The following is a 54,266-nucleotide window of genomic DNA, read 5'->3' on the forward strand; positions in this document are numbered from 1 at the left end:
CCTGTTCGACCTCATGCTGGACGAGGTCCAGGCCGAGATCCTGCCCGAGGAGCGGCCCGGTGACTGGCGGGAGGCGCTGCGCGTCCTCGCCCACCGCACCCGGCAGACCGCTCTGCGCCACACGTGGCTGGCCGACCTGCTCGGCGGCCGCCCGACCCTGGGCCCGAACGGCCTCGCCGTGACCGAGGCCAGACTGGCCGCCCTCGACGGCCTCGCCGACGTCGACACCGTGCTGCGCGCCGTGGAGACGGTGAGCGCCTACTGCACCGGCGCGATCCGACGCGAGATCGCCGACCTGCGGGCCGAGCGCGCCACGGGCCGGTCCGAACGCGACTGGCAGCGCGCCTCCGGCCCGCACGTGACGAGGATGCTGGAGACGGGCCGCTTCCCGGCACTGGCCAGGGTCGTGCACGACGCCGCCCACGTGGACGCCGACACGTCCTTCACGACCGGTCTGGACTGGGTCCTCGACGCCGTGGCCGCCCGGCTCGCCCGGCCGCCGGAGTGAGGCTCAGCCCTCGCCGGAGGCGGGCGAGGCCGCAGTCGGCGCCGACGGACCGTGCGGGCCACCGCTCCCCGCCCCCGAGGGGCGAACCGCCAGGAGCGCCGCCCTGATGTCCGCCGTCGCCCGCGGATCGGAGAGGGACCGTCCCGTCAACTCCTCGACGCGGCGCAGGCGGTAGCGGACGGTGTTGGGATGGACGAAGAGGCTCCGGGCCGCGCCCGCCGCCGAGCCGGCGGCGGCGAACCAGTGCTCCAGGGTCCGCAGGAGGCGGGAGCGCTCCGCGGTGGGAAGGCCGAGGACCGGCCGCAGGACCACCTCCACCAGGTGTGCCGCCTCGGGCGCGGCCGCGGACACCACCATCGCCAGCGGATCGTCGTCGAAACGCACCACCCCGGGACCGGTGCCCTCCAGCACGGACAGCGCCCGACGGGCGAAGCGCAGCGCCTGCGGAGTGTCCCGCAGCGAGGGGAAACACGGACTGAGACCCACCCGCGCGCCGGTCCGGCGCAGAATGCGCAGACACGTGTCTTCCGCCGCCGCGCCGGGCAGGGCGATCAGAGCCACGTGCTGGCCGGCCAACGCCTCCCGGACGAAAGGAAGTCGCGCCTGGAGCAACGCGTCCCGCGCTCCCCGCTCTCCCCGCTCTCCCTCGGGTGGCTCCCCGCCCGCCGCGCCGCCCTCGGCCACCGCGACCGCGTACGGCCCGTGCTCGGGCAGGCCCAGTTCGCGGGCGGCCTCCCACAGCGTGCGGTCGGTGACGACGCCGGTGAACAGCGCCTGTGCGAGCGCGGAACGCCTCGCCCGCACATGTGAGGTCAGCTCCGCGGCCCGCTCCCGGTAGGCCGCCGCCACCGCCTCCGCGTACCGGCCGAACAGGGCCCAGACGCCGGCCGACTCCGACACCAGGAGATCGTCGGAGACCTCCGGACGCTTCCGCGCCTCCAGGAGGATCTCCGTCCACAGCAGTTCCGAGCCGATCCGGTACGCGTGCAACGTGTCCGCCAGCGGCACGCCCTGCTCCGCGCGGACCCGCCCGGTCTCACGGGCCGAGCCGGTGTCCGGGACGCCCCTGCGGCTGAGATGGGTCAGGACGAGGTCCGCGTTGGCGGCACAGGAGCGGCACAGCGAATCCAGCGGGACGAGCGACTCGTCGTCGTAGGGGTCGACGCTCGCGCGGATGCGCAGCGCCATGCGCTCGCCCAGTTCCGCAAGCCTCGACTGGAGAGCCGCGGCCACGTCCGAGAGGTCCATCTCCGCAGCTTAACGCCTGTGAATTGTCGCCGGGAACAAACCGGCGGTGCGACTGTTGTCCCGCCGTCCATAGGGCACGGCGGCGGTGGGCTGCAAGATGTCAGCGATGTAAACATGCGGTATCGCGGGCAACGGAGGCGGGTCATGGCCAATCTGGCAGGGTTCCTCGTGGAGACGGCGGCGCGGCAGCCCGAGCGCCCCGCGCTGCGCCTGGGGGAACACGTCATCACGTATGCGGAGCTGGACGAACGCAGCGCCCGCGCCGCCGCTCTGCTCCGGTCCGACGGTGTACGACCGGGCGACCGCGTGGCGCTGATGCTGCCCAACGTCCCCGAGTTCGTCGTCCTCTACTACGGCGTCCTGCGCGCCGGAGCCGTCGTTGTGCCGATGAACCCGCTCCTGAAGACCAGGGAGGTGGAGTTCCACCTCACCGACTCCGGCGCGGTGCGGCTCTTCGAGTGGCACCAGGCGCCGGGCGAGGGCGCGCAGGGCGCCGCCGCCGCGGGTGTGCGGCACACGGCCGTGGAACCCGCCGCGTTCGCCGCGGCGCTGACCGGGCACGAGCCGCTGCCCGGCGTCGCCGACGGCGGGGACGACGGAAATGACGGGGACGACAAGGACATGGCCGTCCTGCTGTACACCTCCGGCACCACCGGCCGTCCCAAGGGCGCCGTCCTCTCGCACGCGGGACTGCGGCACAACACCGAGGTCAACAGCATCCACGTCCAGCGGATGACACCCGAGGACGTGGTGGTGGGCTGTCTGCCGCTGTTCCACATCTTCGGCCAGATCTGCACCATGAGCGCGGCCGTCCGCAGCGGCGCCTGCCTCGTCCTGATCCCCCGGTTCGAGCCGCAGGCCGTCCTGGACGCCGTCGCCCGCGAGCGGGCCACCGTCTTCGAAGGGGTGCCGACCATGTACGCGGCGCTCCTCCAGCACCCGTCGGACGCGGACGTGTCGACCCTGCGGATGTGCGTCTCCGGCGGCGCCTCGCTGCCGGTGGAGATCCTCCACGGTTTCGAACGGCGCTTCGGCTGCCCGGTGCTGGAAGGCTTCGGCATGTCCGAGACCAGCCCGGTGGTCACGTTCAACCACCCCGACCGGCCGCGCAAGGCCGGGTCCATCGGCACGCCCATCCGGGACGTGGAGGTACGGCTGCTGGACGCCGAGGGGCGGGACGTGGCCGCCGGCGAGATCGGTGAGCTGGCGGTGCGGGGACCCAACGTGATGAAGGGGTACTGGAACCGGCCCGAGGACACACGGGCCGCCATCCCCGACGGCTGGCTCCGCAGCGGCGACCTCGCCCGCGCCGACGAGGACGGCTACCTGTACATCGTCGACCGCAAGAAGGACATGATCATCCGCGGCGGCTACAACGTCTACCCGCGCGAGATCGAGGAAGTGCTGCACGAGCACCCGGCCGTCGGCATGGCCGCGGTGCTGGGTGTGCCGCACGCCGACCTGGGCGAGGAGGTCGCGGCCGCGGTCGTGCTCCGTCCCGACGCGCGGGCCACGCCCGACGAACTGCGGACCTACGTCAAGGACCGGGTGGCGGCCTACAAGTACCCCCGCCACGTGTGGCTCGTGGACAAGCTCCCGACGGGGCCGAGCGGCAAGATCCTCAAGAGGGAGATCACCGTGCCCGCGCGGTGAAACCAAGTACGGCACGCTCGCACGGAACGTGGGCCCACGGCGCCCCCGTCCGCAGGGGCGTCCGCCGCCCCACGGCAGGCGGCCGTGCGGGCGGCGGACGCGGCGGGCCGGGTCAGCGGCACGTGATGACCAGTGAGGTGACCACGGTGCAGGTGCGCGAGGCGGTGTCATTGACGGGGTCGGTGTCGGCGGGGGCGCTCGCGGCGCGCTTCGCGGTGACGGTGTAGGGCAGCCCCAGTGTGAGCGGGCCGACGGGGACGCTGAAGGCGCGCGTGGTGCTCGCGCCGGCCGCCAGTGCTCCGACGGTGCAGGTGACCCGGCCGACGGCGGTGGCGCAGGCGCCGCTGGTGGCGGTCGCCGAGGGCGGAAGATCGGCGGTGACGGTGGCGGACGTCAGGGGCGAGGGGCCGTTGTCGGTGAGGGTGAGGGTGTAGTCGATGCGGCCGTTGAGCAGGCCGGGCACGCCGGTGGCCGTCAGGGTCACGCCCAGGTCGGCCGCGGGCGGGGCGAAGGCGATGCCGGCCGGGTGGCTGCCGACGGTGACGGTGGAGGCGACGGTGCCGGTGGCGGTGGCGATCACCGTCACCGTGTCGCTGTTCGTGTTGGTGACGTACGCCCGGGAGCCGGACGCGTTGAAGGCGACGGCCTCCGGCCCGGAACCGGCCGGGACGGTCGCGCCGCGGGTTCCGGTGGCGGCGCTGATGACCGAGACGGTGTTGCTGCCGTAGTCGGCGACGTACACCAGGGTGCCGTCCGGCGAGAGGGCCACTCCGTGCGGGGCGACGCCGACGGGAACGAGCGCGGTGACCGTGCCGGTGGCGGTGCTGACCACCGCGACCGAGCCGCCGTTGACCAGGGCGACGTAGGCGCGGGCACCGGTCGGGTCGAACGCCACCCCGAAGGCGTGGGCGGGCAGCGCCGTGGAGGAGGTGACGGTGTCGGTCGCGGTGCTGATCACCCACAGGGTGTTGGTGTCGCTGTCGTTGGTGACGTACACCTGGGTGCCGGCCGGATTGACGGCCACGCCGACCGGGCGCACGCCCACGGCGACGGTGGCGGTGACGGTCCGGGTGGCGGTGTCGATCACCGAGACGGTGTTGTCGCCGAGCTTGGTGACGTACAGCCGGCCGCCGTCCGGGGTGACGGCGACGGCGTAAGGGACGGCGCCGACCGGGATGGTGGCGGTGACGGCCCCGATGGCGGTGTCGATCACCGAGACGGTGCCGCCGTCGGTGTCGGTGACGTACGCCTTGGCTCCGTCCGGGCTGACGGCCACCCCGTGGGGTGCGCCGCCCACCGGGACGGTGGACGTGCGGGTGTCGCTGCCGCTGTCGACCACCGAGACGTCGCCCGAGCCGCTGTCGGCGACGTAGACGAGGGGCCCGGGCAGGACCGCGGCGTCGGCGGTGCCCAGGCCGGCCACACCGGCGGCCGTCAGCATCAGGCCCACCACCAGGGCGGCGAGGCGGCGGCGCGCTCTGTCGCGCGGCGGACGGCCGGGTAACGGTAGGAACATCGAGATCTCCCCTTCCCCATGATCCGCGCCGTGCCGGCGGAGACCGGAGGGCCCCGGGAACCGGCGGCGGCGCGGTCATACGGTCCCACCGTCGGTACACGCCTGACCATCCTCAGGGCCATGACGCCCGGTTCCGCCGACCGCCGGGCAGCGCGCTCCATCGGCGCCGGGACGCGGGGACACCGGGCCGTAGTCCTCCGGACCTGCTGACGCTCCCGGAATTGTGGCTTCCACCACGGCGGAAGTGATCTTGTCATGGTGGGATCAGCGGGTGCTGGGTTTCCTTCTCCGTCGTCTGCCGTTCTGGGTCCGCGAGCCTTTGCTCATCGTGCTCGGGTCCGTCCTCGGCGTACGGATCACGTATCTCGCCGTCCACGACCGCGACGGGGTCGCGGCCTGTCTGGGCGCGGTGTTCCTCGTGTTCACCGCGATCCGTGTCCACGCGGTGGTCCGGGCGCTGCGCGCACGCCGGAAGCCGGATCCGGCGGGAGCCACGGACGGGACCGGGGTGTCGCCGGGCGATGCCGCTCCCCTCTCCCAGGCCCAACAGCCCCCGGCCCCGGCCCTGTTGACGTCAGGACCCCGACCGCGCCCGGACACCGCGGAGAAGGAGCCCAACGCCTGGCTCCAGGCCCTCGCGGCCGTGGGCGTGTTCGGGGCGATCGCGGCCGCGATGTGGCTCGGACCACGCGTGCTGCCGTCCGAGTCCGGGGCGAACACCCCGAAGGCCGCCACGTGTTCGAGCGCGGAACACGAGGACCTGCCGAATGCCTACGGCCGAAAGCCCCGGCCCGTGACCGGTGACGAGCTGTGCGAGGCGCTCAACCGCCCCGACCTCGCCCGGCTCCTCGGCACGCCCGAGGAGATCGCCGGCACGGTGTCGGGCAACAGCGGCACCGCGCCCCTCACCGACGGGAGGGTCGCCCAGCCGGAGGCCGAGATCAGATTCGACACGTACACGGTGAACGTCACGGCCACCTACAACAAGCTGTCGACGGCCCAGTACGTGAAGCTGATGAAGTTCGGCACCGAGAAGGACGTCAGGACGCTGTCGGTCCTCGGCCGGCCCGCGATCTTCTCCTCGGACCACACCATGAAGATCGAGTTCGATCTCGGGAGCGGCAGAACCGGCGGACCGGTCGAACAAGGCCCCCTGGCCAGGACGCTGACCGTGGCCCTCGACCGTGCGGACCGGGGCGGATACTACGAGATCACCGTATGGAGCAAGTCCGGAGCCCTCCTGGAGGACGGCCTTCTCCAGAGCATCGCCGAGAAGGTCCTCACGACCCTCCCCGAACAGGCCGCCGGGTAGTACCCGGGCCGTTCGGCCGCACCGCGCGACGAACGCTCCCGCCACGGCCACGCCACACCCCGGACGGTCGGGAAAAGCCGTTGGCCCCGGCGCCGGCCGGGTGCGACGATGCACGGGTTTCCCCCATGGAGGGTCGGTGTACGTCTTCGTCTGTGCCGGGTGCGGCGCCGAGCTGACCGTGCCGTTGTCCCGGGTTCCCCTTCCGGCCCACGCCCACCAGCGGTACGGGAACGGCATCCAGCTGCCGGCGCTCATGGAGCCGGGGACGTTCGCCGTGGAACCCGACCACTGGGGACCGCCGTGGCGGCCGTGGGACGAGGCCGGCCCGGCCGAGGCGGCGGCCCGCGGCATCCACGCGCCCGTCCCCACCCTGTCCGACGGCGCCCGCGGCGCGATCGTGACGGCGCCCGGGGACATCCGCGGCACCCGGCTGATACCCGACCGGTGCGGCGGCGCCTGCTGCGGCCTCGACGGGGGCGACGGCCCCAACCTGAGCTGCGTGGCGTGCGGTCTGGCCGTGGCGAGCAGGATCGACGACTGCTCGCTGTGGCAGGCGGTCTGGCTCGCCCCGGACACCGTGCGCCGCGTCCGCGTCGACGGCGCCGCGCCCCCACCGCTCACCTGGGAGGCACTGGTGGCGGAAGGGAAACGCACGCCCCTGTTCGAGCCGATCGCCACGTGGGGGGCGAGCCTCGGGACGGGCCACTACTGGTCGTGGAGCCCGCGGTGGGAGGCGGCGGCCGGCCAGGCGCTCGCCCACCTGCTGGCGGCCTCCGGCGGCCGGCCGGTCACGGTTGCGGACGGCCTGGTCGCGGACGTGTTCCGACGCACCCTCGACGCCCTGCTGCCCGCGGGAGGGCCACCACGGCACGCCGTCCTGGCCGGCCCGGGACGCCCCGCCCCCGAGGCGGACGCGGACATCCACATCGTGCCCGTCCATCCTCGGACGGGCCGGATCTGGACGCCCCCCGGCCCGGCCGCCGCACCGGCGCGTCCCGTACCGCTGCCGATGGGCGTATGGCTGTCGATGTCCTCTCCCCGGCCAGGCCCGCCTGTTCCCGCGACCGGCGGCGTACCCCGTGATGTCCTGCGCGACGACCCGCTCCCGCCCCGCCCCCGCTCCCTCTTCCGCGTCGACTCGGGGACGTTCCGGCACACCGTGGTCCGGCTGCCGGCCGCGCGTCACCCCTGGCTGCGGGAGATCCTGGAGAACCGCACGCGGTACCGAGCGGCCGGTCTTTTCTAGCCGTCCGGCACGACACCCCTGCGTCGGCCCGCCGCGCCGCCGGCCCACGCGGACGTGACGGACCGGCGCGGTGATCGACCGCCATCTTTCGCGACGTCAACGGACCGCTCGCGTCCGGACGTATCGACTTCACACTCGGCGGCGCCGACGCGACGCCCGATCACGGCACGCCCCTGCCGTGCCTGGCCCCGGCCGGCGAGGACACGGTCTCCTGTCGGGCCAGCACACCGGGTTCGGCGCGCTGTACCGCGAGGGCGCCTTCCGGGACGGTTCGTCGGTGGTACTGCGAGGGGACGAACAGGCGGCGACGGGCGCGTGGGCGCGGGCCAGGATCGTGGTCCGCGACTTTCCCGTGGTGCTGCTGCGGCTGAGCAGGTCCGGCGGCGCGTGCACCGGTGAGTGCTCCACGGACGGCGGGGCCACGTGGCGGGACGCCGAGTTCAGCGGCTGGGTGCTCACGCAGGCGGCGGGCCGGCTCCTCGTTGAATCCGTGGTGCGGAACGGGGAATGCGCCGTTGATGAGGCGCTGGTGGAAGTGGGTGGGTGCTCCGGTCGTCCTGGGCGTCGTCGTGGGCACCGTCGTGACCCTGATCGCCGACAGGGCGTGGAGCTCCGAGCTGTTGTCCCGCTGTCTGACGTTCTCGATCGGCTACCTGCTGATCGGGCCGGTGGTTGCCCTTTCGCGGCGTTACGCCGAACGACGGGATCGACAGCACAGGCGGGACGTCGAGGAGGCGCGGAGCGAGCGCCGCGAGTGATTGGCGGCGGTCTGCGCGGATCGACGGATGAACGCGAGATCCGCAGGGCCGCCGGACCGGGCCACCAGGCCGTAGGGGCGCTTCCCCACGCTCGAAGCCCACACTGATGGTGCTATCTTCATTGGCACCATGCTGCTGCGTCTGGACAAGAGAGACACCCGGCCCCTGCACGAGCAGGTGGCGGGTGCGATCCGTCGCGCGATCGCCGAGGGGGAGTGTCTGCCGGGGGAGCGCCTGCCGTCGGCGCGTGACCTCTCGCAGGTACTCGACGTCAACGTAAACACGGTCCTGCGCGGTCTGCGCGCCCTCAGGGACGACGGGCTGCTGGAGTTCCGCAGGGGCCGGGGAGTGACCGTGGCCGGTGGCGCCGATCAGCGGTCGGGCCTGGTGGAGCGAGTGCACGCTCTGGTGAGCGACGCCGCCCGGCTGGGCTACAGCAGGACCGAACTCATCGAGATGATCAGGGGGCTGCCGTGAACGACCGCAGAGCTTCCCGCCGCGGAGCACGCTGGGGCGGCGGCGTGGTGTGGTCGGTGGGTACCGCCGCCTTGATCGCCGCGCTGCCGTGGGCCGCGAGCGGACGGCTGCCGGACCGGCTGGCCACCCACTGGACGCTCCAGGGCGGCGCCCCCGACGGTTCGATGCCGCTGTGGGCGGCGTCCGTCTTCCCCGCCGCCATATGGCTGTTCCTGGCCGCCGTCGTCCTGCTGACGCTGCGCCGTGGCGCCGACGCCGCCCACGCGCCGGGGGAGCCGTGGGCATCGACCTCGCTGCTGGCGGGGGGCACGCTGCTGGCCGGCGCGCAGGCGGCAGTAGTCCGGGCGAACCTCGACCGCGCGGACTGGCACGATGCACGGCAGCCCACCCCGTGGCTCGTAGCCATACTGGGGGCCACGGCGATCGCGGGCGTCACCGGATGGCTGGTGAGCAGCCGCAGAAGGCGGACAGCCACGCCCGCCGCGAAGGAAGTCCCGCAGAGTCCGCTTCTGCGGATACCCGAGGGCCAGCGCATGGTGTGGCTCTCCCGGACGGCCAACCCCTGGCTCCAGGCGCTGGCCGCGGCGACCGGTCTGGTGGCCGTGGCAGCGGCGGTCGCGCTCGTCAGCGGACTCGTCGAACAGGGGCCGGGCTGGGCGCTGTTCACCCCCTTCGCGCTTGCCTCCCTCGCGGTCGCCGGCTGCGCGGCGGTACAGGCCCGGGTGTCAGAGCGGGGCTTGGAGGTGGCGTTCGGCCCGTTCGGCTGGCCCGTGCGTCGCTGGGACGCGGCGGACATCGAGTCCGCCCGCACGGAGGACCGCACCCCCGCGCAAGTGGGCGGCTGGGGATACCGGATCAGCGGCCTGGGCAGCACGGTCATGCTGCGCGGCGGCCCGTGCCTCGTAGTCCGCGTGAGGGGCAAGGGCCAGGACTTCGCCGTCAGCGTGGACGACGCGGAGCGCGGCGCGGCTCTCCTCAACGCCCTGAGCACACCCCGATCGCGGTGAAGACACCACCCGCGCCCGGAGGCGCCCGTCCAGGCCCGACCGACAGCCGCCGGCCGGTCAACAGGCGGCGACAGACCGCCAGGATGTCGTCCCCCTCCGTCGGCGGTGATGCGCGCGGACCGTGAAGTCCTGCTCCACGAGCCTGCTCTAGACGAACAGACTCAGCAGCGCGGCAGCGGCCACGAGGCTGACGCCGGCAAGGATGAGGTTCACCGCACGTCGCAACATCTGGAACTTGGCGCTCACCACCCGCGACAGAGAGACGACCGTCTCCGCCCGTCTCTCCACGGCTATATGGGCGCGCAACTCGTCGGCGTCCATCGCCCTCCAGTGCGACCACCCCGACGAGGCGCCGGCACGGTCGAGGGGATTCAGACGGACAGCGATGAGCAAAGTGAGAGTGGCGAGCAGGAGGCAAACCGCGCCGGCCGCTCCGGTGGCCAAGACGGCAACGGGCCGGTCACCGTCAAGGTTCGTCGCGACGAATCCCAGGCCGACGCTGTTGATGGCGAGGAGGATGCTCGCCTTGGTCTCCCCGAGGACGAGTTCGCTCGCGGCTGTCCTGAGGGCATAGTCCAGGTTTTCGGACAACAAGTCCGAGGCGTCACGCTGTGGCCGGCTCATCGGCACTCCTCTTGTTGTGCCTAAGACATCGCCAAGTCGCCGTTCGGTTGCGCTCTGTTGAACTCGGCGATCGGCTCACCGTCGCCAAGGGCCGTTCTCCGCCCGACCGCCCGGACGCCACAAGCATTGACGGCGTCCGGGCGGCTGGCTACCGTCCCGTGAAAGCGCTCTCCGGTGCTCGGCGGGGTACCCCACGCCCCCGGCAAGGTTGAGGAGTCCTTCCATGCGCGTGCAGAGTTCCCTGCCGGCCGTGGCTCTGGCGGTGGCGTTGACAACGATGTCCATCGGCACCGCCGACGGTGCCGCGGCGCCCGCCGCCGACGCGGCCGTCTGCAACAAGTTCTGCGACACCCGCGACCCGGCGCTGAGCACCCAGGACCGGCAGCCCGTGAGCGCCGCTCTCCAGTCCCGCACGATCGTGCTGCACTTCGACGACGCCGATGCCATGGGCTGGGCGTCCATCGAGAAGGGAGCGGCCGGCGACCAGGTCTGGCTGGACCGCTCGATGGACGGCGGCCGCACCTGGACCGGCGGCAGCAAGCTCGGCGGCACCAGCGTGCCGGCCGGCGGCAGCGGCTGGCGCACGCTCATGTACAACGTTGACGACTGGAACAACGAGGGCGTCGGCGCGCTGCGCGCCTGCGGCCAGGTCGCCGGCAGCATCGCGTGCACGCCCTGGGCGCGGACCACCTGGAACGCCGGCGACCGGCGGACCGCGGTGGCCACCGCCTTGATGATGTCGTACGACCGCACCACCAAGCTCTTCGGCGGGAACGGCTGGTGGACCGCCGCCAACGCGCTGACGGCGATCATCGACAACGCCCGGGTCAGCGGCATGGGCAGCTACAAGTACGCGATCGCCGAGACGTACGACAAGAACCTCGGCGCGCAGGGCGGCTCGTTCACCAACGAGTACCTGGACGACACCGGTTGGTGGGGTCTGGCCTGGGTGGACGCGTACGACAGCACCGGGGACAGCCGCTACCTCAGCACCGCCCGCGCGGACGCCGACCACATGTACGCGAACTGGAACTCCGCCTGCGGCGGCGGCGTGCGCTGGAACACCGACGGAAACTACAAGAACGCGATCACCAACGAGCTGTTCCTGTGGCTGACTTCGGCACTGCACAACCGCATCCCCGGGGACACGGCGTACCTGAACGAGGCGAAGAACGAGTGGGCCTGGTTCCAGCAGAGCGGCATGATCAACGGCGACCACCTGATCAACGACGGGCTGAGCGACTCCTGCGCCAACAACGGCCAGCCCACCTGGACGTACAACCAGGGCGTCGTCCTCGGCGGGCTGACCGAGCTGTACAAGGCGACCGGCGACGCGAGCCTGCCCGCTGCCGCGCGCACCCTGGCGGACGCCTCCACCGTCAGGCTCCAGTCGGGCGGCGTGCTGCGCGAGCCCGGCGAGAGCGACTCCTGCACCGGCGACGGCCCCACCTTCAAGGGCGCCTACGTCCGCGGCCTGGGCAAGCTCAACTCCCAACTCGGCGACCACCCTTACACGTCGACGCTCAGCAGGTGGGCGAACGCCGCGTACACCAGCGACCGCAACGCCCTCGACCAGTACGGCCCGCACTGGGCCGGCGGCGGCGGGTCCACCGACTACGGCTGCCAGCAGAGCGTGCTCGACCTCCTCAACGCGGCCGGCTGACCCGGCCGGCCGAGAAGCCGCACCGGACTTGGACCGCCGCGGCGCGAAGTCGCCTCGACGACGATCTCGGGTCCAGCTTCGGGGCGAGCGCATCGACGCGCCCGCCCCACCACTCCCGCCGGCGTGCCATCGGCGACAGCACCGGACGGTGGCCGACCGGGGCCCGGGGCCTGGACCGTACGGCACATCCCGCGCCCCCGCTCTTCTCCTCCTCATCGGCCTCGCCGTCACGGCCGTGCTCGTCTCGTAAGGACACCTACACGCACGCCCCGGCAGCGCACGTGTGTCAAACCTTCGCCTCGGCCGTCGCAGCTCGTGGGTGTACGGCGGTGATCTGCGGGAACTGAGAAGCGCGGGCCCGCACGAGCGGGATGGGCCGACGACGGACGAGGCCGTCGGTCCGACTGCGGCCGCGGGCCCCGCACACGTTCGACCGCCGTACATGTTCGGCCTGCCGCGCAGTCGGCGGGCACTCACCGGATCAGGAGCGTCACCGATGCACGATGTGTCCCCGCCGCCGACGAGCGCCGACCCCCGCGCACGCGGCGCGGGGCAGGGCGACGATGTTCCGCGTGCCGAGGACGCCGAGCGCTTCGCCGCCTCCCGGAACCGCGCCGCGGCGGCCTTCGTCCGGTACGCCGACGCGCTGGCCGAGGGCGCCGTCGACTGCCCGCTGCCCGGCGCCGGCCGCACCGTCGCCCGGTTCGAGGCGCTGACCGCCGTCGCCCGGGAGGATCTGTGCGCGGCCCGGCTGGTGGAGGGCCACCTCGACGCCGTGGCGATTCTCGCCGAGCTGGCGGGCGAGCCCGTCCGTCCCGGGCAATACTGGGGCGTGTGGGCCGCCGAGCCACCAGGCTCGGGCCTGACCGCCACCCGGGTCGGAGGCGGCTGGTTCCTCAACGGCCTCAAGCGGTACTGCTCCGGGGCGCACAGCTGCACGCACGCCCTGGTCACCGCCCGAGCCGAGGACGGGCCACGGCTGTTCGCGGTCCGCACCGGCCTGCCGGACGGCCCGCCCGGGGCGGCGGAGGACGGTCACCGACCGCACACCGGGTGTCGGCCGGTCCCGGGCACCTGGGAGGCCGTCGGCATGGCCGGCAGCGACAGCCCCGACGTCCGCTTCACCGACGTGCCGGCCACCGCGGTCGGCGGAGTGGACGGGTATCTGCGCCGGCCCGGCTTCCACCACGGCGGGGTGGGCGTCGCCGCCTGCTGGTACGGCGGCGCGCAGGCGGTGGCGCGGGTCCTGTTCGACCGGGCCGGGCGGAGCGGCGATCCGTTCACCGACGCACACGTCGGCGCCGTCGACCTGCGGCTGCACGCGGCGGAGACGGTACTGCGCCGGGCGGCCTCGGACATCGACGCCGACCCGCTGGACGAGTCGGGCACGGCCGGGCTCCGCGCCCTGCGCGTGCGGTCGCTGGTGGCCGAGGCGTGCGCCGGGGTGCTGGACCACGTGGGACGGGCGACCGGGGCCGGGCCGTTGTGCCACGACGAACGGCACGCCCGTGCCACCGCCGACCTCGCCGTCTACCTGCGTCAGCATCACGCCGAACGGGACCTGGCCGCCCTCGGCGCGCAGGTGGCACGCGGCGCGGGTGAGGGCCGATGACCGTCTCAGGAAGCACCACGGACGGGCGGCGCCCCGGGCAGCACACCGGCTCGGCGCGCGACACCGGGCCGACAGCGCGTGAGACGTACGCCGATCCCATCCAGGCGCCCGGCACCGACGAGGAGTCCTGGCGGGCCTGGGACGGCTGGGCCCGGCTGCCGGAGTACACCCTGCCGACGGCGGGCCGCGTCGTGGTGGTGGCGGCCCATCCCGACGACGAGGTGCTGGGCGTGGGCGGCGCGCTCGCCCGGCTGGCGGAGGCCGGGCTGACGCTGACCGTCGTGTCGGTGACGGACGGCGAGGGCTCACACCCCCGCACCACCCGGCTCACCCCCACCCGGCTCGCGGACGTGCGCGCCCGTGAGCTGCGCGAGGCGCTGACGGAACTGGGCGCGGGCGGGGCCGAGGTGGTGCGGCTGGGACTGCCCGACACCGGCGTCGCCGACCACGAGGACCGGCTCGCGCGCGCACTGGCGGACCTGCTGCCGGGAGCCTCCCTCTGCCTCGCGCCGTGGACCGGCGACGTGCACGCCGACCACGAGGCGGCCGGCCGCGCGGCGCTGGCGGCCGCGCGGACCGCCTCCGTGACCTGCCGGCTGTATCCCGTGTGGATGTGGCACTGGGCGCACCCGGCCGATCCCCGAGTGCCCTGGGAACGCGCCGCCCGGATCCCGCTGCCCCCGGCCGCCCAGGACCGCAAACGTGCCGCGATCGACCGGTTCGCCAGTCAGATCCGACCGCTCGGCCCCGACCCGGAGGACAACGCCGTGCTGCCCCCGCACGAACTGGCCCACCACCTGCGCGGCTGGGAGGTGGTCCTCGGATGAGCGGGCCCGCCACGCCGGACGCGTACTTCGAGGCCATGTACCGGGACGCCCCGGACCCCTGGAGACTGGCGGAGCGCTGGTACGAACGCCGCAAGTACGACCTGACCGTCGCCGCCCTGCCCCTGCCCCGCTATCGGCGGGCCTTCGAACCGGCCTGCTCGGTCGGCGAGTTGACCCACCGCCTGGCGCGGCGGTGCGACTCCGTGCTCGCTTGCGACCGCGTCGGGTCGGCGGTCGAGACGGCCCGGCACCGCACCCGCGACCTGGCACACGTGGAGATCCGCCGGATGCTGCTGCCCGAGCAGTGGCCCGAAGGCTCCTTCGACCTGATCGTCCTGTCCGAGTTCCTCTACTACCTGCACGACACGGCACTCGACCGGCTGCTGGAGCTGGCGGTGCGGTCGCTGGAACCCGACGGCACGCTGGTCACCGTGCACTGGGACCACCCGGTGGCCGAACACCTGACGACCGGCGCCGGCATCGCCCGCCGTGTCGCCGCCCTGCCCGGCCTGGCCCTGCTCGCCGACCACCGCGAGGAGGACTTCGTCCTCCAGATCCACCAGAGGACCGGCCCCGAGGGGCGCCGGCCCTCCTCGGTCGCCGCCCGGGAGGGCCTGGTGTGAGCATCGAGACGGTCGCCGTCGTCATTCCGGCCCACGACGAGGAAGCCCTCCTGCCGGCCGCGTTGGCGGCGGTCGCGGTCGCCGCCGGCCATCCCGACCTCGCCGCCGTCCGGGTCCGCACGGTGGTGGTGGCGGACGCCTGCCGGGACCGCACCGCGCGACTCGCCCGGACCGCCGGAGCGCTGACCGTCGTCACCGACTCCCGCAACCCGGGACGCGCCCGGGACGCCGGTGTCCGGCACGCGCTGGCCCGGTACGCCGGACGCGGGGGCGGCGTCTGGATCGCCACCACCGACGCCGACAGCACCGTGCCGCCCGACTGGCTGGCGTACCAGCTGGCCCGGGCCCGGGAAGGCTGGCAGGCGGTGGTCGGCACCGTCGTCCTGCCGTGCTCCTCGCCGCTGGCCGCGCCCCACCGTGCGCTCTACGAGACGAGCCGCCCCACGGACGGCACCACGTGGCATCACCCGCACGTGCACGGCGCCAACCTGGGTGTGCACGCCGCCGCCTACCTGGACGTCGGCGGCTTCGCACCGTTGGAAACGGGCGAGGACCGCGCGCTGGTCGACGCCCTGGAACACCGGGGCCACCGGGTGCTGCGCACCGCCCTGTGCCCGGTCCTCACCTCACCCCGTCTGCACGCCAGGGCCCGCGACGGCTTCGGCGCCTACCTGGCGGCGATGCCCCGCGCGGCGACCACGAGTTGACCCGTGTTATCGCATCGCGTGATACACCTCCATGTCATGGACGATCTGGTGACCGAGCGGCTCGTGCTGCATCCGATGACCGTCGGCGAAGCCGAGCGAGTGGTGGCGGGCGAGCCGGCCGGCGGCGCCCGATGGGCGTCCGGATACCCCACCGACGGGGACGTGTTCGCCGCCGAGCGCTTCCTGAACGCCTGCGCGAGCACCGGTGCGCCACAGCCGTTCGGCGCCTACGAGATCCGTCGCCGCGAGGACGGCCGGGCGATCGGCGGCCTGGGCTTCCACGGACCCGCGGCCGCCGACGGCAGCGTCGTGATCGGCTACGGCCTCGTCCCGGCGGCCCGAGGCAAGGGCTACGCCTCCGAAGCGCTGCGCGCCCTGCTGCTGTTCGCCCGGTCACGCGGCGTCACCCGCGTGCAGGGCGACGCCGACCACGACAACATCGCCTCCCAGCACGTCATGACGGCAGCCGGCATGCGACCGGCCGGACAGGACGAACGCGTCAGGTACTTCGAGATCACCTGGCCCGGCACGACCGCCGAGGAGGAGCGAAAGGCGGTACCGCCCGGACGCCGTCGGCGTAGGAACGGCTGACCTCACCGGCGCGCGTCCGTCGGGCGACTGCCCCCGGCCACCGAGCCGGTCCGCCCTGGATGCCGCTACCCTGCCCGGATGGATGAGGAGCGGCAACCGGTGATGGATGAGGAGCGGCAACCGGTCGACGCCTACGAGCTCTTCGTGGCGCTGCGGGACCACGGAAGCGCCCCGGATGCCTTCGAGACGGTGGTGACGCCGTGGCTCGCACGCGCCTCGCCCGGCTATCCGGCTCGGCTGGCGAAGGCCGCGCAGTGCCTGTGCGATGACGGCTTCGACGGGCCGGCGACTCTCCGCGAGGACATGAGCTGGGAGTTGTACGCCCTCAGCCGGGTCAGCGACGTGCTGCTGCTGGCCCAGCAGCCGCCTTACGAGGCGGGAGGCGAGGTGCCTTGGGCCCACCGGCTGCACCCGCTCGATCAGTGGCCGGCGCTCGGCCTGGAGCAATACCTGCGCCTGTTCGCCCGGTTGGGGCTGGTGGCGTTCGAGGAGACGGGCACGTTCGACCCCTTCCTGCACGAGATCGTGGAGGTCGAGCAGGCGGCGGACCCCAAGGAGCCCGTGCGCGTCACGGAGGTGGTCTGGCCCGGTCTGTGGCTGGGGCCGCTGCTGTTCAGCCGTGCGGGAGTGCGTGTCCGGGCCGGTGCGCGGCACGCGGAGCGCGGCGTGGCCGACCGCTCCCCGCTCTACTGGACCTTCCTGCGCCGCCACCGGCCGACGGTGGACGAGTCCCACGGATGGGGCCACAACTCACAGTGGCGCACCGGCTTTCGCCTGGACCTGCGGACGCAGGCGGGCAGACGCGTCAACGCGGACGGACACCAGGACATCGACGACGCCGAAGGGAGCCTCGGCCCCAACGAGGCGCTGCTGACGCCGGCCGAGCGCCGTGAACTGGTGCGCCATCGCTGCCTGCTGCGCCCACCCGAGAACGCGGCCGCACTCGCCGCGGACGCCTCCTGGGAGGCGGACCTCTACCCGTTCGACTGGCGGCTCCCTGCCTCCGAGTAATCCGGTCGCGCGCCCCGCCGACCCCGCGCCGCGTCTCCGGCCGACCGCACACGGCCGCCGCCCTCTCGGCTCTCCCGCAGGCGCGGGGCGAGTGCGGTCATCCACAACGCCGCCCGCGGGGATGGATTTACTAGGACGCCCAACTATATAGTCGTGACCAAGGCCCGCGGTGCAGGGAAGCCGGTGTGATTCCGGCACGGTCCCGCCACTGTGACCGGGGAGTACGCCGTCGAGCGGTACGCCACTGACGAGCTGGATGTCGGGAAGGCGGACGGCGCGCGCTGATCCGGGAGTCAGGATACCGGCCGCGGGATGTTCCGTGTTTTCCACGAGGATGGAGCTGACACGCATGGCACCGGTGTGTACCCACGACCCTGGTGAGCCCGCCGTCTGACGGGGCTTTCGGCCATACGCGATCTCGTGCCCCCGGCACCCGTCCGTACGCCACCCGTGTGCGGACGCGGGCCCGGGCGCGCCATCCCGGATCCCTCCTTCCTGACGAGAGCAGGCAGTCATGGCCCGCGAGCACGAACGCGCCCCCGTGCGCGAGTTGACGCACTTCATCGGCGGCAAGCACACCCCGGGAACATCGGGAGCCCACGGCGAGGTGTACGACCCCAACACCGGCGAGGTCCAGGCCCTGGTGCCCCTCGCGAACCGCGCGGAGACCGAGGCGGCGATCGCCGACGCCGTCCGGGCCCAGCCGGAGTGGGGCGACTGGAACCCGCAGCGCCGCGCCCGCGTCCTGCTGAGGTTCCTCCAGCTGGTGGAAGGAGAGCGGGACGCGCTGGCCCGGCTGCTGTCCGCCGAGCACGGCAAGACGGTCGCCGACGCGCACGGCGACCTCCAGCGCGGCCTGGAGGTCGTGGAGTTCGCCGCCGGCATCCCGCACCTGCTCAAGGGCGAGTTCACCGACAACGCCGGCACCGGCATCGACGTCCATTCGCTGCGCGCCCCGCTGGGCGTCGTCGCCGGCATCACCCCGTTCAACTTCCCGGCCATGATCCCCCTGTGGAAGGCCGCCCCCGCGCTGGCCTGCGGCAACGCCTTCCTCCTCAAGCCGTCCGAGCGCGACCCTTCGGTACCGCTGCGACTCGCCGAACTCTTCCTGGAGGCGGGTCTGCCGCCCGGCGTCCTGAACGTCGTCAACGGAGGCCGCGAGAGCGTCGACACCCTCCTCGAAGACCCCCGTGTGGCGGCCCTCGGCTTCGTCGGCTCGACTCCGGTCGCCGCGCACGTCTACGCCACCGCCGCCGCCCACGGCAAACGCGCCCAGTGCTTCGGCGGCGCGAAGAACCACATGATCGTGATGCCCGACGCCGACCTCGACCAGGCGGTGGACGCCCTCATCGGCGCCGGATACGGCTCGGCCGGCGAACGCTGCATGGCGATCTCCGTCGCCGTCCCGGTCGGCGAGGAGACCGCCGACGCGCTCGTGGCCCGGCTCAAGGAGCGCATCGGCACGCTGCGCATCGGCCGCGGCGACGACCCCGAGGCCGACTTCGGCCCCCTCGTCGGCCGGGACGCCGTCGACCGGGTCCGCTCCTACGTCGACCTGGGCGTCGAGGAGGGCGCCGAACTCGTCGTGGACGGACGGGACTTCGTACTGCCCGGCCACGAGAGGGGCTTCTTCGCCGGAGCCTCCCTCTTCGACCGGGTGACTCCTTCGATGCGCGTCTACCAGGAGGAGATCTTCGGCCCCGTCCTCTGCGTCGTACGCGCCGCCGACTACGAGGAGGCCCTGCGCCTGCCCAGCGAGCACGCCTACGGCAACGGCGTGGCGATCTTCACCCGGGACGGCGACACCGCCCGCGACTTCACCCGGCGGGTGAACACCGGCATGATCGGCGTCAACGTGCCCATCCCGGTCCCGGTCGCCTATCACACCTTCGGCGGCTGGAAGCGGTCCGGCTTCGGCGACCTCAACCAGCACGGACCGGACGCCGTCCGCTTCTACACCCGCACCAAGACGGTCACCTCGCGCTGGCCCGCAGGACTGCGGGAAGGCGCCAGCTTCACGATCCCCACGATGGGTTGAGCCACGATGACCAGCACCCTGCTCACCGAGGACCAGCAGGCCCTCGTCGAGACCACCCTCGACTTCGCCCAGGACCACCTGGCCCCGCACGCCCTGGACTGGGACCGCGACAAGCACTTCCCGGTGGACGTGCTGCGCAAAGCGGCCGGACTCGGCCTCGGCGGCGTCTACGTCCGCGAGGAGTCCGGCGGCTCCGGACTCAGCCGCGCCGACGGCGTCCTCGTCTTCGAGACCCTGGCCACCGGCTGCCCGGCCATCGCCGGCTACCTCTCCATCCACAACATGGTCGCCTGGATGATCGACCACTACGGCGACGCCGCCCAGCGCGAGCGCCGGCTGCCGCGGCTGTGCGCGATGGACGACCTGGCCAGCTACTGCCTGACCGAACCCGGCGCCGGCTCGGACGCCGCCGCCCTGACCACCCGGGCCGTCCGCGACGGCGAGGAATACGTGCTCACCGGGGTCAAGCAGTTCATCTCCGGCGCGGGCGCCTCCCAGCTGTACGTGGTCATGGCCCGCACCGGCGGCGAGGGCGCCGACGGGGTGTCCGCGTTCCTCGTGGACAAGGACGACGCCGGGCTCTCCTTCGGACCCGACGAACGCAAGATGGGCTGGAACGCGCAGCCCACCCGCCAGGTCGTCCTGGACCGGGTGCGGGTGCCCGCCGACCGGCTCCTGGGCCGCGAGGGGCAGGGCTTCCGGATCGCCATGAACGGCCTGAACGGCGGCCGCCTCGGCATCGCCGCCTGCTCCCTGGGCGGCGCCCGCAGCGCACTGGACCGCAGCCTCGCCCACCTCGCCGACCGGGAGGCGTTCGGGCAGCGGCTGCTGGACGCGCAGGCGCTGCGCTTCCGGCTCGCCGACATGGCGACCGAACTGGCCGCCGCCCGCGCGCTGGTGCGGCAGGCCGCCCAGGCCCTGGACCGCGGTGATCCGCAGGCGGCGTACCTGTGCGCGATGGCGAAGCGGTTCGCCACCGACACCGGATACTCCGTCGCCGACCGGGCGCTCCAACTGCACGGCGGCTACGGCTACCTCAGCGAGTACGGCATCGAGAAGATCGTCCGCGACCTGCGGGTGCACCAGATCCTGGAAGGAACCAACGAAATCATGCGCGTCATCGTGGCCCGCGGTCTGACGGAGGCGTTCGGATGAGCGACGTCGTGCTGCGCACACGGGGCCGCGCCGCCCACATCACCCTCGACCGGCCCAAGGCCCTGAACGCCCTCACCCACGAGATGGTGCGCCGCATCGACGCCGCGCTCGCCCAGTGGGAGCACGATCCGGCCGTGGAGACGGTCGTCGTCAGCGGCGCGGGGGAGCGGGGTCTGTGCGCGGGCGGTGACATCCGTGCCATCCACGACGACGCCCGTTATGGCGACGGTTCGGCGGCCGAGGCGTTCTGGCGCGACGAGTACCGGCTCAACGCCCGGATCGCCCGCTACCCCAAGCCGTACGTCGCCCTCATGGACGGCATCGTGATGGGCGGCGGCGTCGGCGTCTCCGCGCACGGCAGCGTCCGGATCGTCACCGAGCGCTCCCGGATCGCCATGCCCGAGACCGGCATCGGCTTCGTCCCGGACGTCGGCGGCACCCACCTGCTGGCCCTCGCCCCGGGCGAACTGGGCACCCACCTCGCCCTGACCGGCGCGCGGATCGGCGCCGACGACGCCCTGCTGTGCGGCCTCGCCGACCACTACATCCCCTCCTCCCACCTCACCGACCTCCTCACCGACCTCGCCGACCTGCCCGTGCACGACGCCCTGGAACGCCACGTACAACAGCCCGCGGAAGGCGAGTTGGCCGCCCGGCGGGAGTGGATCGACACCTGCTACGCCGCCGACACCGTCGAGGAGATCGTCGACCGGCTCCTCGCCCGGGGCGGTCCGGCCGCCGAGGAGGCCGCCGAGACCCTGCTCGCCAAGTCCCCGACCGCCCTCAAGGTCACCCTGGCGGCGCTGCGCCGGGCCCGCCGCCTCGGTCCGCTGGAGCGGGTCCTCGACCAGGAGTACCGCGTCTCCCGCGCCTGCCTGCGCGGCCCCGACCTGGTGGAGGGCATCCGCGCCCAGGTCATCGACAAGGACCGCGACCCGCACTGGTCGCCGCGGACCCTTGCCGAGGTCACGGAGGCCGACGTCGCACGCTTCTTCCTCCCCCTGGGCGAGCGCGAACTCGGGCTCGCCGCCGGAGCCGACACCACCGAGGAGGTGGTCTGGTGAGCCGGACCGTCGCGTTCGTCGGACTGGGACACATGGGCGGCCCGATGGCCGCCAACCTGGCCAAGGCCGGGCACCGGGTGCTCGGGCACGATCTGGCGCCCTCGGCCGTCGAGGCCGCCGCCGAGACCGGCGTCCAGCCCGTCGCGTCCGCGGCCGGGGCCGTCGCCGCGGCCGACGTGGTCCTCACCATGCTCCCCGCCGGCCGGCACGTCCTCGGCCTCTACGACGACGTCCTCGCCGCCGCCCGCCCCGGCACCCTCTTCGTGGACTGCTCCACCATCGACGTCGCGGACGCCCGCGCCGCCCACGAGCGGGCCGCCGCCGCGGGGATGCGCTCCCTGGACGCGCCCGTGTCCGGCGGGGTGGCCGGCGCGGAGGCGGGCACGCTCACCTTCATGGCGGGCGGGGGCGAGACGGAGTTCGCCGAGGCCCGGCCGCTCCTCGCGGTCATGGGCAAGAAGGCCGTGCACTGCGGCGGCGCGGGCGCCGGGCAGGCCGCCAAGATCTGCAACAACATGATCCTCGGCGTCTCGATGATCGCCGTCAGCGAGGCGTTCGTCCTCGGCGAGAAGCTGGGCCTGTCCCACCAGGCGCTGTACGACGTGGCCGCCACGGCGTCCGGCCAGTGCTGGGCGCTGAGCGTCAACTGCCCCGTCCCCGGCCCCGTTCCGGCCAGCCCCGCCAACCGCGACTACCGTCCCGGATTCGCCGCCGCCCTGATGGCCAAGGACCTGGGCCTGGCCGCCGACGCCGCCCGCGAGGGCGGCGTGCACGCGGAACTCGGGCTCCACGCGGCCGAGTTGTACGCGGCCTACGCCGAACAGGTCGGTGACTCGGAGGACTTCTCCGGCATCGTACGGACCATCAGGAACCGGAGCGGAGAAGCCACGTGAGCACGGACTACGAAACCATTCGCATCGAACGCAAGGGCCGCACCGCCCTGCTCACCCTCCACCGGCCCGAGGCGCTCAACGCGCTCAACCTCCAGGTGATGAACGAGGTCGTCGCCGCCACCGAGGCCCTCGACCGCGACCCGGAGTGCGGCTGCGTCGTGATCACCGGCTCGGAGAAGGCGTTCGCGGCCGGCGCCGACATCAAGGAGATGCGCCCGCACGACTACCTGGACATGTACCTCGCCGACTGGTTCGCCGCCTGGGACCGGCTCGGTCAGCTGCGCACACCCACCGTCGCCGCCGTCGCCGGCTACGCCCTCGGCGGCGGCTGCGAGTTGGCCATGCTCTGCGACATCCTGCTCGCCGCCGACACCGCCGTCTTCGGCCAGCCGGAGATCAAGCTCGGGGTGATCCCCGGCATCGGCGGCTCCCAGCGGCTGACCCGGGCCGTCGGCAAGGCCAAAGCCATGGAGATGTGCCTGACCGGGCGCACCATGGACGCCGCCGAGGCCGAGCGTGCCGGACTCGTCTCGCGGGTGGTGCCCGCCGACGAGCTGCTCGGCGAGGCGCTGGCGGTCGCCGAAACGGTCGCCGGCATGTCGCTGCCGGTGGCGATGATGGCGAAGGAGGCCGTCGCCCGCGCCTTCGAGACGACGCTGACCGAGGGCGTCCGCTTCGAACGCCGCCTGTTCCACGCCGTGTTCGCCACCGCCGACCAGAAGGAGGGCATGGCGGCCTTCGCCGACAAGCGGCCCCCGGCCTTCCGGCACCGCTGAACCCCGCGGACGACGTGGCCCCGGAACCGTTCCGGGGCCACCCGCGTCGCGAGACACCGCCAGGAGCGCGCGGGGAATGACCGCGGCCCGTCACACCCCGGTGCTCTCCACCGGATACGGCACATAGGCCCGCCGGTCGGGATCGACGGCCAGCCGGCCGCCCGCCGGCGGACGGGCCCGCTGCGCGCAGTCGCGGCGCTCGCAGATCCGGCAGCCGAGCCCGATCGGCGTGGCGGCGCGGGGATCGTCGAGGGCGACGCCTTCGGCGTACACGAGCCGGTGGGCGTGGCGCAGTTCGCAGCCGAGGGCGACGGCGAACTCGGCGCGCGGGGCGTGGTGCCCGAAACCGCCGCGGGTGAGGGTGCGCGCGATCCAGAAGTACTTCTTGCCGTCGGGCATCTCGGCGACCTGGGTCAGGATCCGGCCCGGCGCGGAGAACGCCTCGTACACCGTCCACAGCGGGCAGGTGCCGCCGAGCCGGGAGAAGTGGAAGTCGGTGGCGGACTGCCGCTTGGAGATGTTCCCGGCCCGGTCGACGCGCAGGAAGGAGAACGGCACGCCCCGCCGTCCGGTGCGCTGGAGCGTGCTCAGCCGGTGGCAGACCGTCTCGAAGCCGACCCCGAAGCGCGCGGAGAGCAGCTCGATGTCGTAGCGCACCTCCTCGGCCACGGTGTGGAAGGCGGTGTACGGCATGAGGAGCGCGCCCGCGAAGTAGTTCGCCAGGCCGATCCGGGCCAGCGCCGGCGCCTGCGGCGAGGTCAGCCCGGCGGCGCCGTCCGCCAGGCGGGTGAGGAGCGGGCCGTGCTCCAGCAGGGCGAGCTGGGTGGCGAGCTGGAAGGCGCGCTGGCCGTCGCTGAGCCACGGGGAGAGGAACAGCAGCCCACTGTCGGGGGCGAAGCGCCGGGCGTCGCCCGTCCGGCCCGCGGCGGCCTGCACGACGCGGACGCGGTGGCGCTCGGCGAGCAGCGCCACCAGCGGGTCGGCCGCCTTGCCCGGCCGCAGCTCCAGCAGGCCGGCGGTCCGCTCGGCCTCGGCGTCGAGCGGCTCGAAGTGGTTGTGGTGGGCGTAGAAGAAGTCGCGCACCTCGTCGTGCGGCTCGGCGGGCGGCAGCAGGGCGCCGGCCGGCCCCGGAGTCCCGCCCAGGGCGGCGGCCTGCTCGACCGTGTCGCGGTAGCGGCGGTGCAGGGCGACCAGGGCGCGGGCCACCTCCGGGTGGTCGCGGGCGGCCTCGGCGACTTCGTCGGCCGGCGGCAGCGGCGCCCCGCACGCCTCGTCCGCGAGCGCGGCCCGCAGATCGGCGGCGAGCCGGTCCTCGTCGGCCTCCGAGAAGAACTCCGCGTCGACCCCGAAGACCTCCGCGATCCTGAGCAGCACGGACGCGGTCAGCGGACGCTGACTCTGCTCGATCTGGTTGGCGTAGCTGGTGGAGATGCCGAGCGCCCGCGCCATGTCGACCTGGTTCATCCCGTGCTCGCGGCGCAGCCGCCGCAGCTTCGCGTGGGCGTAGACCTTGCGGCCGGCCGATCCTCGGGCCATGGCGCACATCCTTGTCGCATGCCGGCACGTGACGACGTCCCGGTACGGGCTCCTTGCGAAGATAGCATCCGCTCCCTTCGCAGAATTCGCCGATCCGCAGCCGCGGGATGGAGCGATTTCGCAGGTTGGAGAGGTGGTCGGGCGGCCGCGCGACGGGCACTGTCGATCAGGTCAGCACTGACGAGGATCGTCCGCACCCGCGAGGAGTCCCGTGATCGAGCACCACGTCCGTGTCCATCCCAGCGCCGACCGGCTTCCGCGCGAGGAGCAGCTCGCCTGGAAGCTGGCCGCAGTGGCCACCGGCACCGGGGAACCGGACGCCGACAGCGCCGCCATGGCCGTCAACCGAGTGATCGACAACGCCTCGGTCGCCGTCGCCTCCCTGCTGCGCCGGCCGGTCGCCGTCGCCCGCGCCCAGGCCACCGCCCACCGCGCCGCCGCCCCCGGCGCCTCGGTGTTCGGCAGCCGCACACGTGTCTCCCCGGAGTGGGCCGCCTGGGCCAACGGCACCGCGGTGCGCGAGCTGGACTTCCACGACACGTATCTCGCCGCCGACTACTCCCACCCCGGCGACAACATCCCGCCGCTGCTCGCCGTCGCCCAGCACACCGGCCGCACCGGCGCCGACCTGCTGCGCGCGACCGTCGCCGCGTACGAGATCCACGTCGCCCTGGTCAAGGGCATCTGTCTGCACGAGCACCGCGTCGACCACGTCGCCCACCTCGGCGCGGCCACCGCGGGCGGCCTGGGCGCCCTGCTGCGGCTGCCGACCGAGACGGTGTACCAGGCGGTGCAGCAGGCCGTGCACACCACCACCGCGACCCGGCAGTCCCGCAAGGGCGAGATCTCCAGCTGGAAGGCGTACGCCCCCGCCTTCGCCGGCAAGGCCGCCATCGAGGCCGTCGACCGGGCGATGCGCGGCGAGACCTCCCCGTCCCCGCTCTACGAGGGCGAGGACGGCTTCCTCGCCTGGATGCTCGACGGCCCGGAGTCCCACTACACGGTCCGGCTGCCCGAACCCGGCGAGCCGCGCCGCGCGATCCTCGACACCTACACCAAGGAGCACTCCGCCGAGTACCAGGCACAGGCCGTCATCGACCTGGCCCGGCGGCTGCGCGAGCGGACCGGCCCACTGGACGAGGTGCGCTCGATCGTCCTGCACACCAGCCACCACACCCACCACGTCATCGGCTCCGGCGCCAACGACCCGCAGAAGTACGACCCGGCGGCCAGCCGCGAGACGCTCGACCACTCGCTGCCGTACATCTTCGCCGTCGCCCTGGAGGACGGCGCCTGGCACCACGAGCGCTCCTACGCCCCCGAGCGCGCCGCCCGCCCGCGGACCGTCGCACTGTGGCAGAAGATCACCACCGTCGAGGACCCGTCCTGGACGCGCCGCTACCACGACCCCGACCCGGACCACCGCGCCTTCGGCGGCCGCGCGGTGATCACCCTGGCCGACGGCTCGGTGATCGAGGACGAACTCGCCGTCGCCGACGCCCACCCGGCCGGCTCCCGCCCCTTCGACCGCCCCGCCTACGCCGGCAAGTTCCGCGCGCTCGCCGAGGGCGTCGTCGCCCCGGCCGCGCAGGACGCCTTCCTGGACGCCGCCGCACACCTCGCACACCTGTCCGCGGACGATCTGGGCGGCCTGTTCCCGGCCGTCGACACGGACGCCGTCGCCGCGTACGACGCCCAGCTCCCGAAGGGCCTGTTCTGATGGTGCCGCACACCCGGACCACACCCGCCGAGCGCCGCCGGGCCCTGCGCGAGCGACTCGCCTCGGGACGGCTGCTGCGCATGCCCGGCGCGCTCAACCCGCTGTCCGCCCGCCTGATCCAGGACACCGGCTTCGAGGCCGCCTACCTGTCCGGCGCCGTCCTCGCCGCCGACCTGGGCCTGCCCGACATCGGCCTGACCACGGCCACCGAGATCGCGGCCCGCGCCCAGCAGACCACCCGCGTCACCGACCTGCCCGTCCTGATCGACGCCGACACGGGTTTCGGCGAGCCGATGAACGTCGCCCGCACCGTGCAGCTGATGGAGGACGCCGGCTTGGCCGGACTGCACCTGGAGGACCAGGTCAACCCCAAGCGCTGCGGCCACCTCGACGGCAAGACCGTCACCCCCCGCGCGGAGATGGTCCGCCGCCTCCGGGCCGCCGTCGACGCCCGCCGCGACCCCGGCTTCCTGCTCATGGCCCGCACCGACGCCCGCTCCGTCGAGGGACTGGACGCGGCGATCGACCGGGCGAAGGCATACGTCGACGCCGGCGCCGACGCCGTCTTCCCCGAGGCCCTCACCGACCTCCGCGAGTACGAGGCGTTCCGCGCGGCGATCGACGTGCCGCTGCTCGCCAACCTCACCGAGTTCGGCAAGACCCCCCTCCTCGACACAGCCACCCTGGAGAACCTCGGCTTCGACATCGCCCTCTACCCGGTGACACTGCTGCGCCTCGCCATGGGCGCCATCGAGGACGGGCTGCGCACCATCGCCGCCGAGGGCACCCAGGAATCCCTGCTGCCGCGCATGCAGACCCGCTCCCGGCTGTACGAACTCCTCGGCTACCAGGAGTACTCGGCCTTCGACTCGGCCGTCTTCGACTTCACCCTCCCGCCCGGAAACTGACCGGCACCTGACCCACGAAGGCAGGCACCCCATGACCACCACCGCGCCCGGCGTCCACCGCGGACTCGCCGGAGTCGTCGTCGACACCACCGGGATCTCCACCGTCATCCAGGAGACCAACTCCCTCACCTACCGCGGCTATCCGGTGCAGGACCTGGCCGCCCGGCGCTCCTTCGAGGAGGTCGCCCACCTGCTGTGGCACGGCGAACTCCCCGACGAGGGACAGCTGCGCGACTTCCGGGCCCGCGAGCGCGCGCTGCGCCCGCTGGACCGCACCACGCTGGAACTGCTGACCCGGCTGCCCGACACCTGCCACCCGATGGACGTGCTGCGCACGGCCGTCAGCTTCTTCGGCGCCGAGGACCCGGCCGAGGACGACGGGTCGCCCGCCGCCAACCGCGCCAAGTCCCTCACCCTGCTGGCCAGACTGCCCACCGTCGTGGCCGCGGACCAGCGCCGCCGCCACGGCCTGGCCCCGATCCCGCCGGATCCGTCCCTCGGGTACGCGGAGAACTTCTTCCACATGTGCTTCGGCGGCGTCCCCGCCCCGGAGGTGGTCCGCTGCTTCGAGATCTCCCTCGTGCTCTACGCCGAACACAGCTTCAACGCCTCGACGTTCACCGCCCGGGTGGTCACCTCCACCCTCTCCGACCTCCACAGCGCGGTCACCGCGGCGATCGGCGCCCTCAAGGGCCCCCTGCACGGCGGCGCCAACGAGGCCGTGATGCGCATGCTGCTGGAGATCGGCGACCCGCGGCGGGCCGAGGAGTGGCTGGAGGAGGCACTGGCCGCCCAGCGGAAGATCATGGGCTTCGGCCACCGCGTCTACAAACACGGCGACTCCCGCGTCCCGATCATGCAGGAGGCGCTGGACCGCCTGGTCGCCCGCGCCGCCGACCCCGAGGCGACCCGCCTGGCCACCCTGCACGCGGCCCTGCGGGACGCCATGGCCGGCCGCAAGGGCATCCACCCCAACCTGGACTACCCGGCCGGCCTCGCCTACCACCTGATGGGCTTCGACACCCCGGTCTTCACCCCGCTCTTCGTGATGAGCCGCGTCACCGGCTGGACCGCGCACATCACCGAACAGCTCGCCCACAACGCCCTGATCCGCCCGCTGGCCTCCTACGACGGCCCGGACCAGCGGGCGGTCCCCGACGCCGCCTGACGGCGCCACTCGACGCGGTGCGCCGAACGAGGACGGGGCCGGGGCCGGGGCCGGGACGCTCATGGCGTCCCGGCCCCGCCGGGTTCCCCGGTCAGGAGGCGGGCAGTTCACCGCGCACGGTGCGGGCGGCGGCGACCAGGTTCTCCAGGGAGGCGCGGGTCTCCGGCCAGGCGCGGGTCTTCAGACCGCAGTCGGGATTGACCCACAGCCGCTCGGCGGGAATGGCCCTGAGGCCGGTCCGCAGGAGGTCAGCGGCCTCGTCGGCGCTCGGGACGCGCGGGGAGTGGATGTCGTAGACACCCGGCCCGGCCTCGCGCGGATAGCCGTGGGCCGCCAGTTCCCGGGCGACCTGCATGTGGGAGCGGGCCGCCTCCAGGCTGATGACGTCGGCGTCGAGGTCGTCGATGGCCTGGACGATGTCGCCGAACTCGGCGTAGCACATGTGGGTGTGGATCTGGGTGTCCGGGCGCACGCCGGCGGTGGTGAGCCGGAACGCCTCGGTCGCCCACGCCAGGTACGCCGCACGGTCCGCGGCCCGCAGCGGCAGCGTCTCGCGCAGCGCGGGCTCGTCCACCTGGATGACCGAGGTCCCGGCCGCCTCCAGGTCCCCGACCTCGTCGCGCAGGGCGAGGGCGACCTGCCGCGCGGTGTCGCCGAGAGGCTGGTCGTCGCGGACGAAGGACCAGGCGAGCATGGTGACCGGCCCGGTGAGCATGCCCTTGACGGGGCGGTCGCTCAGCGACTGGGCGTAGGACGTCCAGCGCACGGTCATGGACTCGGGGCGGGAGATGTCGCCGGCCAGGATCGGCGGACGCACGTACCGGGTGCCGTAGGACTGCACCCAGCCGTGCTGGGTGGCGAGGTAGCCGGTCAGCTGCTCGGCGAAGTACTGGACCATGTCGTTGCGTTCGGGCTCGCCGTGCACCAGGACGTCGATGCCGGTCTTCTCCTGGAAGGAGACGACCTCCTGGATCTCCGCCTTGATGCGCTCCTCGTACCCGGCGGTGTCGAGGCGTCCGGCGCGCAGATCGGCGCGGGCGGTGCGCAGTTCGGCGGTCTGCGGGAACGAGCCGATCGTCGTCGTGGGCAGCAGCGGCAGCCCGAGGTGGGCGCGCTGCGCCGCGGCCCGCTCGGCGTACGGCTGGGAGCGGCGCGCGTCGGCGTCCGTCACGGCCGCGGAGCGGGCCCGCACGGCGGGGTCGCGCGTGATCGGCGAGCCCGCGCGGGAGGCCAGGTCGGCGCGGTTGGCGGCCAGTTCGCCGCTGATGCTGTCGGTGCCCTGGGCGAGGCCCTTGGCGAGGGTGACGATCTCGGCGGTCTTCTGCCGGGCGAAGGCGAGCCAGCGGCGGATCTGCGGTTCGATGTCCCGCTCGGCGGCGGCGTCCAGCGGCACGTGCAGCAGCGAGCAGGAGGCGGCGACGTCGACCCGGTCGGCCAGGCCCAGCAGGGTGCCGAGCGTGGACAGCGACTTCTGGAGGTCGTTGATCCAGATGTTGCGGCCGTTGACGACACCGGCCACCAGGCGCTTGCCGGGCAGCCCGCCGACGGCGGCCAGGGCGTCCAGGTTGGCGGCGGCGGCCTCGGTGAAGTCCAGCGCGAGACCCTCGACCGGCGCCTTGGCCAGCAGGGGCAGGGCGTCGCCGAGGCGGTCGAAGTAGGACGCCACCAGCAGCTTGGGCCGGTCGGTGAGGGCGCCGAGGTCGCGGTAGGCGCGCTCGGCGGCGTTCAGCTCGGCCGGGGTGCGGTCCTGGACCAGCGCGGGCTCGTCCAGCTGCACCCACTCGGCGCCGGCCGCGCGCAGGTCGGCGATCACCTCGGCGTAGACGGGCAGCAGCCGGTCCAGCAGGGTGAGCGGCTCGAAGTCGGCGGGCACGCCGGGCGCGGGCTTGGCGAGCAGCAGGTACGTGACGGGGCCGACCAGCACGGGCCGGGCCGTCAGGCCCTGGGCGAGGGCCTCCTTCAGCTCGGCGACCTGCTTCGCGGAGTCGGCCGCGAAGACGGTGTCCGGGCCGAGTTCGGGCACCAGGTAGTGGTAGTTGGTGTCGAACCACTTGGTCATCTCCAGCGGAGCGACCTCCTGGGTGCCGCGGGCCATGGCGAAGTAGCCGTCCAAGGCGTCCGCGTCGACGGCGGCGCGGTGCCGCTCGGGGATCGCGCCCACCATGACGGTGGCGTCGAGGACGTGGTCGTAGTACGAGAAGTCACCGGTGGGCACCTCGTGGACGCCGGCCTCGGCGAGCCGGCGCCAGTTGCGGCGCCGGAGTCCGGCGGCGGTGTCCTGGAGGGCGTCAGCGGTGACGCGGCCCTTCCAGTAGCCCTCGACGGCCTTCTTCAGTTCCCGGTTCTGGCCCTGGCGGGGGTAGCCGTACACGGTGGCCCGTGCTGCCGCGGCTGCGGACTTCGTGGTCACGGAGATCTCCTTCACGAGATGAATCCCTGAGACCCGGCGACAGGACGAGAGCGCGAAGGGGTGACGAACCGGACGGCGGCGACCCCGCGCGGCACAAGCACGGCCGTTCCGTCCGGTGTGTACGCCGACCCGCCCACGAGGTCACCGGGATGTCCGCGCACGGAACGGTCCGCACGCGGGCAGTTGGCAGGTCTTCGGACTCGCGGGCACGCCCTCCTCGCCGGAGGACACCTACTGGCCGTCGCTTCCCAGGCCCGCTCGGACCCAGTGCGTATGACGGCGGTCGTTCCCGCTCACCGCTGCGGGGCAGTCCCGGATTCCCACCGGGTTCCCTCTTGCGACACCCCGCCTGGCGGACGGGGCGAACCAGCTGCTGCCGTCAGCCTACGGGGTGTCGCCGAGAAAGGAAGAACGCCGTCCAGAATCCGGAAGACGGTGCGGAGCACGGCGAACGAGGTACGCGGAGCACGGCGAACGAGACACGGGGCAGGGGCGGCAAGCGCCGCACCAGCGCTTCCCGCCCCCGCCCCACGGACCGCGGGGACCCTCACCCCCGCGGCGGTGCGGGCCCCTCAGCCCGCGCCGTACCAGGCCCTCAGCCCCTGGTCGCAGTCGTACCAGGCCCTCAGCCCCGGTCGTAGGTGTGGAACCCCCGGCCGGTCTTGCGGCCCAGCAGCCCCGCCTCCACCATCCGCTGGAGCAGCGGCGGCGGCGCGTACAGGGGTTCACGGAACTCGTCGTAGAGCGACTCGGCGATCGAGGCGACGGTGTCCAGGCCGATCAGGTCGGCGAGCTTGAGCGGACCCATGGGGTGGGCGCACCCCAGCTCCATGCCCGCGTCGATGTCGGCGGCCGTGGCGAACCCGGACTCCGCCATCCGGACCGCGGCGAGCAGATAGGGGACGAGCAGCGCGTTGACGACGAAGCCGGCCCGGTCCTGGGAGCGGACGACCGTCTTGCCGAGCGTGCGGGCCGCGAAGTCCTCGATGCGGGCCGTCGTCGCGGCCGAGGTGTGCAGCGAGGTCACCACCTCGACCAGCGGCAGCACCGGGACGGGGTTGAAGAAGTGCAGGCCCACCACCCGGTCCGCGCGGCCGGTCGCCATCCCGAGCCGCATCACCGGCAGGGAGGAGGTGTTGGTGGCCAGGACGGCCGCCGGGTCCTCGACGATCTTGTCGAGGGCGGCGAAGACCTCGGTCTTGGCGTCCGGGTTCTCGACGACGGCCTCGATGACGAGCTGCCGGTCGGCGAGGTCGTCCAGGCTGCCGGTGAACACCGTCCGGGCGAGCGCCTCCCGGGCCGCCGCCCGCTCCAGCTTCCCGCGCCGTACCGCCCGGTCGAGTGAGGCGGCCACCCGGTCCCGCGCCGTGCGGGCGGCGACCGCGTCCACCTCGCAGACCACGGTGTCGAGCCCGGCCCGCGCGCACACCTCGGCGATGCCGGCGCCCATCTGCCCGCCGCCGACGACGCCGACGCGTGCGACGCCCGCGCTCACGCCGGCACCGCCGTCCGGCGCACCAGGTGGCGGCTGTAGGCGTCCGGGGTGAAGAACAGCGGCAACTCGCCCGCCATCGCCGTGCGTTCGAACAGGGCGCGGATCTCGTCCACCGGCGCCCACGGGTACTCCGCGCCCAGCGCGGCGATCTCGTCGTCCAGCAGCCGCAGCACCGTCTCGCGTGCGATCACCCGGTGCCGCAGCCACTGCCAGATCTGCACCCGGGCGATCTCGGCGGTGGCCGCGTCCTCCATCAGGCCGTCGATGGCGACCGCGCCCTGTCCGCGCAGCCAGGCGGCGAAGTAGCGCACCGCCACGAAGACGTTGGTGCGCACTCCCTCCGGGGTCGGCGGGCCGCTGATCCGGCGCACCGACAGCAGCTCGGCGGCGCTCACCGCCACGTCGTCGCGGGTGCGGTCGAGCTGGTGCGGCCGGTCGCCGAGGACGTCGTCGAACGCCTGGCGGCACACCGGGACCAGACCCGGATGGGCCACCCAGGAGCCGTCGAAGCCGTCCTCGGCCTCCCGCTCCTTGTCCAGGCGCACCGTGGCGAGCGCGGCCTCGTGCGCGGCCGGGTCGCCGCCCGGCACCTGCGCGGCCATGCCGCCGATGGCGTGCGCGCCGCGCCGGTGGCAGGTGCGTACGAGGAGTTCGGTGTACGCCCGCAGGAACGGCGCGGTCATGGTCACCCGCGCGCGGTCCGGCAGGAGGAAGTCGGTGCGGTGGCCGAAGGTCTTGATCAGGCTGAACAGGTAGTCCCAGCGGCCCGCGTTCAACCCCGCGCTGTGCTCGCGCAGTTCGTGGAGGATCTCCTCCATCTCGAAGGCGGCGGTGATCGTCTCGATCAGGACGGTGGCGCGGATCGTGCCCCGCGGGATGCCCAGCAGTTCCTGCGCGAGCAGGAACACGTCGTTCCACAGCCGGGCCTCGTAGCGGTTCTCCAGCTTGGGGAGGCAGAAGTACGGGCCGTGTCCGGCGTCGATCTGGCGCCGGGCGCAGTGGAAGAAGTACAGGCCGAAGTCGACCAGCGCGGCCGGCGCCGGGCGGCCGTCGTACTCCAGGTGCTCCTCGTCCAGGTGCCAGCCGCGGGGGCGGACCATGATGGTGGCGAGCCGCTCGCCGAGCCGGTACTCCTTGCCCTCGGGCGTGGTGAAGTCGATGCGCCGCTCGATGGCGTCGAGCAGGTTGAGCTGACCGCCGACGACGTTGTCCCACAGCGGGGCGGTGGCGTCCTCGAAGTCCGCCATCCACACCCGCGCGCCGGAGTTCAGGGCGTTGACGGTCATCCGCCGGTCGGGCGGGCCGGTGATCTCCACCCGGCGGTCGGTCAGCCCGGGGGCCGGCGGCGCCACCCGCCAGGCGGGGTCGTCGCGCACGGCGGAGGTGACCATGGGGAAGTCGAGCGGCGAGCCCGACGCCAGCCGCAGCGCCTGCCGGCGGCGCTCCTTCAGCAGATCCCGTCGACGCGGCGCGAACGCCTCGACGAGCCGGCCGACGAAGTCCAGGGCGGCGGGGGTGAGGATCTCGTCGTGCCGGTGACCGGGCGCGGCGAGGACACGGACGGGGTGGGTGGGTGCGGTGGTGGGCATCGGGCTCTCCTGATGAGGGATGGGAGGAGCGGAGGGGGACGGAGACGGAGCGTCCCCCTCCGCCTGGCCGGGGGCCGCCCGGCCGGGGGCCGCCCGGCCGGGGGCCGCCGGGCCGGTGGCCGGTTCCGGACGTCGCCGTGTGCGGCCCTGCGGCCCGGCCGGTCGCGGCCTAGTGGAACTGCTCTTCCTCCGTGGAGCCGGACAGCGCGGTGGTGGAGGAGGCGGGGTTGACGGCGGTGGAGACCAGGTCGAAGTAGCCGGTGCCGACCTCGCGCTGGTGCCTGACCGCGGTGAAGCCCTGCGCCTGAGCGGCGAACTCGCGCTCCTGGAGGTCCACATAGGCGGTCATGCCGTGCTCGGCGTAGCCGCGGGCCAGGTCGAACATGCCGTGGTTGAGGGAGTGAAAACCGGCCAGCGTGATGAACTGGAACCGGTAGCCCATCGCGCCCAACTCCCGCTGGAACTTGGCGATCTGGTCGTCGTCCAGCGCCGCCTTCCAGTTGAAGGACGGCGAGCAGTTGTAGGCCAGCATCCGGTCCGGGTAGCGGGCGTGGATCGCCTCGGCGAACTCCCGCGCCTGCGCCAGGTCCGGCGTGCCGGTCTCCACCCAGATCAGATCGGCGTACGGGGCGTAGGCGAGACCGCGGGCGATGACGGGGTCCATGCCGCCCCGTACCCGGTAGAAGCCCTCCGCCGTGCGCTCGCCGGTGACGAACTCGGCGTCGCGCTCGTCCACGTCGGACGTCAGCAGATTCGCGGCCAGGGCGTCCGTGCGGGCGATGATCACGGTCGGCGTGCCGGCGATGTCGGCGGCGAGGCGGGCCGCGTTCAATGTGCGGATGTGCTGCGAGGTGGGCACCAGCACCTTGCCGCCGAGGTGGCCGCACTTCTTCTCCGAGGCGAGCTGGTCCTCGTAGTGGATGCCGGCCGCACCGGCCGCGATCATCGCCTTGGTCAGCTCGAACGCGTTCAGCGGACCGCCGAAGCCGGCCTCCGCGTCGGCGACGATCGGCGCCAGCCAGTCCGTGCTGTCGCCGGCGTCCTCGGCGGTGGCGATCTGGTCGGCGCGCAGCAGCGCGTTGTTGATCCGACGTACCACCTGCGGAACGGAGTTGGCCGGGTACAGGCTCTGGTCGGGGTAGGTGTGGCCGGCCTGGTTGGCGTCGGCGGCGACCTGCCAGCCGGACAGATAGATGGCCTGGAGCCCCGCCTTGACCTGCTGCACGGCCTGGCCGCCGGTGAGCGCGCCGAGCGCGTGGACGTAGTCGAGCTCGTGCAGCTGCCGCCACAGCCGCTCGGCGCCGCGCCGGGCGAGGGTGTGCTCCTCGCGGACGCTGCCGGACAGCCGGACGACGTCCTCGGCGGTGTAGGTGCGCTCGATGCCCTGCCAGCGCGGGTCGGCGGCCCAGTGCCGTGCCAGTTCCTCGGCTGCCTGGGTCCTCGCTTCTGCCATGACGGTCACCGTCTCCTCGGTCTGTGCCGGCTGCCAACCCCGCCGTCCGGACGCATCCGGAGGGAACAGAGATGGCACTGCGTGTCGTATCGCTGAAACGCGGCCCGCCGACACCGGGAGGTGGAGCTGAGCAATGCCGCCGGTGCAGATCGCCGCCCACTGCCGGGGTCTCCGACGCCAGGGCAGAAATCGTGCCCCTGCTTGGGCTTTGACCGCCGTGTCCGGCGGGCCGCACTACGACTCTGGCACTGGCACTGAGTGCCATCAACCGGGGACGGATGCCAATCTCTGCGCATCTTCCGGCCGGTTTTTGCCAACCTTGCGAAGGCCCCGCCGTGGCCTCATGTCCCGTAGGCTGCGCCGAGTCGGACCCCGGCGGGGAGGAGCGGTGCGGTGAGCAAGACGTACGCGGGCGCGCGGCTGCGGAGGCTGCGCGAGGAGCGCCGGATGAGCCAGGCGGATCTCGCCCGGGTCCTGGGCATCTCCCCGAGCTACCTGAACCAGATGGAGCACGACTCCCGCCCGCTCACCGTGCCCGTGCTGCTGCGGCTGACCGAGTCGTTCGGTGTGGACCCCGGCTTCTTCTCCGAGCGCGACACCACACGCCTGCTGGCCGACCTCCGTGAGGCGCTCGCCGGCGAGATCGCCGAGTCCCGGGTCTCCGCCGCCGACCTCGGCGACCTGGCCGCCCGGCTGCCGGGCGTCGCCAAGGTCCTCGTCGACCTGGGCCGCCGCAATCAGCAGCTGTCCGAGCGTCTGGCCGGGGCGGCCGACGGCAGGGACCGCGACCGGGCCGCCGTGTCCTCGCCCCACGAGGAGATCCGCGACTTCTTCTACCGCCGCCAGAACTACCTGCACGACACCGACCTCGCGGCCGAGCGCCTGGCCGGTGAGATCGGCATCCGGCCGGGGGAGGTGATCAGCGCCCTGGCCACGCGACTCGCCAAGGCACACGGCGCCCGCCTGGGCGCCGAGCCCGGAACACGGCTGCACCGCTATGACGGCAGGAGCCGCACCCTGCACCTGTCCGCCCGGCTGCGGCCGGGGCAGCGCGCGTTCCGCATGGCGACGCAGCTGGCTCTGCTGGAACACGGCGAGCAACTCGACCGGCTGGCCACCGAGGACTTCTCCTGCGGATCGCCCACCCACGCGCTGGCCCGCATCGGAATCGCCAACTACTTCGCCGCCGCCCTGATCCTGCCCTACACCGCCTTCCACACGGCGGCCGAGGAGGCCCGCTACGACATCGAGCGCCTCACCGACCGCTTCGGCATCGGCTACGAGACCGTCTGCCATCGGCTGAGCACCCTGCAACGGCCGCGGCTGCGCGGCGTCCCGTTCTCCTTCGTACGCGTCGACCGGGCCGGCAACCTGTCCAAACGCCAGTCGGCGACCGGCTTCCACTTCTCCCGGGCCGGCGGCACGTGCCCGCTGTGGAACGTCTACGAGGCGTTCAGCTCACCCGGCCGCATCCACGTCCAGATCGCCGAGATGCCCGACGGGCAGCGCTACTTGTGGACCGCGCGAGCCGTCACCCGGCACCGCGGCGGCTGGGGCGAACCCGGCAAGACCTACGCCATCGGCCTCGGCTGCGAGATCCGGCACGCCCACCGCCTCGTCTACGCCGACGGCCTCGACCTCGCCAACGCCTGTGCCGCGACCCCCATCGGCATGGGCTGCCGCGTCTGCGAACGCCTCGACTGCTCCCAACGGGCCGCGCCGCCACTGGGCCGCCCCCTGCTCATCGACCAGCACAGCAGCACCTTCGTGCCCTACCCGGTCGAGCCCGACGAGCCGGCCCGCTGACCACCTCAGCGGTCTTCCCGGGACGCACCGCTCCGGTCGGTGCTCGCGACGGCGCGCACCGCGGGACCCGGGGGGCTACAGGGACCGGGCGGCCAGGGTGCGGGCGGGATGGCGCGGGCCGAGGAAGACCGCGGCGCCGTGGCCGTCGGGGGAGGGATGGGTGGCCTGCGTCCAGCCCCGGTGGCGGTAGAAGGACACGGTCCTGACGGACCGAAGGGAGGTGAGCAGCCAGGCGCGGCCGTCGGACACACCGGCGGTCACCGCCTCCAGCAGGCTGCCGCCGACGCCCGCGCCCCGCACCGCGGGCCGGACCGCGATCTCGTCGATCTCGCGGCCGCCGCACAGCCACTCCTCGGTACGGCTCCGGCCGAGGGCCACCGCAGCCTCCGGATGGCAGCCGTCCGCCGGAAAGGGCGTGGGCGTGGTCCAGGCGGTGGCGAAGCCGACGACGGACGGGCCGTCGAAGGCGAGCGCGGCGGTGAACCCCGGCCGCCGCACGTCCGAAGCCAGCCGAGCGGCGAAGGCGTCCGCCCGCGCCCCGTCCTCGTTCCACGGGGGCGGGCGGAACGCGTCGGCGTAGACGGAGCGCAGGGCCGCGCCGTACGGCAGGAGCGCGTCGGCCGGGACGGCCCGGATGTCCATCAGGCCGCCGCCCGGGCAGCGGCGACCGGGTGCAGGGCCGCGTACTCCAGCGGGGCGGAGGGGTCGATCGACACGTCCAGCGGCGCCGGTTCGGCCCCGGCCCGCACGAGGAGGTCGCCGACGGCGGCGATCATGGCGCCGTTGTCCGTGCACAGCTTCAGCGGCGGCACCCGCAGCTCGATGCCGGCGGCCCGGCAGCGCTCCTCGGCCAGCGACCGCACCCGCGAGTTCGCGGCCACTCCGCCGACCACGACCAGCGTCCCCACCCCGTGTTCCGCGCAGGCGGCGACCGCCTTGCGGGTCAGCACGTCGGCGACCGCCTCCTGGAGCGAGGCGGCCCCGTCGGCCACCGGCAGTGCGCGGCCCGCGTGTCCCTCGGCCCAGCGGGCGGCGGCCGTCTTCAGCCCCGAGAAGGAGAAGTCGTGGGAACGGGGCAGCGGCCGGGGGAGAGCGACGGCGCGGGCATCGCCGTCGCGTGCCACCCGGTCGATGGCCGGTCCGCCCGGGTAGGGCAGTCCGAAGACCCGCGCGACCTTGTCGAAGCACTCGCCGGCCGCGTCGTCCAGGGTGTCACCCAGATGAACGATCGGATCGCGGGCCAGATCGCGCACGAGGAGGAGGGAGGTGTGGCCGCCGGAGACGATCAGCACCATGCAGGGGTCGGGCAGCGGACCGTGCTCCAGGGTGTCCGCGGCCACGTGCCCGGCGAGGTGGTGCACGCCGTACAACGGCACGCCGAGCGCGTACGCGATCCCCTTGGCCCCCGCCAGCCCCACCTGGAGCGCCCCGGACAGGCCCGGCCCGGTGGTCACCGCGACCGCGCCGACGTCGGCGAGCCGCAGCCCCGCCTCGTCCAGCGCCCGCCGGACCACCGGCCGCAGGCTGTGCAGATGGGAGCGGGAGGCGATCTCCGGCACCACCCCGCCGTAGCGGGCGTGCTCGTCCATGCTCGACGCCACGGCGTGAGCGAGCAGTCGCCCGTCGCGGACGAGCCCCGCGCCGGTCTCGTCGCACGACGACTCGATCCCGAGCACGATCGGAGAACTCATGCCCAACCCTTCCTGCGAACCCATAGTTATTGCGACCAGTGTGCAATAACTCCGCGCAGGAAGTGAACCCGGGCTCGGGCGGTGCCGGCTGTCGCCCGGCAGAGGGCCTTTGGCGGGAGGCCGCCTGGTTCAGTGATCGTCCCAGTGCCCGTCGTGAGCGGCGTGCCGGTGGCCGTCATGCACGAAGTCGGTGTGGTCGCCGTGCGGCACGGCGGTGTGCCCGCACCCCTCTCCGTGCTGGTGCTCGTGCCCCTCGTGGACGGTGTGGCTCTGGCTGACGCACTCGTCCACGTGATCCCCGTGGCTCCGGTGCAGGTGCCCGTCGTGGGCGTAGTCGGTGTGATCGCCGTGCGGCACGGCGACATGGCCACACCCCTCGCCGTGTGCGTGCGGATGGGTCTCGTGGACGCGGTGTTCGGCAGCTGTGTTCATGGGGCTCACCTTCCGAGCGTCGAGGCGGCGTTTTCGCTTCACGTCTTCCTTCTCAAGAAAACATATAGCGATTTATGTACGTATCACTGGAGACGCCGCGTTCGGCACTTCTGCGATGCGGCCCCTGTGACCGCCGCCGTGTCGTCTCAGTCCGCCGGTACGGCGTGGACCGCGGCGAAGGCCAGCAGGGGAGTCGCGGTGCGCGCGGGGTCCTCGAGGATGGGGGAGTGCCCCAGACCGGGCAGCAACTCGACGCGCGCGCCCGGAACGACGCGGTAGTCGGCGGCGGACGAGGACCGCCACCTGCGGTCGTCCGCACCGAAGATCACCAGGAGCGGTGTGCCCAGGGCCGCCAGCCGGTCCGGGAGCGCCCGCTGCTCCAGGTGGGCGCGGGTGGCCTGCATCGTCGCGGTGAGCGAGTGGGGGGTCATGCGGCGCACGTCGTCCAGGAGATCCGGTGGGATCCGGTAGCCCGCGCGGCTGAAACCGGTGCTTGCGAACCCGAGGAGCTGCTCGTCGGTCGGAGGCCACTGCGAGAAGCCGCTCGACGAGGACGGCGAGGGGATGAAGGCGTCCAGGCTCGGGCCGGTGTTGACGAGGACGAGCGCGGTCACCAGGTCGGGTCGCTGTTCGGCGAGGGCGACGGAGACCACGCCGCCGCTGGAGTGCCCGACGACCACGGCGTGCTCGACGCGGAGCCGGTCCAGTGCCACGCCGACCCGGTGCGCCTGGTCCGGGAGCGCGTAGCTGCGGTCGTCCGGCTTGGCCGACCGGCCGTGTCCCAGCAGGTCGATCCGGATGACGCGGTGCGAGCTGGTCAGCAGGGGGACCAGCGCGTCCCACGAGCGGGTCGAGGACGCCGTCCCGTGGATGAGGAGAAGGGCGGGGGCGTCGCGGGGGCCGTCCAGGCACACGTGGAGGTCGCCGTCGTCCAGCGACAGGATCGAATGCTCGGTGGCCGCGGCGCCGCCGTTCCCGTGCGGTGCGCTGTGAGAATCAGTCATGAGGCCACTGTCGCCGCCGGCACCCGCGGACGGATTGGACGAATGTTCCCCTGCGGCGGCTCGCCTAGCATGGAACGGTGACCACTTTCACGCACGGTGCGGTTGTGTGGGACGTCGCAAGTCCGCGGCGCGCCAGCAGAGTTGACGGTGTGACCATGGCCGGGTTCCGGGTCCGCGACCTGGACGCGCTGCGGATGGTCCCGCATCCGGCCGTGACGCTGCTCCTGGAGTTCGGCGCCGGCTCGCCCGTCGTGGACTGCGGCGCCGGGCGGCAGCAGCGGGGAAGCATCGTCGCCGGGCCCGGGATCGGGACGGGCGGCGGGGTGCGGGCCCGGGGCGAGAACGTCGAGTGCGTACAGGTGCGCCTGTCCCCGGTGATCGCACGAGCGGTGCTGGCCGCCTCCCCCGCCGACCTCGACGGCGCCGTCGTGTCCCTGGAGGACCTGTGGGGCCGGGACGCCTCCCGGATCCGCGACCGACTGGGCGACGTCTCCTCGTGGCGGGACCGCTTCACGTTGACGGACGCGCTGCTCGCCCGCCGGCACGAGGCGGGGCCGCCTCCGGTGGACGCCGAAGTGGCCTGGGCCTGGCGCCGGATCACCGGCAGCCGTGGCCGGGTGCGGATCGACGAACTCGCGGCCGAGGTCGGATGGAGCCGCAAGCGCCTGTGGTCCCGGTTCCGGTCACAACTCGGCCTGCCGCCCAAACACGCCGCGAAACTGGTCCGCTTCGACCACGCCGTCCACTGCCTGGCCGCGGGCCGCGGCGCGGCCCGGGTCGCGGCCGACGCCGGTTACGCGGACCAGTCCCACCTGCATCGAGACGTCATGGCCTTCACCGGGACCACTCCCGCGACCGTCGCCGACGAGCCGTTCCTCGCCGTCGACCCCCTCGCCTGGCCCAGCCGCGGAAAACCCTGACGCCGAGCGCCCCCCAGGCCGGACGGAACGGCGCTGGTTTCGCCGGTGCGCGACGGTCGGACGGGCGCGCGAAACCGTACGGACATCGCGCTGAAGGGGCCTTTCCGTGGCGACGGAAAGGCCCCTTCACCGAGACTCCTGAAAGTCAGGAGGTGTCAGTGCTTGAAGGCGTCCTTGGTCTTTTCCTTGGCCTCGCGGGCGTCGCCGGTGCTCTTGTCGGCCTGACCCTCGGCGACCAGGCGGTCGTTGCCGACGGCGCGGCCCACGGCCTCCTTGGTCTTGCCCTTGGCCTGCTCGGTCTTCGCCTTGGCCTTCTCATTGGCACTCATGGTTCAGGGCCTCCTCGGAGCATCTGTTCGTTGTTGCGGTAACCCGCTCGTGCCCCGGCTGTCCCGTCACAAACAAAGGCATGATCGAGGAATGCGCATCGCAATGCCGGGCAATCGGAGGGTCAGGAGGTTGATAACTATGGTTCCCCTTTTGCTGGTCCTGCTTCTCGCGCTCATCCTTTTCGGCGCGGGCTTCGCCCTGAAGATCCTGTGGTGGGTGGCGACCATCGTCCTGGTGGTGTGGCTGCTCGGTTTCGTGATGCGCTCCACGAACGCGGGCGGCGGCCGCGGCCGCTGGTACCGATGGTGACCTGACACCGTACGCGCACACCTGTGGGGCCCGGCCGTGAATCGGCCGGGCCCCACAGGCATGTCCCGCGAGTGGTCAGGGAGCACATCGGGCGAAGGCGTCCAGAAGGGAATTGTGGGTAGGAGGATCACAGTCGGGGGCGGGACCGACGCGCGCGCCAGGAACCCGCGCGACCTCCACGTCAGGTCCCGTCCCCGACCCCGGCCTCCGGCTCGGACGTGATCTGGTAGGACAGCAACTGCTGGAAGAGCCCCGGCTGTTGGGAGAGCTGGACGTACGTGCCCTCCTGGACGATCCTGCCTTCGTCCAGGACCACGATGCGGTCGGCGACGGCGACGTTGGTGATGCGGTGGGTCACCAGCAGCACCGCCCGGTCCCGGGCGAGGTCGCGCAACCGCTGGAAGATCCGGTACTCGGCGCGGGGATCCAGGTTCGCCGTCGGCTCGTCGAGGACCAGCAGCCCGGCCTGGCGGAAGAACGCCCGCGCCAGAGCGATGCGCTGCCACTGGCCGCCGCTGAGTTCCTCCCCGTTGAGCCACTCGCGGGCCAGGAGGGTGTCCAGGCCGGCGCCGAGCTTGTCGACGACCTCATGGGCGTCGGCCGCCTCGCACGCTTCGCGGACCGCCGCGTCGCCGCGCGCCACGGGCTGTCCCTGGGTGACGTTCTCCCGCACGGTCAGCGGCCAGTGCGCGTAGTTCTGCGGCACCAGGGCGACCTGCTGCCACAACGCCCGCGGATCGGCGTCGCCGACCGGGACGCCGTCCCACAGCACCTGCCCGTCCGTGGGCAGATAGAGACCGCTGACCAGCTTCGACAGCGTCGACTTGCCGGAGCCGTTGAAGCCCACCAGCGCGGTGACCTCACCGCGGCGCAGGGTGAGGGAGACGTCGGACAGGGCGTCGCGGTCCTTGCCCGCGTAGCGGTGGGTGACCGACTTGACCTCGATCGTCCTCGGCGGCTCGGGCCGGTGCGGGCCCCGGCGCATCCGGAAGCCGCCGGCCTTGTCGAGGAAGCCGGTCCAGTCGTCCATGTACAGCCCCGTACGCACGGCACGCGCACCGACGGCCACCAGACCGCGCACCGACATCCCGACCGTCTGCAGGGCGAAGACGGCCGTGCCGGCATGTCCGACGGTGATCCGGCCGGTCGCGAGCAGCCATACGACCGCCGCCCACACCACCGCCGACCCCAGGCCGCCGCACACCGCGCCGACCAGGGACATGCGGGCGCCCTTGTCGGCCGCCGCCCGGTCCTCACGGTTGATCCGGGCGACCGTCTGCCGGTACCGGCCGGACAGGAAGTCGGCCATGGTGCCGGCCCGGATCTGGTCGGCGGCGTCCTTGGTGTAGATGTGCCAGCGCAGCACCGACAGCATCCGGTTGTCGCCGTTGCTGCGCAGGTTCGCCAGGTACCGGACGCGCGCGGCGCTGACCTGCGCCAGGGCCTGCGGCAGGCTCGCCGCGACGAGGAGCGGGAGCAGGACCCAGTGCACGCCGGTCAGGACGATCGCCCCGGCGAGGAAGCCGGCGCCCGAGGCGATCAGATCCTGGCCCTCGTTGATCAGGTCGCCGGTGACCTGGGCGCCGCGGTCGGCGGCCTCCCGGTCACGGTTGAAGTCGGGGTCGTCGTAGGCACATAGCTCGACCTCGGCGCAGCCGGTCAGCAGCATCTGCTCGGCCTCGCGCGACACCAGCGGGCCCAGCCGGGAGGACAGCCAGTTGACGGTGATGCCGAGGAGCGCGCGTACGCCGGCGGCACCGGCGAGCAGGGCGACGGAGGGCCACGCCTGAAGAAGCCGGTGGTAGACGTCTCCGTCGCGCAGCAGAGCGGTCAGGGTGCCGGCGATGGCGACCAGACCCAGGGCCTGCATCACGCCGGTGACGGTCTGGCACAGCAGGAGGCCGACGGTGGCCCGCCGGTCGACGCGCCAGGCGAGGCCGAGGGAGCGGCGCACCAACTGCGGCAGGCGCCGGGCCATGTCGCGCATCCGGATCGAGCGACCGGCCGCCTCGCGGCTGCCGGTCAGGTCGACGTAGCGCATCTGCGGCTCGGGCGCGGCCGGGTGGGAAGCGTCGCCCGGTGCGGTGGGGGACGCGGCTGGGGTGCTGCGCGGCCCCGGGACGCGGTCAGCCGATGCGTCGGCCGTGGACTCACTCATGCCGCCCACCCCGTATCCGGACCCGCTGAGCCGGGCATGCCGTCAACGCCGTGCGTGATCGCGCCGGGCCGTCGTTCGATTCCGGGAGGCTGCTGCGAGAGAGCGGGAGCGGGGTGCATGGCGTGTCCTCCGTCTGAGCGTCGGTGTGGCACTGATGCTCTAAAAACGCGCCGGATCCGGTCCCGTCACGGCCAGATCGGAGGGTATGCGGCGAACACGAGTTCCACGTCCCACGACGAGGCATGCGACCGCTGGGCGGCCTCGACTCAAACTCGTTCGATCAGGGCGGTTCACTCCTTCGGGGGGTTGCGGACGGCGCGCGGGCGCTGCCGGTGACGGTGTCCGGGCCGGACCGGGCGGGAGAGTGTCGGAATCGTCAGATACCCGGAGTCGTCGGCCCGCGCGACGAAGACGCGTCAGTCGGTGGCTGCCCCACTGTCTGCCTCAGCCAGGTGTTGTCGCGGAGTTCCGGATGCGCGGTGGTGATCAGTCGCACTGCTTCCGCCTTCGCCTCTTCGGTCAGTTCTCGCAACTCCGACCAGGTCAGTTGAGCAACTCCCCCCATCGGCCATGTTGTTGTCAGGGTGACGATCTCTGCCTCTCGACGGAACGCGTACTGGTGCTGGGTCAGGCTGGTCTCGGTCGCGAGGCTGTCATGGTCCATGAGCTCTCGGACCGCGTACTCGAGCATCAGGGCGAAGTCGACCACCGGGTGGCCCAGTGAGGGCACGCTGAGGTCCGCGCCGTGGATGATGAGCCGCCGGTCTGCCTTGAAGTAACGGAGACAGAAGTCCGAGGCGTTCAGGTCCAGGTGATCCGGGCGCCAATCCGGGGACCAGGACGCGTCGTCCGTGCAGGGCTCGAAGGCGAAGTCGATCATCGGTTCCTCCTCAAAACAGGTACCTGCGAAGCTCAAAAGCCCGTGCCGCGCGCGACGTTGTCGCCGAGGTGTCACACCGGGCAGTCACTACCACCACCGTCGGGCCCGCACCACATGCGGCACGCACCCCCGGCCTCACGCCCACGTCAACGCCACGCCCACGTCAACGTCAACGCCACGCCCACGCCGCCGACGACGTCATGACCGACTTCCGCCGGCGGCCAGCACTGCCGCGAGGCCCTCCCGCAGGTCCTTGACGAAGTACTCGGGCACCTCCAGCGACGGGAAATGGCCCCCGGCCTCGGGCGACCTCCACCGAACGATCCGCCGGAACCGCTCCTGCGCCCAGACGCGCGGACACTTCTCGATGTCGCGGGGATACACACTGATCGCCGACGGGACGTCGACCCGGAGTCCGGGATCGAGCGAGTCGTGGCTTTCGTAGTAGATGCGGGCCGACGACGCTCCGGTCCGCGTCAGCCAGTACAGGGTGACGTCGTCGAGGACGCGGTCCCTGGAGATCGTCTCGAACGGGCTGTCCTCGGTGTCCGTCCACTCGGCGAACTTGTCGAGGATCCAGGCGAGAAGCCCGACCGGTGAGTCGACCAGCGAGTATCCGATGGTCTGCGGTCGGGTCGCCTGCTGCTTCGCGTACGCCGCGCGATGGCGCCAGAAGTCGCGGGTCTCCTCGGCCCATGCGCGCTCGGTCGCCGTCAGCCCGTCCGTCGACAGCCCGGGCGGCGCCTGCGCGGTCGTGGTGTGGATGCCGAGAACGTGCTCCGGGAACCTGCCGCCGAGGACCGTGGTGATCACACCTCCCCAGTCGCCGCCGTGGGCTGCGAACCTGCTGTAGCCCAGCGTGCCCATGAGGTCCACCCAGGCCGCCGCGATCTTCTCGATCCCCCACCCGGTGGTGGCCGGCTTGTCGCTGAAACCGAAACCCGGCAGCGACGGGACCACCACGTGGAACGCCGGGGCGTCCGCGTCCTTCGGCTCCGCCAGTTCGTCCACCACATCGACGAACTCGGCGATGCTGCCCGGCCAGCCGTGCGTCAGGATCAGCGGAGTGGCGTCCGCGCGCGCGGACCGGCGGTGCAGGAAGTGGATGCCCAGACCGTCGATGGTGGTGCGGAACTGGCCGATCCGGTTGATGCGCGCCTCGAAGGGCCGCCAGTCGTATCCAGTGCGCCAGTAGTCCACGACGTCCACGAGATCGGCGCGAGGAACGCCCTGTTCCCATCGGCGGCGGCCGGTCGCGGCGCGGTCGACCGTCTCGGGTTCCGGCAGCCGTGCCGCGGCCAGTCGCGCGCGCAGGTCGTCGAGGTCGGCGTCGGTCGCGTGGACTTCGTATGCCCGCACGTCGCCGGTTCGGAGGTTCACGAGGCGCCCCCGTCGAGGCGGGCCGATGCGGTGATACGGCCGTGTTCGACGGTGGCCGCAGGGTCGGTGACGCACCCGTGCGCGGACATGAGACCTCCTGGTCGTCGGCGGAGCCGGAGCGAGCTCTCTGGGAACCGGCTAAGACGGTTCTAACACGCGCCGGTCGCGACGGACAACCGGCTAAGGTGGTTCCATGAGTGCTCGGTTCCCTGATTTCCGTCTCGGCAAGGTGCTGGCGACCAGCTTCACGGGGACCCTGTCGGAGCGGCACGGCGACGCGGTGGAGCGCATTCCCACCCCGAACCGACTTGTCGACTGGCTGGCGGTGAGTGGCCTCACGGTGGCGTCCTGCACCGCCGCCCAGCTCGAACTCGCTCGGGAACTGAGGGAATCGATCCACGCCGCCGCGACGGCGGCCGCACTCCGCGCTCCCCTCCCCGCGTCAGCCGTCCAGGTCATCAATGACCGCAGCACTCGGGGCCGGGCCGCGGCCGTCCTGACGCCCGAGGGTGCTCGGCGATGGCGACTCGGCCCGACTTCCTCGGTGGAGGACGCCCTGGGCGTCATCGCCGCCGACGCGATCAGCGTGATCGCGGGCGAACGGGACGGCAGGCTGGCTCTGTGCTCGTCGCCCACCTGCCAGGCGGCCTTCTTCGACACCAGCCAGAGCCGCACCCGCAAATGGTGCGACATGAACACGTGCGGCAATCGTCAGAAGAAGGCACGCTTCAACGCCTCCAGGAGCGAGAACTCCGGTTCGGCGAGGTAGTCGTCGTCGCCGCGCCGCGGGGATCGCGTACGTCGGCCGCGCGCCGAAGCCACGCCGTGGAACTGGGCGACCGGCCGGCTCAGCGGACGCGTCGTAGACGAGGGCCAGTGTGCCGTGCTCGCCCGCCGCCTGGCCGGCGAGCGTCCACCGCCCCCGCGGGCAGACCGTCGTCGAAGAAGCGGGGCCCGCCGCCGAGGAAGACCGGGAAGACGGTGAGCGCCAGCCGGTCTACCTTGTCGGCCGTCAGCAGTGCTTTGATGACGCTCGCGCTGGAGAGCACGAGAATGTCACCGCCTTCGCCGGCCTTAAGGTCCTCGACCACTTCGGCGGCCGACTTGTCGGCGATCCGGCTGAGCGGGGCCGCCAGGTCCCGCAGGGAGCCGGGCCGCAGCGCGTAGACGCGGCGCTGACCGATGCGCTCAAAGGTATAAGAACCCGCGTCGGAGGCCCGCTGTCCGCCCCCGGTTCCTCGCCCCGGTTCCTCGCCCCGGCTCCCCGCCCCGTGGCGATGCGGTCGACGAAGCTCCCCCACCACGCACGACGGCCGCCCCGCGGAGATCCGTCTGCGGGGCGGCCGTCGTTCTCACGTCAGTTGGTGAAGTAGAAGTACTTCCAGGCGCCGTGGGTCGTGGAGTTGACCGTGTCGCCCGACGTGCCGTTCACGTAGGAGGCGCGCACGCGCATCCGATAGCCCGTGTCGTGCGGGCCCGTCAGCGTGACGGCCGACTTGCCGTTGCCGCCGAGGCCGAAGTACTGCGAGCCCGCGTCGTACCACTTGCCCTGGTAGTAGAGCTCCAGGGACAGCTGGTGCCTGCGCCCCGGGTAGTAGCTCATCGTGGTCGTGAAGAGCGGGTTCGTCTTCTTGTGGTAGTACGCGTACGACGTCGAGCCGATCTTCGCCGTCCTGTACTGCTTCGAGAGCGTGGTCGAGACCTTGACCTGCGCGTACGCCGTGGACGTGACCGTCTTCGGCGCGTACTTGCCGTCACCCGCGAAGACGGCGGTCACCGTGGTGTCGCGGGTCATGTCGACCGTCGCCGACAGATCGCCCTTGGAGTTGACCTTGGCGGACTTGACCCGCTTCTTCGGCTTGTCCGAACCGAACGGGTCCACGTACAGCTCGACCGTGCGGTTCTTGTACGTCTTGCCGAGGTGGGCGGTGAACGAGACGTCCTTGCCGTACGCGTACAGCGCCTTGTTGTGGTTCAGCGTGAGCGTGGGCGCGGTCCGGGGCACGTCGACCTTGTCGGAGCCGGACGCGGCCGAGCGCGACGCGTCGCCCGCGTAGGACACCTTGTAGGTGACCGGGCCGCCGGCGGTCGGGGTGTCCGTGAAGGAGAAGGAGCCGTCCGGCTTCAGCGTCACCGGGCTGAGCGTCCGGCCCTTGGGCGACTCGACGTCGGTCCGGGTGACCGTGGCCCTGGTCCCCGCCGGGAACGCGCCCTTGGCCGCCACCTTGCCGGTGACCGTGAGCTTCTTGCCGAGCGCGGACTTCGCCGGGGCGTTCACGGTGACCTTGGTCGCCGACTTCGTCGGGTCGGTCAGCACCCGCAGGGCGTAGACGTTCCCGTACACGTTGGTGGTGAGGGCGAAGACACGGCTGCGGTCCGGGGCCCAGGCGAGACCGGTCTCGCTCAGGTCGTTCGTGGCCGTGGTGCTGCCGCCGCTGTACGGGAGGTCGTACGTGCGCAGGGCGGACGTGGCGCCCGACGGATAGACGAAGACCTTCGACGCGTACGGGGAGCTGCCGAGGGCGACCATGCCGTCCGGCGCGACGGCCACGGCGTCGACCCACGAACCCGTGTGGTAGGCGCCCACGAGCGACAGGTCGGCGGTCGAGAACACCTGGGCGGCGTCCTGCGGGGAACCGCCGCCCAGGATCAGCTTCTTGCCGTCCGGCGTGACGTCGAAGTCCTTGAGGAACGCCGGGGACTCGCCGAGGGGCACATCGGGGCCGGAGGCCACCTTCCGCGGTACGCCCGAGGAGACGTCGTACACGGCGAGCGCGACGGAGCTGATGCCCTCCTGGGCCGCGGCCAGCACATCCGGGGCGCCGGGGTCGGAGGCCAGACGCGGTGCGGAGTACCAGCTGTTCGCGCCGTCCGAGGGCAGCGTCACCTCCGCGTCGGGAGAGGACACGTCGATCGAGCCGATCTGGCCGCGGTAGGCGTCTTCCGGACCGTTGAACCCGAACCAGAGCTTGCCCCCGGCCATCGCCGGATACCTCGGCTCGATGCCCTTGCCGAGGGCGTACCGCTTGGTCTCGGTGAGCGTGGCCGTGTCGATGGCGGCGATCGCTCCGGCCTTGGACACCGCCGCGTACACGGTGTTGGAGTCGGTGGACAGCTCCAGGCCCATCACACCCGGCAGCGAGCCGATCGTGCGGACGACCTTGCCGCTGTAGTCCGTCGCGACGATCTTGCCGGACGTCGGATCGCTGAGGAAGATCCGCTTGTGGACGCCGTCCACCACCATGTCGCCGCTCGACTTGATCGGCAGCGGAGCGCTCGAATCGGCGGCGGCCGGGTTGGCCGCACCGCCGACGAGCACGACGGAGCTGAAGAGGACCGCGAGCGCCGTCGCGGTCGCGGTTCTGCGCATGCGCAAAGTTACTGATACCCCCACGGTGAAAGGGGCCGCTCGACGCCCGGCACAACAGACAGGGCGGCGGCCCGCACCGCAGGGTACGACATCGCACCGACACGCACGTTCGGATATGTGGGGAGGGGTGCGAGCGGGTGGGTCAGGCGCCCGCCGGGCGCCCCTGGTCGACGGGCTCGCTCAGCAGGCCGCTCGCCGTCCGGTGGACCTTCGCCAGGGCGCTGAGGAGCGATGCGCGTTCGGGCTCGGTGAGGTCGGCGGTGACCCGCTCCTCGATCAACCGCCGTTCCGCCTCGACCGGTTCCTGGAGCGCGCGCCCGGCGTCGGTGAGCCAGAGCCGGACGAGGCGGTGGTCCCGGTCGTCGCGCCGGCGGGTGAGCAGCCCGGCCGTGGTCATCCGGTCGGCCATCTTGACCACGGTGGGAGTCGTGACGTTCAGCGCGGCCGCGACGTCGCCGGGCGTGCGGCCGTCCCGCTCCCACAACACGGCGAGCAGGTAGTTCTGTCCGACGTGCAGTCCATGGCGGCGCATGGCCGCGTCGGCCAGGGCCCGGAGCGCCTTCGACGTTCTGCCGTGCAGATCCAGGAACTCTGACATCGGGGCCTTTCGGTGACGTACGGGAGCGGAGGCGTGCACCGCAGCGAAGTCGATTGACGGCTAATCATTCACCGGCTAACGTTCTTTCAAGTTCATTAGACGGCAAACGATTAGGGGAGCCCTCATGATACTGGTCACCGGAGCCACCGGGAACATAGGCCGTGAACTCACCCGCCAACTCGACGCGGCTGGCGCGGAGTTACGTCTCCTCGTCCGCGACCCCGCCCGCGCCGCACGGCTGCCGGAACGCGCGGAGCGCGCCGTCGGCGACCTGGGGGACCCCGCCGCCCTGGCCGCCGCCTTCGCCGGCGTCGACGAGCTCTTCCTGCTCACCCAGGGCATCGGCACCGACCACACGGCCGCCGCCGTCGCCGCCGCCGAGGCTGCCGGGGTGCGCCACATCGTGCACCTGTCCTCCTTCCACGTCGTCTTCGACCCGATCCCCGCCATGGGGCGCTGGCACCACGAACGCGAGGGAATCATCCGCGCCTCAGGCGTCCCCGCCACCTTCCTGCGGCCCGGCGGCTTCATGACCAACGCCCTCGACTGGCTGCCCACCATCCGCGAGGGGAACTACGTCCTCGACCCGATCGGCCCGGGCCGCTACGCGCCGATCGACCCCGCGGACATCGCCGCGGTCGCCGCCCTCGCCCTGACCGAGGCCGGCCACCAAGGCAAGGAGTACGCCCTCACCGGCGACGAGACCTTCACCGTCACCGAGCAGGTGCGGATCATCTCCGAGACGGTCGGCCGCGACATCGAGGTGCGGGAGACGGCCACCCCGGCCGAGGCCGTGGCGTCCCGCTTCCCCGCCGGAGCGCCCCAGGCCCTCGCGGACGCCATCACGGAGGGCTTCGCCCTCATGCGCGCCGACACCGTCGGGTTCCGGACCGACACCGTGCGACGGCTGCTCGGACGGGGGCCGCTGACGTTCGCCGACTGGTGCGCGCGCCACGCCGACGCGTTCCGGCGACCCGGTACGGCCTGAGCCGCCGTACCCCTTACGGCCGCACCCGCGTCGGCAGGGTGAGGATCTCCGCGCCGTCGTCGGTGATGGCGATGGTGTGCTCGCTGTGCGCGGTCCGGCAGCCGGTCGCGCTGCGCAGCGTCCAGCCGTCGGCGTCGGTGACGAGGGTGGCGGTGTCGGCCATGACCCAGGGCTCCAGGGCGAGCAGCAGTCCGGGGCGCAGCTTGTATCCGCGGCCGGGCCGTCCGGTGTTCGCGATGTGCGGGTCCTGGTGCATGGTCGAACCGATGCCGTGGCCTCCGAACTCGGTGTTGACCGGGTAGCCGGCCTCGCTGAGCACCGTGCCGATGGCGTGCGAGAGGTCACCGACGCGCGCCCCCGGCCTGGCGGCGGCGATGCCGGCGGCGAGTGCGCGTTCGGTCGTCTCGATCATCGCGACGCTCTCCGCCGGTCTGGCCCCGCCCACCAGGAAACTGATCGCGGCGTCCGCGGCCACCCCGCCCCGGGACACGGCGAGGTCGAGCGTCAGCAGATCGCCGTCCGCCAGCGCGTAGTGATACGGCCGCCCGTGGAGCACCCGGTCGTTGACGGCCGTGCAGATGTAGTGCCCGAACGGGCCGCGCCCGAACGAAGGCGCGTAGTCGACGTAGCAGGACTGCGCTCCCGCCTCGGTGATCATCTCCTTGGTCCACTGGTCGATCTCCAGCAGGTTGGTCCCGACCGAGCTGCGCTGCTTCAACGCGTCGAGGATGTCGCCGACCAGGGCGCCGGTGTCCCTCGCCCGTTCCAGCCGTGCCGAGTTCAGGATCTCGATCATGGGGGCCTGCCTCCCGTGTGCGTCCAATAACAATCCCGGTCCAACTGTACCGGTATTAGAATTGGGGTCATGGTCAGGTTGCCGCTCACCCCCGCCGAGGTAGCCCGCGGACAGCGTCTCGGCGCCCTGCTCCGCCGAGCCCGGGGCCGCCGCTCGATGCTGGACGTGGCGCTCGCCGCACACATCTCGCCGGAGACGCTGCGGAAGATCGAATCCGGCCGGGTGGCCACTCCCGCCTTCCCGACCATCGCGGCGATCGCCGACACGCTCGGCCTGTCCCTCGACGCCGTATGGGCCGAGATCAGCCAGGCGGAGCACACCGCCGAGGAGCAGCCGGTCCCGCCCGCCGCACGGCGTCCGTCGCTTGTCTCGTGACGCCGCACTGAGCGAGCCGGCGGCCGACCGGAGGCCCCGAAGCCTCGCCGGCCGGACGACGTTGAGCCCGAGGCATACCGCGGCGCCGTCCTGTCCCCTCCTTGACGGGCTACGGCTGGTCGTCCAGGACAAGCGTGCGACGACACGGCCTCACCGCTTGTCTTCCAGCCCCGGCCCGGGTGCGCGGCCGATTCTGGGAGACTCGGCTCGCTGGGGACTTCGTGCGGTGCGTATGCCGCGATGCGGTGAGGGAGTGCGTGGTGGAGAAGGTGACGTTGGCGGCGTGGCCCACACCGATGGAGGCGGCTCCCCGCTGGGCCGCGGAGATCGGGCTCGCCCCGGACGACCTGTGGATCAAGCGGGACGACCTGACCGGCCTCGGCGGCGGTGGCAACAAGGTCCGCAAGCTGGAATGGCTGGTCGCGGACGCCCTGCGGCGCGGCGCCGACACCCTCGTCACGACGGGTGGGCCGCAGAGCAACCACGCCCGGCTCACCGCGGCCGCGGGCGCACGGGCGGGTCTGAAGGTGGTGCTGGTGATACCCGGCGCCGGCCGCCCGGACGAGCCGGCGGGTAACCTGCTCCTGGACGCCGCTCTCGTCGCCCGCGTCGTGTGGGCGGGGGACGCCGCCCCCGGGGAGCTGACCGGGCACGCCGAGAAGACATGCGCCGAGCTGCGCGCCGAGGGCGCCGCGCCGTATCTGGTGCCGTTCGGCGGATCCAACGCCCTGGGGGCCCGCGGCTACCGTGAGGCGGGTGAGGAGATCCTCGCCCAGCAGCCTGCCGTCCGGCATGTCGTGACCGCCCTGGGGTCCGGCGGCACGATGGCCGGTCTGGTCGCCGCCCTGGGGGCCGAAAAGGTCCTGGGCGTCGATGTGGGCGCGCTCCCCCGTCCCGCTCCCGTCGTCGCCGCCTTCGCCTCGGAACTCACCGGCAGCGAGGTCGCGGCCGGCCGGCTGCGCACCCGGGACGACCAGGTGGGCCAGGCGTACGGCGTTCTCCACGAACCCGTTCTGCGAGCCGTCACGACGGTGGCGCGCACGGAGGGCGTCATCCTGGACCCGGTCTACACCGGACGCGCCGCAGCGGGACTGATGGCCGCCGTCCGGGACGGCGACATCCGGCCCGGACAGCGCACGGTGCTCCTCCACACCGGCGGTCTGCCCGGCCTCTTCGGCCACGCCGAAGCAGCACGCCGCATCGGTCAGACCCTGCACACCTACCCGTGACACGGTCCTCGCCCGGCGGTGGCGAGAACGCGGAGCACTGGTTCCACGGAGAGTTGACACGCCTCGTCGTGATCCGTACAGTCCTCCGAGTTGTCCGACGTGAGAGCCGACTCCGGTCGGCGCCTGGACGACCATTCCGCACGTACCCAGCCTCTCGACGACAGTCGTGTCATACGCCTGTTGTCATTTCATTGGCGCGAGTATTTACGGAATGAGGAATCCGCGTTCGCGAGAACGCAGCCCCGGTTCGCACGGGGGCACGGAATCCGCTAAAGTCTCACTCGTCGGAACGGCCCAACGGGCCGGGAAGACAGCCCCGCTGACCGGGGATCAGGTCGAAAAAGATCTGATAGAGTCGGAACCGCCGGAAAGGGAAACGCGGAAGCGGGAACCTGGAAAGCACCGAGGAAAT

General features: G+C 72.7%; 49 protein-coding genes and 2 riboswitches (1 of these 51 cut by a window edge). Of the genes, 29 read left to right on the forward strand and 20 right to left on the reverse strand.

The annotated features are described in order from the left end of the window. On the forward strand, positions 1 to 508 hold the 3' portion of the coding sequence (locus ABEB07_RS12390) for a TetR/AcrR family transcriptional regulator (protein WP_176151800.1). The gene continues 185 nt to the left of window position 1, outside the view; 508 of the gene's 693 nt are visible here — the last part of the coding sequence; its start codon lies beyond the left edge, outside the window; the stop codon is at positions 506 to 508. A 3-nt stretch (positions 509 to 511) separates the two neighbouring features. Here ABEB07_RS12390 and ABEB07_RS12395 read toward each other — a convergent pair whose 3' ends face one another. Further along, entirely contained in the window at positions 512 to 1,741 is a 1,230-nt protein-coding gene (locus tag ABEB07_RS12395) for a PucR family transcriptional regulator (RefSeq protein ID WP_345668416.1), read from the reverse strand. A 159-nt stretch (positions 1,742 to 1,900) separates the two neighbouring features. Here ABEB07_RS12395 and ABEB07_RS12400 point away from each other — a divergent pair, with 159 nt between their 5' ends. Further along, positions 1,901 to 3,409, forward strand: a complete 1,509-nt coding sequence (locus ABEB07_RS12400) for a long-chain-fatty-acid--CoA ligase (protein ID WP_345668368.1) — start codon at positions 1,901 to 1,903, stop codon at positions 3,407 to 3,409. A gap of 112 nt (positions 3,410 to 3,521) precedes the next feature. On the opposite strand, the gene ABEB07_RS12405 is transcribed toward ABEB07_RS12400, so the two are convergent. Then, positions 3,522 to 4,925: a beta-propeller fold lactonase family protein gene (locus ABEB07_RS12405; RefSeq protein ID WP_345668369.1), complete on the reverse strand. Its 1,404-nt coding sequence runs from the start codon at positions 4,923 to 4,925 to the stop codon at positions 3,522 to 3,524. Positions 4,926 to 5,196: 271 nt separating this feature from the next. Here ABEB07_RS12405 and ABEB07_RS12410 point away from each other — a divergent pair, with 271 nt between their 5' ends. The 5 genes from ABEB07_RS12410 to ABEB07_RS12430 all read left to right on the forward strand — a co-directional run bounded on the left by ABEB07_RS12410 (position 5,197) and on the right by ABEB07_RS12430 (position 9,725). Continuing rightward, on the forward strand, positions 5,197 to 6,237 hold the full coding sequence (locus tag ABEB07_RS12410) for a DUF6215 domain-containing protein (protein WP_345668370.1): 1,041 nt from the start codon (positions 5,197 to 5,199) through the stop codon (positions 6,235 to 6,237). A gap of 136 nt (positions 6,238 to 6,373) precedes the next feature. Continuing rightward, positions 6,374 to 7,483 carry a hypothetical protein gene (locus tag ABEB07_RS12415; RefSeq protein WP_345668371.1) on the forward strand — a complete coding sequence of 370 codons (1,110 nt, stop codon included), beginning with the start codon at positions 6,374 to 6,376 and terminating at the stop codon, positions 7,481 to 7,483. A 518-nt stretch (positions 7,484 to 8,001) separates the two neighbouring features. Continuing rightward, the gene (locus tag ABEB07_RS12420) at positions 8,002 to 8,241 is read left to right on the forward strand and encodes a hypothetical protein (RefSeq protein ID WP_345668372.1); all 240 of its coding nucleotides are present in this window, start codon (positions 8,002 to 8,004) and stop codon (positions 8,239 to 8,241) included. A 129-nt stretch (positions 8,242 to 8,370) separates the two neighbouring features. After that, on the forward strand, positions 8,371 to 8,718 hold the full coding sequence (locus ABEB07_RS12425) for a GntR family transcriptional regulator (RefSeq protein WP_345668373.1): 348 nt from the start codon (positions 8,371 to 8,373) through the stop codon (positions 8,716 to 8,718). Continuing rightward, positions 8,715 to 9,725 (forward strand): DUF1648 domain-containing protein, encoded by a 1,011-nt coding sequence (locus ABEB07_RS12430; RefSeq protein ID WP_345668374.1) that lies wholly within the window; start codon positions 8,715 to 8,717, stop codon positions 9,723 to 9,725. Before ABEB07_RS12425 ends, ABEB07_RS12430 begins: the two co-directional genes overlap by 4 nt. A gap of 147 nt (positions 9,726 to 9,872) precedes the next feature. Here the strand turns inward: ABEB07_RS12430 and ABEB07_RS12435 are convergent, their stop codons facing one another. Next, a complete protein-coding gene (locus ABEB07_RS12435) occupies positions 9,873 to 10,349 on the reverse strand; it encodes a Pycsar system effector family protein (protein WP_345668375.1) in 477 nt (158 codons plus the stop codon). Between the two features lie 223 nt (positions 10,350 to 10,572). On the opposite strand from ABEB07_RS12435, the gene ABEB07_RS12440 reads away from it, so the two are divergent. The 12 genes from ABEB07_RS12440 to ABEB07_RS12495 all read left to right on the forward strand — a co-directional run bounded on the left by ABEB07_RS12440 (position 10,573) and on the right by ABEB07_RS12495 (position 23,309). After that, positions 10,573 to 12,012, forward strand: coding sequence for a glycoside hydrolase family 76 protein (locus ABEB07_RS12440; RefSeq protein WP_425588990.1), 1,440 nt, complete (start codon positions 10,573 to 10,575; stop codon positions 12,010 to 12,012). Positions 12,013 to 12,508: 496 nt separating this feature from the next. Further along, the gene (locus tag ABEB07_RS12445; protein WP_345668376.1) at positions 12,509 to 13,624 is read left to right on the forward strand and encodes an acyl-CoA dehydrogenase family protein; all 1,116 of its coding nucleotides are present in this window, start codon (positions 12,509 to 12,511) and stop codon (positions 13,622 to 13,624) included. Continuing rightward, positions 13,621 to 14,451 carry a PIG-L deacetylase family protein gene (locus ABEB07_RS12450; protein ID WP_345668377.1) on the forward strand — a complete coding sequence of 277 codons (831 nt, stop codon included), beginning with the start codon at positions 13,621 to 13,623 and terminating at the stop codon, positions 14,449 to 14,451. Before ABEB07_RS12445 ends, ABEB07_RS12450 begins: the two co-directional genes overlap by 4 nt. Next, positions 14,448 to 15,074: an SAM-dependent methyltransferase gene (locus ABEB07_RS12455; protein WP_345668378.1), complete on the forward strand. Its 627-nt coding sequence runs from the start codon at positions 14,448 to 14,450 to the stop codon at positions 15,072 to 15,074. Before ABEB07_RS12450 ends, ABEB07_RS12455 begins: the two co-directional genes overlap by 4 nt. Next, on the forward strand, positions 15,071 to 15,781 hold the full coding sequence (locus tag ABEB07_RS12460) for a glycosyltransferase family 2 protein (protein ID WP_345668379.1): 711 nt from the start codon (positions 15,071 to 15,073) through the stop codon (positions 15,779 to 15,781). Before ABEB07_RS12455 ends, ABEB07_RS12460 begins: the two co-directional genes overlap by 4 nt. 36 nt (positions 15,782 to 15,817) lie before the next feature. After that, positions 15,818 to 16,372 (forward strand): GNAT family N-acetyltransferase, encoded by a 555-nt coding sequence (locus ABEB07_RS12465; protein WP_345668380.1) that lies wholly within the window; start codon positions 15,818 to 15,820, stop codon positions 16,370 to 16,372. A 78-nt stretch (positions 16,373 to 16,450) separates the two neighbouring features. After that, entirely contained in the window at positions 16,451 to 17,383 is a 933-nt protein-coding gene (locus ABEB07_RS12470) for a nucleotide exchange factor GrpE (RefSeq protein ID WP_345668381.1), read from the forward strand. A gap of 150 nt (positions 17,384 to 17,533) precedes the next feature. Then, positions 17,534 to 17,707: riboswitch (cobalamin riboswitch) on the forward strand. A gap of 190 nt (positions 17,708 to 17,897) precedes the next feature. Then, the gene (locus ABEB07_RS12475; protein WP_345668382.1) at positions 17,898 to 19,421 is read left to right on the forward strand and encodes a CoA-acylating methylmalonate-semialdehyde dehydrogenase; all 1,524 of its coding nucleotides are present in this window, start codon (positions 17,898 to 17,900) and stop codon (positions 19,419 to 19,421) included. A gap of 6 nt (positions 19,422 to 19,427) precedes the next feature. Next, the gene (locus tag ABEB07_RS12480) at positions 19,428 to 20,576 is read left to right on the forward strand and encodes an acyl-CoA dehydrogenase family protein (protein WP_345668383.1); all 1,149 of its coding nucleotides are present in this window, start codon (positions 19,428 to 19,430) and stop codon (positions 20,574 to 20,576) included. Next, complete coding sequence (locus ABEB07_RS12485) at positions 20,573 to 21,640, forward strand: enoyl-CoA hydratase/isomerase family protein (protein WP_345668384.1); 1,068 nt, start codon at positions 20,573 to 20,575, stop codon at positions 21,638 to 21,640. Before ABEB07_RS12480 ends, ABEB07_RS12485 begins: the two co-directional genes overlap by 4 nt. Then, positions 21,637 to 22,533, forward strand: coding sequence for a 3-hydroxyisobutyrate dehydrogenase (gene mmsB / locus ABEB07_RS12490; protein WP_345668385.1), 897 nt, complete (start codon positions 21,637 to 21,639; stop codon positions 22,531 to 22,533). Before ABEB07_RS12485 ends, mmsB begins: the two co-directional genes overlap by 4 nt. Further along, complete coding sequence (locus ABEB07_RS12495) at positions 22,530 to 23,309, forward strand: enoyl-CoA hydratase (protein ID WP_345668386.1); 780 nt, start codon at positions 22,530 to 22,532, stop codon at positions 23,307 to 23,309. Before mmsB ends, ABEB07_RS12495 begins: the two co-directional genes overlap by 4 nt. 90 nt (positions 23,310 to 23,399) lie before the next feature. On the opposite strand, the gene ABEB07_RS12500 is transcribed toward ABEB07_RS12495, so the two are convergent. Then, positions 23,400 to 24,845, reverse strand: coding sequence for a short-chain fatty acyl-CoA regulator family protein (locus tag ABEB07_RS12500; protein WP_176147556.1), 1,446 nt, complete (start codon positions 24,843 to 24,845; stop codon positions 23,400 to 23,402). A 211-nt stretch (positions 24,846 to 25,056) separates the two neighbouring features. Between ABEB07_RS12500 and ABEB07_RS12505 the strand changes: the two genes are divergently transcribed. Genes ABEB07_RS12505 through ABEB07_RS12515 form a run of 3 tightly spaced genes read left to right on the forward strand, consistent with a single transcriptional unit; the run spans position 25,057 to position 28,641 of the window. Further along, positions 25,057 to 26,565 carry an MmgE/PrpD family protein gene (locus tag ABEB07_RS12505; RefSeq protein ID WP_345668387.1) on the forward strand — a complete coding sequence of 503 codons (1,509 nt, stop codon included), beginning with the start codon at positions 25,057 to 25,059 and terminating at the stop codon, positions 26,563 to 26,565. Then, complete coding sequence (gene prpB / locus ABEB07_RS12510) at positions 26,565 to 27,473, forward strand: methylisocitrate lyase (RefSeq protein ID WP_425588991.1); 909 nt, start codon at positions 26,565 to 26,567, stop codon at positions 27,471 to 27,473. The genes ABEB07_RS12505 and prpB overlap by 1 nt, the downstream gene beginning before the upstream one ends. A gap of 31 nt (positions 27,474 to 27,504) precedes the next feature. Next, positions 27,505 to 28,641, forward strand: coding sequence for a bifunctional 2-methylcitrate synthase/citrate synthase (locus tag ABEB07_RS12515; RefSeq protein WP_345668388.1), 1,137 nt, complete (start codon positions 27,505 to 27,507; stop codon positions 28,639 to 28,641). A 91-nt stretch (positions 28,642 to 28,732) separates the two neighbouring features. Here the strand turns inward: ABEB07_RS12515 and metE are convergent, their stop codons facing one another. The 4 genes from metE to aceA form a co-directional block, all read right to left on the reverse strand. Then, a complete protein-coding gene (gene metE, locus ABEB07_RS12520) occupies positions 28,733 to 31,051 on the reverse strand; it encodes a 5-methyltetrahydropteroyltriglutamate--homocysteine S-methyltransferase (protein WP_345668389.1) in 2,319 nt (772 codons plus the stop codon). Between the two features lie 168 nt (positions 31,052 to 31,219). Beyond that, positions 31,220 to 31,437: riboswitch (cobalamin riboswitch) on the reverse strand. Between the two features lie 239 nt (positions 31,438 to 31,676). After that, on the reverse strand, positions 31,677 to 32,546 hold the full coding sequence (locus tag ABEB07_RS12525) for a 3-hydroxybutyryl-CoA dehydrogenase (RefSeq protein WP_345668390.1): 870 nt from the start codon (positions 32,544 to 32,546) through the stop codon (positions 31,677 to 31,679). After that, a complete protein-coding gene (gene aceB, locus ABEB07_RS12530) occupies positions 32,543 to 34,135 on the reverse strand; it encodes a malate synthase A (protein ID WP_345668391.1) in 1,593 nt (530 codons plus the stop codon). The genes ABEB07_RS12525 and aceB overlap by 4 nt, the downstream gene beginning before the upstream one ends. Positions 34,136 to 34,304: 169 nt before the next feature. Beyond that, complete coding sequence (gene aceA, locus ABEB07_RS12535) at positions 34,305 to 35,588, reverse strand: isocitrate lyase (RefSeq protein ID WP_345668392.1); 1,284 nt, start codon at positions 35,586 to 35,588, stop codon at positions 34,305 to 34,307. 393 nt (positions 35,589 to 35,981) lie between these two features. Here aceA and ABEB07_RS12540 point away from each other — a divergent pair, with 393 nt between their 5' ends. After that, the gene (locus tag ABEB07_RS12540) at positions 35,982 to 37,394 is read left to right on the forward strand and encodes a short-chain fatty acyl-CoA regulator family protein (RefSeq protein ID WP_345668393.1); all 1,413 of its coding nucleotides are present in this window, start codon (positions 35,982 to 35,984) and stop codon (positions 37,392 to 37,394) included. A 75-nt stretch (positions 37,395 to 37,469) separates the two neighbouring features. On the opposite strand, the gene ABEB07_RS12545 is transcribed toward ABEB07_RS12540, so the two are convergent. The 4 genes from ABEB07_RS12545 to ABEB07_RS12560 form a co-directional block, all read right to left on the reverse strand. After that, positions 37,470 to 38,036 carry a GNAT family N-acetyltransferase gene (locus ABEB07_RS12545; RefSeq protein ID WP_345668394.1) on the reverse strand — a complete coding sequence of 189 codons (567 nt, stop codon included), beginning with the start codon at positions 38,034 to 38,036 and terminating at the stop codon, positions 37,470 to 37,472. Continuing rightward, a complete protein-coding gene (tsaD, locus tag ABEB07_RS12550; protein ID WP_345668395.1) occupies positions 38,036 to 39,085 on the reverse strand; it encodes a tRNA (adenosine(37)-N6)-threonylcarbamoyltransferase complex transferase subunit TsaD in 1,050 nt (349 codons plus the stop codon). Before tsaD ends, ABEB07_RS12545 begins: the two co-directional genes overlap by 1 nt. Positions 39,086 to 39,214: 129 nt before the next feature. Next, the gene (locus ABEB07_RS12555; protein ID WP_164588560.1) at positions 39,215 to 39,517 is read right to left on the reverse strand and encodes a hypothetical protein; all 303 of its coding nucleotides are present in this window, start codon (positions 39,515 to 39,517) and stop codon (positions 39,215 to 39,217) included. 146 nt (positions 39,518 to 39,663) lie between these two features. Continuing rightward, complete coding sequence (locus ABEB07_RS12560; RefSeq protein WP_345668396.1) at positions 39,664 to 40,521, reverse strand: alpha/beta fold hydrolase; 858 nt, start codon at positions 40,519 to 40,521, stop codon at positions 39,664 to 39,666. Positions 40,522 to 40,676: 155 nt separating this feature from the next. On the opposite strand from ABEB07_RS12560, the gene ABEB07_RS12565 reads away from it, so the two are divergent. After that, positions 40,677 to 41,441, forward strand: a complete 765-nt coding sequence (locus ABEB07_RS12565; RefSeq protein WP_425588992.1) for an AraC family transcriptional regulator — start codon at positions 40,677 to 40,679, stop codon at positions 41,439 to 41,441. A gap of 155 nt (positions 41,442 to 41,596) precedes the next feature. Here ABEB07_RS12565 and ABEB07_RS12570 read toward each other — a convergent pair whose 3' ends face one another. Further along, positions 41,597 to 41,770: a CsbD family protein gene (locus ABEB07_RS12570; RefSeq protein ID WP_164588557.1), complete on the reverse strand. Its 174-nt coding sequence runs from the start codon at positions 41,768 to 41,770 to the stop codon at positions 41,597 to 41,599. A gap of 139 nt (positions 41,771 to 41,909) precedes the next feature. Here ABEB07_RS12570 and ABEB07_RS12575 point away from each other — a divergent pair, with 139 nt between their 5' ends. Continuing rightward, entirely contained in the window at positions 41,910 to 42,080 is a 171-nt protein-coding gene (locus ABEB07_RS12575; RefSeq protein ID WP_345668398.1) for a hydrophobic protein, read from the forward strand. Positions 42,081 to 42,261: 181 nt separating this feature from the next. Here the strand turns inward: ABEB07_RS12575 and ABEB07_RS12580 are convergent, their stop codons facing one another. The 3 genes from ABEB07_RS12580 to ABEB07_RS12590 form a co-directional block, all read right to left on the reverse strand. Beyond that, complete coding sequence (locus tag ABEB07_RS12580) at positions 42,262 to 44,121, reverse strand: ABC transporter ATP-binding protein (RefSeq protein ID WP_345668419.1); 1,860 nt, start codon at positions 44,119 to 44,121, stop codon at positions 42,262 to 42,264. A 493-nt stretch (positions 44,122 to 44,614) separates the two neighbouring features. Next, entirely contained in the window at positions 44,615 to 45,118 is a 504-nt protein-coding gene (locus ABEB07_RS12585) for a hypothetical protein (RefSeq protein WP_345668399.1), read from the reverse strand. 198 nt (positions 45,119 to 45,316) lie between these two features. Next, on the reverse strand, positions 45,317 to 46,498 hold the full coding sequence (locus ABEB07_RS12590) for an epoxide hydrolase family protein (protein ID WP_345668400.1): 1,182 nt from the start codon (positions 46,496 to 46,498) through the stop codon (positions 45,317 to 45,319). A gap of 193 nt (positions 46,499 to 46,691) precedes the next feature. On the opposite strand from ABEB07_RS12590, the gene ABEB07_RS12595 reads away from it, so the two are divergent. Next, positions 46,692 to 47,267 carry a CGNR zinc finger domain-containing protein gene (locus tag ABEB07_RS12595; protein WP_176147571.1) on the forward strand — a complete coding sequence of 192 codons (576 nt, stop codon included), beginning with the start codon at positions 46,692 to 46,694 and terminating at the stop codon, positions 47,265 to 47,267. A gap of 79 nt (positions 47,268 to 47,346) precedes the next feature. Here the strand turns inward: ABEB07_RS12595 and ABEB07_RS12600 are convergent, their stop codons facing one another. From ABEB07_RS12600 to ABEB07_RS12610, 3 genes are all read right to left on the reverse strand, one after another. Beyond that, positions 47,347 to 47,802: a dihydrofolate reductase family protein gene (locus tag ABEB07_RS12600; RefSeq protein WP_345668401.1), complete on the reverse strand. Its 456-nt coding sequence runs from the start codon at positions 47,800 to 47,802 to the stop codon at positions 47,347 to 47,349. 53 nt (positions 47,803 to 47,855) lie between these two features. Then, complete coding sequence (locus ABEB07_RS12605; RefSeq protein WP_345668402.1) at positions 47,856 to 49,868, reverse strand: YncE family protein; 2,013 nt, start codon at positions 49,866 to 49,868, stop codon at positions 47,856 to 47,858. 142 nt (positions 49,869 to 50,010) lie between these two features. Further along, a complete protein-coding gene (locus ABEB07_RS12610; RefSeq protein ID WP_176147573.1) occupies positions 50,011 to 50,466 on the reverse strand; it encodes a MarR family winged helix-turn-helix transcriptional regulator in 456 nt (151 codons plus the stop codon). Positions 50,467 to 50,590: 124 nt separating this feature from the next. Between ABEB07_RS12610 and ABEB07_RS12615 the strand changes: the two genes are divergently transcribed. After that, complete coding sequence (locus ABEB07_RS12615) at positions 50,591 to 51,454, forward strand: NAD(P)H-binding protein (protein ID WP_345668403.1); 864 nt, start codon at positions 50,591 to 50,593, stop codon at positions 51,452 to 51,454. Between the two features lie 13 nt (positions 51,455 to 51,467). Here ABEB07_RS12615 and map read toward each other — a convergent pair whose 3' ends face one another. Next, on the reverse strand, positions 51,468 to 52,250 hold the full coding sequence (gene map / locus ABEB07_RS12620; RefSeq protein WP_164588550.1) for a type I methionyl aminopeptidase: 783 nt from the start codon (positions 52,248 to 52,250) through the stop codon (positions 51,468 to 51,470). A 69-nt stretch (positions 52,251 to 52,319) separates the two neighbouring features. Here map and ABEB07_RS12625 point away from each other — a divergent pair, with 69 nt between their 5' ends. Together ABEB07_RS12625 and ABEB07_RS12630 are read left to right on the forward strand one after the other, a co-directional pair. Beyond that, positions 52,320 to 52,625: a helix-turn-helix transcriptional regulator gene (locus tag ABEB07_RS12625; protein ID WP_176147575.1), complete on the forward strand. Its 306-nt coding sequence runs from the start codon at positions 52,320 to 52,322 to the stop codon at positions 52,623 to 52,625. Between the two features lie 260 nt (positions 52,626 to 52,885). Then, positions 52,886 to 53,854: a D-cysteine desulfhydrase family protein gene (locus ABEB07_RS12630; RefSeq protein ID WP_345668404.1), complete on the forward strand. Its 969-nt coding sequence runs from the start codon at positions 52,886 to 52,888 to the stop codon at positions 53,852 to 53,854. Positions 53,855 to 54,266 lie beyond the last annotated feature (412 nt).

Source organism: Streptomyces similanensis, assembly GCF_039543625.1.
GTDB classification, from domain to species: domain Bacteria; phylum Actinomycetota; class Actinomycetes; order Streptomycetales; family Streptomycetaceae; genus Streptomyces; species Streptomyces similanensis.

What these genes read in the sequence shown, in the direction of transcription:
- ABEB07_RS12570 (WP_164588557.1), bottom strand. Translation starts at nt 41,770, where the DNA reads ATGAGTGCCAATGAGAAGGCCAAGGCGAAGACCGAGCAGGCCAAGGGC.
- ABEB07_RS12465 (WP_345668380.1), top strand. Translation starts at nt 15,818, where the DNA reads ATGGACGATCTGGTGACCGAGCGGCTCGTGCTGCATCCGATGACCGTC.
- ABEB07_RS12450 (WP_345668377.1), top strand. Translation starts at nt 13,621, where the DNA reads ATGACCGTCTCAGGAAGCACCACGGACGGGCGGCGCCCCGGGCAGCAC.
- ABEB07_RS12560 (WP_345668396.1), bottom strand. Translation starts at nt 40,521, where the DNA reads ATGACTGATTCTCACAGCGCACCGCACGGGAACGGCGGCGCCGCGGCC.
- ABEB07_RS12555 (WP_164588560.1), bottom strand. Translation starts at nt 39,517, where the DNA reads ATGAACACAGCTGCCGAACACCGCGTCCACGAGACCCATCCGCACGCA.
- ABEB07_RS12435 (WP_345668375.1), bottom strand. Translation starts at nt 10,349, where the DNA reads ATGAGCCGGCCACAGCGTGACGCCTCGGACTTGTTGTCCGAAAACCTG.
- ABEB07_RS12455 (WP_345668378.1), top strand. Translation starts at nt 14,448, where the DNA reads ATGAGCGGGCCCGCCACGCCGGACGCGTACTTCGAGGCCATGTACCGG.
- ABEB07_RS12610 (WP_176147573.1), bottom strand. Translation starts at nt 50,466, where the DNA reads ATGTCAGAGTTCCTGGATCTGCACGGCAGAACGTCGAAGGCGCTCCGG.
- ABEB07_RS12400 (WP_345668368.1), top strand. Translation starts at nt 1,901, where the DNA reads ATGGCCAATCTGGCAGGGTTCCTCGTGGAGACGGCGGCGCGGCAGCCC.
- ABEB07_RS12585 (WP_345668399.1), bottom strand. Translation starts at nt 45,118, where the DNA reads ATGATCGACTTCGCCTTCGAGCCCTGCACGGACGACGCGTCCTGGTCC.
- ABEB07_RS12515 (WP_345668388.1), top strand. Translation starts at nt 27,505, where the DNA reads ATGACCACCACCGCGCCCGGCGTCCACCGCGGACTCGCCGGAGTCGTC.
- ABEB07_RS12425 (WP_345668373.1), top strand. Translation starts at nt 8,371, where the DNA reads ATGCTGCTGCGTCTGGACAAGAGAGACACCCGGCCCCTGCACGAGCAG.
- ABEB07_RS12605 (WP_345668402.1), bottom strand. Translation starts at nt 49,868, where the DNA reads ATGCGCAGAACCGCGACCGCGACGGCGCTCGCGGTCCTCTTCAGCTCC.
- ABEB07_RS12575 (WP_345668398.1), top strand. Translation starts at nt 41,910, where the DNA reads ATGGTTCCCCTTTTGCTGGTCCTGCTTCTCGCGCTCATCCTTTTCGGC.
- ABEB07_RS12625 (WP_176147575.1), top strand. Translation starts at nt 52,320, where the DNA reads ATGGTCAGGTTGCCGCTCACCCCCGCCGAGGTAGCCCGCGGACAGCGT.
- tsaD (WP_345668395.1), bottom strand. Translation starts at nt 39,085, where the DNA reads ATGAGTTCTCCGATCGTGCTCGGGATCGAGTCGTCGTGCGACGAGACC.
- prpB (WP_425588991.1), top strand. Translation starts at nt 26,565, where the DNA reads ATGGTGCCGCACACCCGGACCACACCCGCCGAGCGCCGCCGGGCCCTG.
- ABEB07_RS12480 (WP_345668383.1), top strand. Translation starts at nt 19,428, where the DNA reads ATGACCAGCACCCTGCTCACCGAGGACCAGCAGGCCCTCGTCGAGACC.
- ABEB07_RS12470 (WP_345668381.1), top strand. Translation starts at nt 16,451, where the DNA reads ATGGATGAGGAGCGGCAACCGGTGATGGATGAGGAGCGGCAACCGGTC.
- ABEB07_RS12500 (WP_176147556.1), bottom strand. Translation starts at nt 24,845, where the DNA reads ATGGCCCGAGGATCGGCCGGCCGCAAGGTCTACGCCCACGCGAAGCTG.
- ABEB07_RS12445 (WP_345668376.1), top strand. Translation starts at nt 12,509, where the DNA reads ATGCACGATGTGTCCCCGCCGCCGACGAGCGCCGACCCCCGCGCACGC.
- aceB (WP_345668391.1), bottom strand. Translation starts at nt 34,135, where the DNA reads ATGCCCACCACCGCACCCACCCACCCCGTCCGTGTCCTCGCCGCGCCC.
- aceA (WP_345668392.1), bottom strand. Translation starts at nt 35,588, where the DNA reads ATGGCAGAAGCGAGGACCCAGGCAGCCGAGGAACTGGCACGGCACTGG.
- ABEB07_RS12485 (WP_345668384.1), top strand. Translation starts at nt 20,573, where the DNA reads ATGAGCGACGTCGTGCTGCGCACACGGGGCCGCGCCGCCCACATCACC.
- ABEB07_RS12580 (WP_345668419.1), bottom strand. Translation starts at nt 44,121, where the DNA reads ATGCGCTACGTCGACCTGACCGGCAGCCGCGAGGCGGCCGGTCGCTCG.
- ABEB07_RS12615 (WP_345668403.1), top strand. Translation starts at nt 50,591, where the DNA reads ATGATACTGGTCACCGGAGCCACCGGGAACATAGGCCGTGAACTCACC.
- map (WP_164588550.1), bottom strand. Translation starts at nt 52,250, where the DNA reads ATGATCGAGATCCTGAACTCGGCACGGCTGGAACGGGCGAGGGACACC.
- ABEB07_RS12595 (WP_176147571.1), top strand. Translation starts at nt 46,692, where the DNA reads ATGAGTGCTCGGTTCCCTGATTTCCGTCTCGGCAAGGTGCTGGCGACC.
- ABEB07_RS12440 (WP_425588990.1), top strand. Translation starts at nt 10,573, where the DNA reads ATGCGCGTGCAGAGTTCCCTGCCGGCCGTGGCTCTGGCGGTGGCGTTG.
- ABEB07_RS12420 (WP_345668372.1), top strand. Translation starts at nt 8,002, where the DNA reads ATGAGGCGCTGGTGGAAGTGGGTGGGTGCTCCGGTCGTCCTGGGCGTC.
- ABEB07_RS12405 (WP_345668369.1), bottom strand. Translation starts at nt 4,925, where the DNA reads ATGTTCCTACCGTTACCCGGCCGTCCGCCGCGCGACAGAGCGCGCCGC.
- ABEB07_RS12475 (WP_345668382.1), top strand. Translation starts at nt 17,898, where the DNA reads ATGGCCCGCGAGCACGAACGCGCCCCCGTGCGCGAGTTGACGCACTTC.
- ABEB07_RS12565 (WP_425588992.1), top strand. Translation starts at nt 40,677, where the DNA reads ATGGCCGGGTTCCGGGTCCGCGACCTGGACGCGCTGCGGATGGTCCCG.
- ABEB07_RS12545 (WP_345668394.1), bottom strand. Translation starts at nt 38,036, where the DNA reads ATGGACATCCGGGCCGTCCCGGCCGACGCGCTCCTGCCGTACGGCGCG.